Annotated in this window: 53 protein-coding genes (2 of these 53 running past the window's edge); 31 read left to right on the top strand and 22 right to left on the bottom strand. The window is 42.6% G+C overall.

Annotation, left to right across the window (positions count from 1 at the left end):
• On the top strand, positions 1-1,724 hold the 3' portion of the coding sequence (locus IPM65_06640) for a DNA translocase FtsK (GenBank protein ID QQS43784.1). 412 nt of this gene lie to the left of the window's left edge; only the last 1,724 of its 2,136 coding nucleotides appear in the window; the start codon falls outside the window, past its left edge; its stop codon occupies positions 1,722-1,724.
• Positions 1,725-1,728: 4 nt separating this feature from the next.
• Here the strand turns inward: IPM65_06640 and IPM65_06635 are convergent, their stop codons facing one another.
• The 4 genes from IPM65_06635 to murJ are packed head-to-tail and all read right to left on the bottom strand — an operon-like array spanning position 1,729 to position 6,104.
• Positions 1,729-2,244, bottom strand: a complete 516-nt coding sequence (locus IPM65_06635) for a prepilin-type N-terminal cleavage/methylation domain-containing protein (GenBank protein QQS43783.1) — start codon at positions 2,242-2,244, stop codon at positions 1,729-1,731.
• Positions 2,245-2,253: 9 nt separating this feature from the next.
• Positions 2,254-3,213, bottom strand: a complete 960-nt coding sequence (mltG, locus tag IPM65_06630) for an endolytic transglycosylase MltG (GenBank protein QQS43782.1) — start codon at positions 3,211-3,213, stop codon at positions 2,254-2,256.
• Position 3,214: 1 nt separating this feature from the next.
• On the bottom strand, positions 3,215-4,471 hold the full coding sequence (locus tag IPM65_06625) for a thymidine phosphorylase (GenBank protein ID QQS43781.1): 1,257 nt from the start codon (positions 4,469-4,471) through the stop codon (positions 3,215-3,217).
• Positions 4,472-4,475: 4 nt separating this feature from the next.
• Positions 4,476-6,104, bottom strand: coding sequence for a murein biosynthesis integral membrane protein MurJ (murJ, locus tag IPM65_06620; protein QQS43780.1), 1,629 nt, complete (start codon positions 6,102-6,104; stop codon positions 4,476-4,478).
• Positions 6,105-6,248: 144 nt separating this feature from the next.
• Here murJ and mraZ point away from each other — a divergent pair, with 144 nt between their 5' ends.
• From mraZ to murA, 10 genes are all read left to right on the top strand, one after another.
• A complete protein-coding gene (gene mraZ, locus IPM65_06615) occupies positions 6,249-6,644 on the top strand; it encodes a division/cell wall cluster transcriptional repressor MraZ (GenBank protein ID QQS43779.1) in 396 nt (131 codons plus the stop codon).
• Between the two features lie 2 nt (positions 6,645-6,646).
• A complete protein-coding gene (gene rsmH / locus IPM65_06610) occupies positions 6,647-7,468 on the top strand; it encodes a 16S rRNA (cytosine(1402)-N(4))-methyltransferase RsmH (protein QQS43778.1) in 822 nt (273 codons plus the stop codon).
• Complete coding sequence (locus IPM65_06605; GenBank protein QQS43777.1) at positions 7,465-7,740, top strand: hypothetical protein; 276 nt, start codon at positions 7,465-7,467, stop codon at positions 7,738-7,740. Before rsmH ends, IPM65_06605 begins: the two co-directional genes overlap by 4 nt.
• 2 nt (positions 7,741-7,742) lie before the next feature.
• Positions 7,743-9,401 (top strand): penicillin-binding protein 2, encoded by a 1,659-nt coding sequence (locus tag IPM65_06600; protein ID QQS43776.1) that lies wholly within the window; start codon positions 7,743-7,745, stop codon positions 9,399-9,401.
• Between the two features lie 11 nt (positions 9,402-9,412).
• Positions 9,413-10,639 carry a UDP-N-acetylmuramoyl-L-alanyl-D-glutamate--2,6-diaminopimelate ligase gene (locus tag IPM65_06595; GenBank protein QQS43775.1) on the top strand — a complete coding sequence of 409 codons (1,227 nt, stop codon included), beginning with the start codon at positions 9,413-9,415 and terminating at the stop codon, positions 10,637-10,639.
• Between the two features lie 123 nt (positions 10,640-10,762).
• Positions 10,763-11,476: a peptidoglycan editing factor PgeF gene (pgeF, locus tag IPM65_06590; GenBank protein QQS43774.1), complete on the top strand. Its 714-nt coding sequence runs from the start codon at positions 10,763-10,765 to the stop codon at positions 11,474-11,476.
• A 523-nt stretch (positions 11,477-11,999) separates the two neighbouring features.
• Positions 12,000-13,850 (top strand): KUP/HAK/KT family potassium transporter, encoded by a 1,851-nt coding sequence (locus tag IPM65_06585; GenBank protein QQS43773.1) that lies wholly within the window; start codon positions 12,000-12,002, stop codon positions 13,848-13,850.
• Positions 13,851-13,962: 112 nt separating this feature from the next.
• A complete protein-coding gene (gene murC, locus IPM65_06580; protein QQS43772.1) occupies positions 13,963-15,402 on the top strand; it encodes a UDP-N-acetylmuramate--L-alanine ligase in 1,440 nt (479 codons plus the stop codon).
• A gap of 142 nt (positions 15,403-15,544) precedes the next feature.
• Positions 15,545-16,477: a UDP-N-acetylmuramate dehydrogenase gene (gene murB, locus IPM65_06575; GenBank protein QQS43771.1), complete on the top strand. Its 933-nt coding sequence runs from the start codon at positions 15,545-15,547 to the stop codon at positions 16,475-16,477.
• Between the two features lie 96 nt (positions 16,478-16,573).
• Positions 16,574-17,893, top strand: coding sequence for a UDP-N-acetylglucosamine 1-carboxyvinyltransferase (gene murA / locus IPM65_06570; GenBank protein QQS43770.1), 1,320 nt, complete (start codon positions 16,574-16,576; stop codon positions 17,891-17,893).
• Here murA and IPM65_06565 read toward each other — a convergent pair whose 3' ends face one another.
• Entirely contained in the window at positions 17,894-19,117 is a 1,224-nt protein-coding gene (locus IPM65_06565) for an NTP transferase domain-containing protein (GenBank protein QQS43769.1), read from the bottom strand.
• 179 nt (positions 19,118-19,296) lie between these two features.
• Here IPM65_06565 and IPM65_06560 point away from each other — a divergent pair, with 179 nt between their 5' ends.
• The 4 genes from IPM65_06560 to IPM65_06545 are packed head-to-tail and all read left to right on the top strand — an operon-like array spanning position 19,297 to position 22,206.
• Positions 19,297-20,283, top strand: a complete 987-nt coding sequence (locus tag IPM65_06560; GenBank protein QQS43768.1) for a YvcK family protein — start codon at positions 19,297-19,299, stop codon at positions 20,281-20,283.
• On the top strand, positions 20,280-20,651 hold the full coding sequence (locus IPM65_06555; GenBank protein ID QQS43767.1) for a diacylglycerol kinase family protein: 372 nt from the start codon (positions 20,280-20,282) through the stop codon (positions 20,649-20,651). Before IPM65_06560 ends, IPM65_06555 begins: the two co-directional genes overlap by 4 nt.
• A 3-nt stretch (positions 20,652-20,654) precedes the next feature.
• Entirely contained in the window at positions 20,655-21,692 is a 1,038-nt protein-coding gene (locus IPM65_06550) for a phospho-N-acetylmuramoyl-pentapeptide-transferase (protein ID QQS43766.1), read from the top strand.
• 58 nt (positions 21,693-21,750) lie between these two features.
• Entirely contained in the window at positions 21,751-22,206 is a 456-nt protein-coding gene (locus tag IPM65_06545) for a hypothetical protein (GenBank protein QQS43765.1), read from the top strand.
• Positions 22,207-22,213: 7 nt separating this feature from the next.
• On the opposite strand, the gene IPM65_06540 is transcribed toward IPM65_06545, so the two are convergent.
• The 5 genes from IPM65_06540 to IPM65_06520 form a co-directional block, all read right to left on the bottom strand.
• On the bottom strand, positions 22,214-23,077 hold the full coding sequence (locus tag IPM65_06540; protein QQS43764.1) for a hypothetical protein: 864 nt from the start codon (positions 23,075-23,077) through the stop codon (positions 22,214-22,216).
• Positions 23,078-23,956, bottom strand: a complete 879-nt coding sequence (locus IPM65_06535) for a hypothetical protein (GenBank protein QQS43763.1) — start codon at positions 23,954-23,956, stop codon at positions 23,078-23,080. It lies immediately after the preceding gene.
• On the bottom strand, positions 23,957-24,682 hold the full coding sequence (locus IPM65_06530; GenBank protein ID QQS43762.1) for a hypothetical protein: 726 nt from the start codon (positions 24,680-24,682) through the stop codon (positions 23,957-23,959).
• A gap of 86 nt (positions 24,683-24,768) precedes the next feature.
• Positions 24,769-27,804 carry a hypothetical protein gene (locus IPM65_06525; GenBank protein ID QQS43761.1) on the bottom strand — a complete coding sequence of 1,012 codons (3,036 nt, stop codon included), beginning with the start codon at positions 27,802-27,804 and terminating at the stop codon, positions 24,769-24,771.
• Positions 27,805-28,164: 360 nt separating this feature from the next.
• On the bottom strand, positions 28,165-28,839 hold the full coding sequence (locus tag IPM65_06520) for a triosephosphate isomerase (GenBank protein QQS43760.1): 675 nt from the start codon (positions 28,837-28,839) through the stop codon (positions 28,165-28,167).
• A gap of 331 nt (positions 28,840-29,170) precedes the next feature.
• Here IPM65_06520 and IPM65_06515 point away from each other — a divergent pair, with 331 nt between their 5' ends.
• On the top strand, positions 29,171-30,970 hold the full coding sequence (locus IPM65_06515; GenBank protein ID QQS43759.1) for a UvrD-helicase domain-containing protein: 1,800 nt from the start codon (positions 29,171-29,173) through the stop codon (positions 30,968-30,970).
• Positions 30,971-31,231: 261 nt separating this feature from the next.
• Here the strand turns inward: IPM65_06515 and IPM65_06510 are convergent, their stop codons facing one another.
• Positions 31,232-32,266, bottom strand: a complete 1,035-nt coding sequence (locus IPM65_06510; GenBank protein ID QQS43758.1) for a KamA family radical SAM protein — start codon at positions 32,264-32,266, stop codon at positions 31,232-31,234.
• A 90-nt stretch (positions 32,267-32,356) separates the two neighbouring features.
• Here IPM65_06510 and IPM65_06505 point away from each other — a divergent pair, with 90 nt between their 5' ends.
• Positions 32,357-33,034 (top strand): HAD-IB family phosphatase, encoded by a 678-nt coding sequence (locus IPM65_06505; protein ID QQS43757.1) that lies wholly within the window; start codon positions 32,357-32,359, stop codon positions 33,032-33,034.
• Positions 33,035-33,209: 175 nt separating this feature from the next.
• On the opposite strand, the gene IPM65_06500 is transcribed toward IPM65_06505, so the two are convergent.
• The 4 genes from IPM65_06500 to IPM65_06485 all read right to left on the bottom strand — a co-directional run bounded on the left by IPM65_06500 (position 33,210) and on the right by IPM65_06485 (position 37,296).
• A complete protein-coding gene (locus tag IPM65_06500) occupies positions 33,210-33,698 on the bottom strand; it encodes a hypothetical protein (protein QQS43756.1) in 489 nt (162 codons plus the stop codon).
• A 179-nt stretch (positions 33,699-33,877) separates the two neighbouring features.
• On the bottom strand, positions 33,878-34,441 hold the full coding sequence (locus IPM65_06495; protein QQS43755.1) for a LexA family transcriptional regulator: 564 nt from the start codon (positions 34,439-34,441) through the stop codon (positions 33,878-33,880).
• Positions 34,442-34,495: 54 nt separating this feature from the next.
• The gene (locus IPM65_06490; protein ID QQS43754.1) at positions 34,496-35,578 is read right to left on the bottom strand and encodes a transposase; all 1,083 of its coding nucleotides are present in this window, start codon (positions 35,576-35,578) and stop codon (positions 34,496-34,498) included.
• 452 nt (positions 35,579-36,030) lie between these two features.
• A complete protein-coding gene (locus IPM65_06485; protein QQS43753.1) occupies positions 36,031-37,296 on the bottom strand; it encodes a hypothetical protein in 1,266 nt (421 codons plus the stop codon).
• Between the two features lie 140 nt (positions 37,297-37,436).
• On the opposite strand from IPM65_06485, the gene IPM65_06480 reads away from it, so the two are divergent.
• Complete coding sequence (locus IPM65_06480; GenBank protein ID QQS43752.1) at positions 37,437-38,105, top strand: hypothetical protein; 669 nt, start codon at positions 37,437-37,439, stop codon at positions 38,103-38,105.
• Here the strand turns inward: IPM65_06480 and IPM65_06475 are convergent.
• Positions 38,081-38,611 (bottom strand): hypothetical protein, encoded by a 531-nt coding sequence (locus IPM65_06475; GenBank protein ID QQS43751.1) that lies wholly within the window; start codon positions 38,609-38,611, stop codon positions 38,081-38,083. The two genes, IPM65_06480 and IPM65_06475, sit on opposite strands and share 25 nt — an antisense overlap.
• An 89-nt stretch (positions 38,612-38,700) precedes the next feature.
• Between IPM65_06475 and IPM65_06470 the strand changes: the two genes are divergently transcribed.
• Complete coding sequence (locus IPM65_06470) at positions 38,701-39,129, top strand: isoprenylcysteine carboxylmethyltransferase family protein (GenBank protein ID QQS43750.1); 429 nt, start codon at positions 38,701-38,703, stop codon at positions 39,127-39,129.
• Between the two features lies 1 nt (position 39,130).
• Here IPM65_06470 and IPM65_06465 read toward each other — a convergent pair whose 3' ends face one another.
• Both IPM65_06465 and IPM65_06460 read right to left on the bottom strand, forming a co-directional pair.
• Entirely contained in the window at positions 39,131-40,453 is a 1,323-nt protein-coding gene (locus tag IPM65_06465) for a hypothetical protein (protein ID QQS43749.1), read from the bottom strand.
• Positions 40,454-40,807: 354 nt separating this feature from the next.
• On the bottom strand, positions 40,808-41,632 hold the full coding sequence (locus tag IPM65_06460; GenBank protein ID QQS43748.1) for a hypothetical protein: 825 nt from the start codon (positions 41,630-41,632) through the stop codon (positions 40,808-40,810).
• Between the two features lie 123 nt (positions 41,633-41,755).
• On the opposite strand from IPM65_06460, the gene IPM65_06455 reads away from it, so the two are divergent.
• From IPM65_06455 to IPM65_06445, 3 genes are all read left to right on the top strand, one after another.
• Complete coding sequence (locus IPM65_06455) at positions 41,756-41,965, top strand: DUF2905 domain-containing protein (GenBank protein ID QQS43747.1); 210 nt, start codon at positions 41,756-41,758, stop codon at positions 41,963-41,965.
• 76 nt (positions 41,966-42,041) lie between these two features.
• Positions 42,042-43,028, top strand: coding sequence for a calcium/sodium antiporter (locus IPM65_06450; protein QQS43746.1), 987 nt, complete (start codon positions 42,042-42,044; stop codon positions 43,026-43,028).
• 451 nt (positions 43,029-43,479) lie between these two features.
• Positions 43,480-44,493: a hypothetical protein gene (locus IPM65_06445; GenBank protein ID QQS43745.1), complete on the top strand. Its 1,014-nt coding sequence runs from the start codon at positions 43,480-43,482 to the stop codon at positions 44,491-44,493.
• 47 nt (positions 44,494-44,540) lie between these two features.
• Here IPM65_06445 and IPM65_06440 read toward each other — a convergent pair whose 3' ends face one another.
• On the bottom strand, positions 44,541-45,053 hold the full coding sequence (locus tag IPM65_06440) for a hypothetical protein (protein QQS43744.1): 513 nt from the start codon (positions 45,051-45,053) through the stop codon (positions 44,541-44,543).
• A gap of 162 nt (positions 45,054-45,215) precedes the next feature.
• Here IPM65_06440 and IPM65_06435 point away from each other — a divergent pair, with 162 nt between their 5' ends.
• From IPM65_06435 to IPM65_06415, 5 genes are read left to right on the top strand one after another with little or no spacing between them, the layout of a single operon-like run.
• Positions 45,216-46,772 carry a type I restriction-modification system subunit M gene (locus tag IPM65_06435; protein ID QQS44729.1) on the top strand — a complete coding sequence of 519 codons (1,557 nt, stop codon included), beginning with the start codon at positions 45,216-45,218 and terminating at the stop codon, positions 46,770-46,772.
• Between the two features lie 9 nt (positions 46,773-46,781).
• Positions 46,782-47,879 carry an AAA family ATPase gene (locus IPM65_06430; GenBank protein ID QQS43743.1) on the top strand — a complete coding sequence of 366 codons (1,098 nt, stop codon included), beginning with the start codon at positions 46,782-46,784 and terminating at the stop codon, positions 47,877-47,879.
• Positions 47,876-48,343 (top strand): hypothetical protein, encoded by a 468-nt coding sequence (locus IPM65_06425; protein QQS43742.1) that lies wholly within the window; start codon positions 47,876-47,878, stop codon positions 48,341-48,343. The genes IPM65_06430 and IPM65_06425 overlap by 4 nt, the downstream gene beginning before the upstream one ends.
• Before the next feature lie 59 nt (positions 48,344-48,402).
• Positions 48,403-49,641 carry a restriction endonuclease subunit S gene (locus tag IPM65_06420; protein QQS43741.1) on the top strand — a complete coding sequence of 413 codons (1,239 nt, stop codon included), beginning with the start codon at positions 48,403-48,405 and terminating at the stop codon, positions 49,639-49,641.
• On the top strand, positions 49,631-52,684 hold the full coding sequence (locus IPM65_06415; protein QQS43740.1) for a type I restriction endonuclease subunit R: 3,054 nt from the start codon (positions 49,631-49,633) through the stop codon (positions 52,682-52,684). Before IPM65_06420 ends, IPM65_06415 begins: the two co-directional genes overlap by 11 nt.
• 180 nt (positions 52,685-52,864) lie before the next feature.
• Here IPM65_06415 and IPM65_06410 read toward each other — a convergent pair whose 3' ends face one another.
• Complete coding sequence (locus tag IPM65_06410) at positions 52,865-53,110, bottom strand: hypothetical protein (GenBank protein ID QQS43739.1); 246 nt, start codon at positions 53,108-53,110, stop codon at positions 52,865-52,867.
• Positions 53,111-53,123: 13 nt separating this feature from the next.
• Positions 53,124-54,224, bottom strand: a complete 1,101-nt coding sequence (locus IPM65_06405) for a transposase (GenBank protein QQS43738.1) — start codon at positions 54,222-54,224, stop codon at positions 53,124-53,126.
• A gap of 67 nt (positions 54,225-54,291) precedes the next feature.
• Between IPM65_06405 and IPM65_06400 the strand changes: the two genes are divergently transcribed.
• Genes IPM65_06400 through IPM65_06390 form a run of 3 tightly spaced genes read left to right on the top strand, consistent with a single transcriptional unit; the run spans position 54,292 to position 56,649 of the window.
• Positions 54,292-55,608 (top strand): S8/S53 family peptidase, encoded by a 1,317-nt coding sequence (locus IPM65_06400; protein QQS43737.1) that lies wholly within the window; start codon positions 54,292-54,294, stop codon positions 55,606-55,608.
• Between the two features lie 26 nt (positions 55,609-55,634).
• A complete protein-coding gene (locus IPM65_06395) occupies positions 55,635-56,267 on the top strand; it encodes a PH domain-containing protein (protein QQS43736.1) in 633 nt (210 codons plus the stop codon).
• Complete coding sequence (locus IPM65_06390) at positions 56,248-56,649, top strand: hypothetical protein (protein QQS43735.1); 402 nt, start codon at positions 56,248-56,250, stop codon at positions 56,647-56,649. The genes IPM65_06395 and IPM65_06390 overlap by 20 nt, the downstream gene beginning before the upstream one ends.
• Here IPM65_06390 and IPM65_06385 read toward each other — a convergent pair.
• Positions 56,633-57,073: a DoxX family protein gene (locus IPM65_06385; protein ID QQS43734.1), complete on the bottom strand. Its 441-nt coding sequence runs from the start codon at positions 57,071-57,073 to the stop codon at positions 56,633-56,635. The genes IPM65_06390 and IPM65_06385 overlap by 17 nt on opposite strands.
• A gap of 28 nt (positions 57,074-57,101) precedes the next feature.
• Here IPM65_06385 and IPM65_06380 point away from each other — a divergent pair, with 28 nt between their 5' ends.
• Positions 57,102-57,671: the 5' portion of a hypothetical protein gene (locus tag IPM65_06380; protein QQS43733.1), read on the top strand. The gene runs 195 nt beyond the window's last position; 570 of the gene's 765 nt are visible here — the first part of the coding sequence; the start codon lies at positions 57,102-57,104; its stop codon lies beyond the right edge, outside the window.

Raw genomic sequence — 57,671 nt, 5'->3', positions numbered from 1 at the left:
TTATTATCGGACTTATTTTATTTTTGGATACATCAGTTGACGTGATCATGATCAATGTAATGAAGATCTTTTCTCCGATCGGTGCCGTTTTCTCGAGCCTGTCGAAAGCAAAAGATATGAAGCTTCCGTCTCTCGGGAAAGAAGGAAAGGAAGGAGACAATTTTATCAGAGATCAGGTTGTGATAAACAAGCCTATTGCGCCTGCTGCGATTGCTCCGAAAGCTGCAGATCAGCATCACGGTGAGCACAATCAAAACAATTTATCAATAAAGCCTGTCATGCAGAGCGATTCTTCTACCTGGGTGTATCCGCCGACAACCCTTTTGAACGATGTGAAACAGTCGGAGGCTGACCGCGGAGATGTGAAATCAAATGCACATATTATCGAAAAAACTCTTGACAGTTTCGGAATCCGAACGCGTGTTGTTGAAATCAACTTCGGTCCGACGGTCACACAGTATGCTATTGAAATCACCATGGGGACAAAGCTGTCAAAGATTACGGCACTAGCCAACGACTTGGCTCTTGCGCTGGCCGCTCCGACCGGACAGGTACGTATCGAAGCCCCTATTCCCGGCCGGTCTCTGGTCGGTATTGAAATCCCGAATATTACTCCTCAAATTGTCACACTGAGACAGCTTATGAAGACTGAAGCTCTCTCAAAACGGGGAGGAGATCCTCTTCTTGTCCCGCTTGGATTTGATGTGGCAGGTGTCCCGCAAGCAGCCAGTATTTCCAAGATGCCGCACGTTTTGGTCGCAGGTACGACCGGATCGGGTAAATCAGTGATGCTTAATGCCTGGATTACGACTTTGATGATGCGTACCCGGCCGGACGAACTGCGCATGATCCTTGTTGATCCTAAGCAGGTAGAGATGGTGCAATACAACGGTTCTCCTCACTTGCTGACTGACGTCATCAATGACAATGCGAAGGTTGTTTCCGCTCTGCGTTGGTCGGTCGGGGAGATGGAGGCACGCTACAAAGAACTTGCTTCAAAAGGAGTCCGGAATCTCGAAGGGTACAATAAACTGGAAGGAATAACACCAAAACCCTACATTGTATTTGTCATTGATGAGCTTGCAGATCTGATGATGTACGCCGCAAATGATGTTGAGGACATGATTACCCGAATCGCACAGAAAGCCCGTGCGGTCGGTATCCACCTGGTTCTTGCTACCCAGAGACCGTCTGTGGATGTTATTACAGGACTTATGAAAGCAAATATTCCGAGCCGTATAGCCTTCAACGTATCCTCCATGGTTGATTCCCGTGTCATTATTGACATGCCGGGAGCGGAGAAATTGCTCGGCCGAGGAGATATGTTTTATCTGCCGCCTGATCAGGCAAAGCCGCGTCGTATACAAGGACCATATCTGACGGATCAGGAAGTCAGCGATGTTGTCAAATTTCTTAAATCACAGGTACCTGAGGTCCATTACACTGATGAGATCACCGAATCTTCTGACAATGCACCAGGGATTCCCGGAGGAGCAGTCATGCCGGGAGGAGGATCATCAGACCGTGATGAATACTTCAATGCCGCCGTACAGCTTGTAGGTCAAGCCGACAAGGCTTCCGCGTCTCTTCTTCAGAGGAAACTAAAAGTAGGATATGCACGGGCTGCCCGAATACTTGACGAACTTCATGAAGCAGGATATGTGGGCCCGGCGCAGGGTTCAAAACCGCGAGAGGTGATAAAAGAAGCATTCCAGCAGCAGTAACTGTTTACAGCGGACACAGTACCATCACAATATTATCTCGGTCACGTCCGTCTCCGTCTGCGTATCCCTGTATTCCGTCTTTTCCCAATGAGTGAATTACCCGTACCGTGGTGTGGTTTGCCACCTTTTCACAGCCTTTTACGTTTGAATGGCAATGATAATCAGGATCAAAGTAATACGGGCGGTTCCATTGATCCATAAGGTAAATATTGTCCAAGTACGGGCCGTTCCAATTGAGAAAACTGCCGTCGGTACATGTCAGGCCTGCGTTACAGTTATTTACAAAGGCTTCAGTATTATGTATACATGTTTGAGGGTCAGAATGACCGGGAAGCTGGTCAGTATCCACTTCGAGCTGAAGCATAGCTTTCTTGATTTCTGCCATATCAGCCAGAGCTTTTGCTTCCTGTGAGCGCTGTATTGTTTTTCCGTACGAAAGAGTACCGATAGTCGCCAGAACACCGATGATACTTATGACAATCATCAGCTCAAGAAGAGTAAAACCTTTTTTGCTGTTCATATATTCAGTTTACCGCAAATATTTCTCGATGTTTTGCTGATGTTCTTCGTAGGTACGTGCATAGTACGTACGGCCGTTTCCGTCATGCAGATAAAACATATACGGTGTATCGGCATCGGCATTTGCAGCAGCCTCTATGGAAGCCCGTCCGGGATTGCTGATCGGTGCAGGAGGAAGTCCCGTATATTTATAAGTATTGTACGGGGAATCATATTTGAGATCTTCAAATGTCGTTTGTTTCTTCCACCAACGTTTCTCACCGGCCTGATAGCCGAGTGCATACTGGACTGTTGCATCAACCTGAAGAGGGTAATCCTCCTCAAGACGCCGATACATGATATTTGCAATTTGCTGTTTATCATTTGCATTTGCTTCCTTCTCGATAATGGATGCAAAGGTGAGAAGTTCTTCATCAGTCATACCTTTATCACGGGCTGCAGTTTGGATTTCTTCATCAAACTGTCTGTCAAAATTGGCAGTCATGATATCTATGATCTGCTGCTCGGAGGGATTCTTCGGTACAAGATAGGTGTCCGGGAACAGATACCCCTCTTCGGCAAGTTCATTAAATTCGGTTTCCGAGATATCAAATGTTTTTGACATAATCTCTGCAATTTCTTCTTTGCGTAGTCCTTCGGGAACGGTTACCCAGATATCTACCGTACCGTGTGTGAGTTCATCAGCAATTTCTTCTGCGGTCATGGATTGAGAAAGTCTGAAATCTCCGGCTTGAATTTTACGTTCAATTCCTTTTTGCTTGACAAGAAGATAAAAGACAAGCCTATTTCGGATAAGATCTTCTTTAGACAAATTGTTAATTATGGAATCCAGGTCTTCTCCCGGATCAATGACAAACATTGTTGTTTCTTCAGCGCTTTTATTGACGGGAAGTTTTCCTTCCTGATAGAAGAAATAACCTGATACGGCGATGATACCGATTATGATGAGAAATATTGCTATTTTTTTCATATTAGACAATGTTATAAATTGGGAATGAATGCAATGTCTCAACTGCTTCACGTATATTGCTTTCTTTTGATGAATGTAAAGTCAGCAACACATCATTATCCCGAACTTCATCTTTGCTCCTTTTGTGAAGCTCTATACCGGCTTTCTGATCAGAAGGAGCTCCGAGTATTTTTGCTATTGCATTCAGATTAAAGTTGTTGATGTGATTAATTGTACCAGATTTCTTAGCCTTAATTTCCTGCTTAAAGCGCGCAGTTTTCAGTTTTTTCCAGGTCACATCAGGATCACCGTACTGTGCTTTAAGTATCTTTCTGAATACTTCAAGTGCTTTTCCGTTTTTGAGAAGTTCTTTTGCTTCATCAGTACCTCTCTTTTTCTGTCCGGTTGTTTTATAACACAGATCAAGAAGCTTTCCTGCCAGTCTGATGGCCCGATTTTCCAAAGGAAGCGGACGGGTCTCATCCTGCTGAAGGACTTTTAAAACGTCTATTGCTTCAAGTGTGGGACCGATACCGTGTCCTTCAGGCTCAGTTGTCGAGTTGACGTCAACGTCGATTTTGATGCCGAAGCGTTTGGCTATTCCCTCAAATTTCTTTTTCACAAGATCGGCATCTTTTTCATATTTGACTTTCATAGTCCTTCCGATCGGAATATCGATTACGAGGTGATTGGTGGAAACTGCCACTTTTTTGGCCATGATTGACACGATAATTTTATCGAATGATTCAAACGACAACGGTTCCTCAACCTTGATAATGATGTCATCTGCAGGAGCAATACCCAGATGACCGCCCCAAATGATACAGCCTCCGACATCCCTGACGATTTTTTCGACATGTTCGGGAGTAAAATTCACTTTTGCAAGCACTTCCATGACATCGGCCGTTCCTGCAGGACTTGTGATCGCACGGGATGAAGTTTTGGGCATTGTAAATCCGGCTGCCACCACAATCGGGACCACGATCATAGTTGTCCTTGCCCCTGCAATCCCGCCGATTGAATGCTTATCTGCCACGACTCCTTTAAAGCGAAGTTGTGTTCCGGTCTCGACCATTGCTTTGGTCATGTAATAAAGTTCTTCTTCAGTAAAACCCTCCTTAAATCCTGCCGCTGCAAAATAAGTAGTCAGTACATCTCCCAGCCTGTCAGAAGATATCTCATCCATCAATGCATAAATTTCTTTGTATGTGAGCTGTCGACCCCGCAGTTTTTTTCGTATTGCTTCTTTTGCCAACAATAGATTTGTTTGTTCTGCCATATATTTATTCTACTCCTTTGTAAATTTCAACCATGCGCCGCCTGTAGTGCTTCATCTTGACGACCATCTTTGTAATAAGATACATTTCGCGGACACCAAACAGCCAGCTTAAAAACAAATATACTACAGAGAAAAAGATAAAGCCCACGGAAAGCAACGCAAACACGTTTATAGTACGGCTTGTGTCAAAAATGAGCCCGTCAAGCAGTCTGAGAAGAAAGTAGGTCAGTAAAGATGTGTTAAATGTAGCAAGGACGATTTTCGTTGCTTCTTTGTAGAAAAAACTGACATTATAGCCGTCAATTTTTTTGTAAAGCAAAACCATTAAAATCACTGTTCGGACACTCATTGTAATCGAAAATGAAAGTGCCAGTGCCCAGACCGGAAGGCCGAGGACAAGGGTAAAGAAAATACTTAATCCCGCACTCAGTGCAATGGTGACTCCAGTGATATAAAACGGTGTCCTGGTATCAAAAATTGCATAAAAACAGCGGGTCAAAAAATAATAAATTGAATGAAGCGGCAATGAAAGAGCAAAATAGGAAAGAGTACTTGCCGTAAGGACGGTTGCTTCCCAATCGAATTTGTCACCGCCGAAAAACAATCTGACGGTAGGAGTCCTTGTGACTATCAGAAAAGCAGCCGCGGGAATGGTAAAAAAGAAAATATTCAAAATTGATTCCACGACAATATCACGGAATTCATTAAATTTCTTTTCCTGAAATACTTCGGTCAGGTATGGGAGTGATGCCTGCCCGAATGCCATTCCGACAACCGATACCGGCAAAAGCTGGAGCCTCTGAGCCAGATAAAAAATTGTGTATGCTCCCGGTCCGAGAAGCGTCGCAAGTGTCAAATCCACTGTTGCATCGATTTGACCGACGATTATGGTTAAAATCCGGGGGGTTGCCGTTCGGAAAAACCGTACAGATTCATCAAGATGAGACAGTACAAGCTGATATTTGAACTGTGCGATATAAAAAACCGGAAGCTGAATGACAAAGAAAAGCATTGCCCCTATCACGACTCCGAGGATCGGCGCCATCAGATGAAGCTTGTCCGCAAAGAAATAAATAAAAATAATAATTGCCAGGTTGTAAATAATAGGCGCAAGGGCGGGAATCAAAAAAGATTTTTTTGCCTGACTGATACCGGTCAGAAAGTTCCCCAATACCAAAAACGGAAGCTGTCCGAGCAGGAGCACTCGTGAATAAAAAATCAGCTGCTCAGTCATCTCCTGCGAAAAACCCGGAGCAATGATCGGCATAAGAAGAGGCATGGTAATAACCAATATGACGATAAAAGCCGAAAGCACCAGAGTCACAACATTTATCACGGAAGAAATAATCGTACTTTGTTCCTTCGATCTTTTTTGATACTCGACAAAAAAAGGAATAAATGTTGTGCTAAGTGCTCCGTTTATCAGTATCTCAAATACAAGATCAGGGATACGGAAAGCTGCAAAAAAGATATCGAGCTCTTCTTTCGTAAAAAATCCGGCAAGAATACGATACCGTATAAATCCCGCAATGCGCGAAAGGATCATCATTCCGGAAAGGATCATCGTTGAAGACAATATGCTGGTCTGCTGGGCGAAAATAAAATCCTTCGTTTTCTTCAAAATCTTGTTCATAGACGTATGTTCATTATAGATTATGAGTCTTCTAATGTCTGCGTAAAAGGGGAAATGTTAATTGATGTTAATCAACTACTACTTACCTCATTTTACACAACATTTACTTGACATTTGGGTTCAAAAGGTGAATAATGGTTCTATATGGTGTTTTATGGTGAATATGAAATTTCGATCACGGCAGGAGGGCGTATCGCACTCCCGAAAAAGATACGGGAATTTCTTCACAACAACACAGTTGTGATCACCAAAGGGTTCGGCAATTGCTTAGCGGGATACGACAAAGCAGACTGGGAAGCAAGGGCGGAGAATTTACTCGATGTTTCACTTTTAGATAAGGAACACATCGACAAACGCAGATTGCTTTTCTCATCCACGGTGTACATCGAACTGGATGATCAGGGCAGAATCGTTTTGCCGAAGCAGCTACAGCAGTTTGCGGCACTTTCAAAGATCGTCACAATCGCAGGAGTAGGAGATCACTTTGAGATCTGGGCCAAAGAAAAGTGGCAGGAATATGTAGTTAAAGTTCAGGACTAATTATGCATACCAGTGTTTTTCTAGAAGAAGCAGTTGAAGCTCTAAATGTCGAGAAAGGAAAAAAGTATATCGATGCCACATTCGGAGAAGGAGGTCATGCCCGACAGATTCAATCAAAAGGGGGAATCGTGCTCGGTATTGATGCGGATAAAGTCCAGGCAACAAAGGAAAAAGAGATTAAGGTCGTTAACGGAAATTACGGAGATATCCGTCAAATAGCTGAAGAACATGGTTTTATACCCGTTGCAGGGATCCTTTTTGATTTCGGTCTTTCTATGGTGCAGCTCAAAACGGGAGGAAAAGGTTTGTCATATAAGAATAATGATGAGCCGCTTGATATGAGACTGGGTGAAAACGGTCAAACGGCCGCGGAATACCTGAATTCAGCTTTACCCGAGCAGCTTGTAGAAGATATAACAAAGTACTCTGAAGACCTGATATCAAACCGGATTGCACACAGAATTGTGCGGTATCGGTCGGAAAAACAAATTGAAACGGTAGGAGATCTGAAAAAAATCATTGATGATGCGACGGGTCTGCACGGAAGGGCACTCGAAAAAACATATGCTCGGATTTTTCAGGCAGTCCGGATAATCGTCAATGATGAACTGACACAGATCAGACGAGGGCTGGAAGGTGCATACGAGATTTTGGAAGATGGCGGAAGGATCGTGATTATCTCTTTTCACTCAATAGAAGACCGGGTTGTAAAAGCGTTTGTGAGATCAAAAGGATTCAAACAACAGAGGATACCTGTTCAGAAGAACAGGAAGTTACAAACATTTGAGAGATCAGCAACTCTCAGGGTTATTGAAAAAATATGAAATTGTCTTTTAATTCTTTTATTCTTGGTTTAATCATTCTTCTTGTCGGGATTAATATTGCGATTTTCGTGAAGGGAATTTCACTCAGTAACGAAATTCACTATTATGAAAAGGAGTTGTCCTCTCTCAGACAGCAGAATGTAGACTACGAACAAAAGATTTACAAAATGGAATCCTACACTTTGACTGCATCACTTGCTGCAGAACTAGATTATGGGAAGTATAATGATCCCATATACAGTGAGCTGCCTCAGTATGCTCTCAACAAGTAAATATGAATAGGCTCCGCATCATTTTTGGTTTTTTCAGTCTTGTTCTTCTTACTATCATTGTCAGACTTTTCTTTCTTCAAATAATTGCACCTACTTACTATTCGGCTGATTACACAACAACGAAAAAAATCAGTCCCGAACGGGGGCGAATCCTTGACCGCAATCATGAACCGCTTGCCGTGAATCAAACGAAGTATCTCTTATATGTAGAACCGAAACTTGTTTCAAACAAGGACTATGTCGTCAAGGTTCTTGATGATATCCTGCAAATGGGAGAAGCGACCATATCGGCCCGTATCAAAATGGATAAAAACTGGGTTGCAGTGAAAGGTAGTATAGACAAGGAGACAAAGCAAAAAATTGAAGGACTCAGTCTTGAAGCGGTCGGTTTTCAGGAGGAAGAGGAACGGTTTTATCCCGAAGCATCACTGGCAGCACATCTGACCGGATTTTTGGGAAAAGATTCTGACGGCGAATCCGTCGGGTATTTCGGTGTCGAAGGGTATTACGATAAAGATCTTGCCGGATTGCCGGGAGTGTTGAAATCAGAACGGGATATGATGAACCGTCCGATATTTTTGGGAAGTCAGGAGCGCGTAGAGGCTAATAACGGTCGGGATATCATTCTTACCATAGATAAATCGGTGCAGCACATCATAAAGCAGCATTTAAAAGACGGTGTCGAAAAATACAAAGCAAAATCAGGTTGTGCGATAGCTGTAAAGCCGCAAACAATGGAAGTTCTCGGATTGAGTTGTCTGCCTGATTTTGATCCCGAAGAGTACTTTGATTTTTCCGAGCGGGATTTTGTGAACTGGACGATTTCAAGTACCTACGAACCCGGCTCGACCTTTAAACCGCTGGTAATGGCAGCTGCGATAGAAGAGGGGAAAGTAAAACCTGATCAGATGTTTGATGAAGATAGCGCAGTCACAATAGGAGGATATACCATAAGAAACTGGAACGATAAATATGAAGGCAAAATCACAATGACACATGTGTTGGAAAAATCTTCAAATATCGGTATGGTCTATATCGGTAAACAACTCGGAAATGAACTACTGCACAAATACATTACCGACAAATACGGTTTCGGAGACTACACACAGATTGATTTGCAGGGCGAAGCGACGGGACAGGTGAAGACCCTTGACAGCTGGTATCCGATCGATGCTGCAACTATGTCATTCGGGCAGGGAATCTCCGTGACCGGCATGCAGCTTGTCCGGGCTTTTGCCTCAGTGATAAACGGGGGTTATCTGATGCGTCCGTATGTTGTTAAGGAGGTCATCGAAGACGGGCAGACAAAAACCAGAGAACCTGTGATACAGAAACGCGTATTAAGTGAAAAGACATCTGCTACAATGCGGAAGATGCTTGTCTCAACGGTCAACCATGCGGAAGCGAAATGGAATATTCCGGAAGGATTTACATTCGGAGGGAAAACCGGTACGGCTCAAGTCGCAGTTCAGGGGACGTATGACGCTTCAAAAACGATTGCATCGTTTATCGGTTTTGCCCCGGCTGACGATCCGGCATTTCTGATGCTGGTCGTGATTCAGGAACCTGAGTCATCAAGTTGGGGGTCGGAGACGGCTGCTCCGCTTTTTTTTGATATTGCCGAAGATTTGCTGATTTATTACAATGTAGCACCGCAGTAATTAAAATACTTATGGATTTTTACGTTCAAAAACTCAAAAACCAATTTCATCTCCTCAAAGCAATTCTTGCGAATACTTATTACGGGGCTCCCAGCAACAGGCTTACCGTAATCGGTGTGACAGGCACAGACGGCAAAACTACCACGTCATCTTTGATATATCATATTTTGAAATCCGCCGGGAAGAAAGTTTCGGTAATTACGACGGTCTCTGCCGTGATCGGAGGAAAATCATATGATACCGGTTTTCATACCACCACCCCGTCACCGTTTACCGTCCAGAAATTTCTTCATGATGCCGTGAAAGAAGGAGATGAATACTTTGTATTAGAAACGACATCACACGCGCTTGATCAGTACCGTGTTTACGGTGTTGATTTTACCTACGGCGTGATCACGAATGTGACACATGAACATCTCCAGTATCACAAAACCTATGAAAATTATGTGCATGCGAAAGCAAAACTCTTGAAGTGGGCGAAACATGCTTTTATCAACCGTGACGACAGGTCGTATGAGATCCTTGCAGGAATTGTCGATCAGTCGAAAACAAAAACATACGGACTCCTGGAGAAATCCGATTATCAGTTTGATATATCGGAGAAAATCGGAAAGCCGCTTGCTCATTTCAATCTCTACAACTTTTTGGCGGCTTATGCCGTCTGTTCGAGTATCGGACTTGCTGAAGATGTTATTTTCAATGCCATGAAATCATATGTCCTTCCCGAAGGCCGTATGGAAGTCGTGTATGACGGAGATTTCAAAGTCATTGTCGATTTTGCCCATACTCCCAATGCACTTCATGAGGCGTTGCCCAGTGTCCGGGCTGAATGTGTGAAGAAAGGGAGACTTATTCATATTTTCGGAGCTGCGGCTTTCAGAGATGACGCAAAAAGGCCCTTGATGGGGCAGGAAAGCGGGAAATATGCAGATTTGACGATTATTACTGAAGAAGATTATCGTACTGAGGACCCTGAAAAAATTGCACGCGAAATTGCTGTCGGACTTAAAAAGGAAGGATTCACCGTAGTCAAATCGGAGGAATTCGGCAAACAGGTTAAGACATATACTTCTATCGTGAACAGGAAAGATGCGATAAAAAGAGCGTTGGATATTGCCAGGTCTGGAGATGTCATTGTTTTGACGGGAAAAGGACATGAGAGAAGTCTTTGTCGAGGTACAGTCGAGTATCCCTGGCATGATAAAGAGGCAGTGCTGGATCTTGTAAAAAAAATATAAAAATCTAGCTGTTATCCGCTCAATAGAAATTTACTATGCTCAGTGGGCGTGCTCGTCCGAAAGCATTAGACTGCGCACCTCCCAAGTCGCAAAAAAATTTCTATTTTCGCTTATTTAAGAACTATGTTTCTTCTTGACCAAAGCATTTCCGTATATAAATCTTCACTATTACAAACTCCGCATGGTTTTGGAACAAAGAAAACAGGGGACGGTCGGGACATCGATGTTATTCAAACGTTGTTAAACAACGAAGATACTGATTATTCGTCTATAGTTATCCCGTCCCAAACTCACTCGAACAATGTCTCTGTTATTACAAGCCCTGTTAGTGAAGTGATTTACAAACCAGAAAATATTGATGCCGTGGTAACGAATCAACAAGGCATTGTTCTAACAGTTGTTACTGCGGACTGTGTACCGATTGTGTATTTTGATCCTGTTGGTAACATCATTGGTATATCTCACGGAGGGTGGAAAGGGACGTTGGAAAAAATCGGTCAAAGAGTTATTGACGATATGATCAAAATGGGGTCAAAACAGAAAGATATAGTGGCAGTAATCGGTCCTGCTATAGATTCCTGTTGCTACGATATATACGGTGAACGGCTACGTTTGTTTCAGTCATTATTCGGTGACACAGTGTTCAAAAAGCAGAAGAGCGCCGTGTATCTTGACTTGAAAAAAGCAAACGTCCTGACATTACTGAATGCCGGTCTAAGCCGTAACAATATTGACGTATCTGATTTATGCACTTCCTGCGATGACACCGAGTTTTTTTCCAATAAGCGTGATCAGGGCATTATAGGTGAAATGGTCTCCTTCATAGAACTTCAGTAGCTGTCTGCGTACATTTCATTTATATTGTTAAGTTTTTTCGCTTTTCAAAACGCTATCTGGTAGAATTTTATTCTCAACTCAATTGATAGGATAATATTCTATCTTATAGTATAATATATAGTGATTAAATGATGTTGGCACAACTATCAGAAATATAAGCATTTTCTGAAGTAAGTCAGTGCATTCTTTACAGGGATTTAAAGGCTAAGTCCTGTTGTAAAGTTCCCGAAACGGATAATCGGGTTTGGCACTTTTACACTCGGACTGTTATCCACAGCCGAAATGACTAGATACTATTTGGTAAACTCCGATGTGGGTTTTAGTGTTTTTCAGAACTGATAAAACATAGAGAGAGGAATTGAACAATTTCTGTTTTTCTCCCTGTGCTTTAATGCAAAAACCTATATAGATGAGACTCTCCTTTTTATTCGGTAATTTGTTCTTACATAATTCTCATCTAAAGCTTACATTGGAGTGTATCAATTCGTGATTTTGTTCTCGTTCCTAGAAAGAGAGGAGTCGGATGCCGTACTCACACGTAACGAAGTCCCGTGACGCCGCCCCTACTATCAGTTCAACTTTATTGTTGACACTGGCAGCACTCGGTGTGGTGTATGGGGATATCGGTACGAGCCCCCTGTACGCCCTTAAGGAGGCGTTCCATTACATCGCTCCCACGCGGGAGAATGTGATGGGGATTGTAAGTCTCATGTTCTGGAGCCTGATCGTAGTTGTAACAATCAAGTATGTGATTTTCCTGCTAAACACTGACCATCACGGTGAGGGAGGTATCACCGCCCTTATCGGTCTCGTGAAAAAACAGGTCCATCCCATACACATTGTTCTCGGAGTTTTCGGTGTCGCTCTCCTGTACGGAGACGGCATGATAACTCCGGCAATAAGCGTGCTCTCAGCGGTTGAAGGTCTGAAAGTAGTTGCGCCTGCTGCTGACCGCTTAGTCATACCGATCACGGTTCTGATCCTTGTTGGGTTGTTCAGTGTCCAGCGGTATGGGACGCAGCTTGTTGGGAATACCTTCGGTCCGGTCATGATCTGCTGGTTCCTGACAATGGGAATTCTGGGATTTTTCGGAATTCTCCTGTATCCGCAAGTACTTGCAGCGGTAAATCCGGTGTATGCCGTACAGTTCTTTGTTCACAACGGGGTCATCGGATTTCTGACCCTTGGGGCAGTCGTCCTTGTAGTTACCGGCGGTGAAGCACTATATGCCGACATGGGCCACTTCGGAGCACTACCTGTGCGTCTCGGATGGCTAAGCTTCGCGCTTCCTTCGCTTGTTTTGAACTACTTTAGGCAGGCCGCACTTGTCATCACCAACCCGGAGATGGCAGAGCACCCTTTTTACAGCCTGGCACCTTCTTGGTTCCAGCTGCCTCTTGTCCTCCTCGCAACACTGGCCACGATCATTGCCTCCCAGGCTTTGATCACGGGTGCGTATTCACTCACCCGTCAGCTCATTGATCTTCATGCGCTTCCCGCGATCGAGATCGTGAGCACCTCAGTAAAGAACCACGGGCAGATTTATGTGCCTACCGTCAACAAGATTCTGCTGATGGGGTGCATTGCTTTGGTTCTTTTTTTCCAGTCCAGTTCCGGACTTGCTGCCGCTTATGGCATCGCCGTCACCGGCACCATGGCCATCACTACATGGCTGTGGTACCACACTTTGGTGCAGGTCAAAGGTTGGCAGTTGTGGCATGCACGCGTGTTTCTTGTCGTCTTTGTGTTGATTGATCTGACGTTCTTCGGAGCGAATCTGGTCAAGTTTGCACACGGCGGCTGGATTCCGCTCACCATTGCCTTTCTCGGCACCGCCGGAATGGAATGGTACTACTTCCACAACAGAGAGTTACTTCGCGCGAAGAAGGTTCCGTTTACCGTCACTCAGACGTTCAACACGGATGTATCGTCGGTCATCGTCTTCATAGACGAGTATGCGCACTGTGGTACAAAGCTTTTGATCGGAGCTGCAAAAGCTCTCAATGCTCCGTACAAGCTTGTCCATATTGCAACTCGTCCTGAACGGGTAGAGTTACTTGAGCACTACCTGGCCGAGATCGGCGAGTCTGTCGAGATCATCGACTCACCAAGCGGAGACCTTCTGCATCCTGCAGTTGAGTATGTCAGGTCAATCCAGGAGAACAGCGAAGGAATGGTGTGGATTTTTCTCGGACAGTCAGTTGTCCACGGAGATACACCGCTTCTTCACCCGAACGGTGCAGCGCTGATGGAACGGCTGCAGACGCTCAAGGGCGTCGTAATCACGCGGGTCCCCTGGGTTGTCGAGACCCAACCTGTGATCAGTCTGAACGGCAACGGTCAACATGCCCTACAGATAGGCATGGGACAATAGAATATGTCTAGTCATCGTCCTCACAATGGCGTGAGGATCAAGCGGGCTGCGTTCTTTCGGGAACGCAGCCCTTTTTCATGGTTTATTTATGTTTTTCGCTTATAATATACCTATGCTATCTACAATCGACCATATTTTCTTCGTAGGTATAAAAGGCGTAGCGATGGCAAACTTAGCCCGCATTCTGAAACAGATGGGTAAGACAGTCTCAGGATCTGATGTTGCCGAAGAGTTTATTACGGACGTTTCTCTCAAACAAGCTGAAGTTTCTGTTACAACCTCATTTGAAGCTTCTCAGTTGCCGGCCGACACGCAGTATGTCATTTATTCCGCCTCTCACGGAGGAAAAAATAATCCTCAAGTCGCGGAAGGAGTCAAGCGCGGGATCACTGTTCTGCATCAGGCAGATTTATTGGGGATGCTTATAAAAGAGTTTCGGAAATCGATAGCCGTTGCAGGATGTCACGGTAAAACGACAACTTCCGGAATGCTCGCATATGCACTGTCTAAACTTAGTCATAGTTCGAGTCATATGATCGGAGTCTCATCTTTCGGCGTTACCTACGGAGGAGAATTCAAAGGGAAAGACTATTTTGTGTTTGAAGCTGATGAATACGGAATTGATCCTCCTGAAGATATCACACCGAAATTCCACAAGGTGAATCCCGATTACGCACTTGTGACCAATCTTGATTTCGACCACCCGGATATTTATAAATCATTTACTGAAGTAAAGGATGCATTTTCTGCGTTCATGCAGAAAATCATTCAAAAAGATACGATTCCTCCGGTTTTGTTTCTAAACGGAGATGATGAAGGTCTGAGAGATATTTCTTTTCACCTGCCTCCGAGTGCATACATTTTTTACGGAGCGAGTGAAATGTGTGACGTGACATACTCTGATATCACAAATGATGAAAAAGAAACGATATTTGTCCTGAACAGCGAACAATACGACATCAAACATACGGAAATATCTATTTCGCTTTTCGGAGAGAAAAACGTATCAAATACCACCGGTGTGATTGCGATTCTTCTTCATCTGGGCTTTCCGATACAGGATATTAAAGCCGTTATCAGGGATTATCAGGGTCCGAAACGCCGTTTTGAAGAAAAGTTTTTTAAAAATGACATCTATGTGTTTGATGATTATGCTCATCACCCTGCCGAAATTGATGCGACAATTACGGCTTGTCAGAACCGTTTTCCGAACCGGCGGATGATCGTTATTTTTCAGCCGCACACCTTTACGCGGACGAAACAGTTTGCAGATGCTTTTGCGGAAGTTTTAAGCCGTGCTGATGAAGCATTATTGCTGCCGATTTTTTCCTCTGCCCGCGAAAACGCAGAAGGTCAGCACATTACATCAGAGGATTTGGTTGATTTGGCAATGAAGAAAGGTATTACGACTATTAAGGCTTTCGGTTCAAAGGAAGATCTTACGGAATACTTATCGGGACATATGTCCCAAGGTGATATTATTTTTACGATGGGAGCGGGGGATGTATATAAATTGGATGTCGAGATTAAGAAGATTATTGACCGCATGTAATCGTTTTTCAAAATTATTCGCTTGTAATCGAAAATTTGTTAGAGGTGAACTCGCCTGAATTTGTCAGCTCGAACATCCACCTCTGCACAAATTTTAATTACTGCGCTCATACCAGAAATTAATTATTTTAATCCAGCAGATAATGGAAGAACTACTCACAAAACAATTCGGAGACAGGTTGAAAAAAGATTTTGATTTGTCGCCGTACTTTACCCTTAAAATGAAGACTAGGGCTGAGTTTTATATCGAGGCGTCATCAATTGATGAATGGCGGGAAATCGCTCGTGTAACTTTAGAGAATGATATTCCACTTTTTATTCTCGGAGGCGGGTCAAATATTGCCGTTTTGAAGAACGTTATCCCGGGACTGGTTGTGAGGAACAGATATATGCGAAAGGAAGTCATTTCCGAGACTGATGAATATATCGATGTCCTTTTTTCATCAGGCTATCCCATGAGTCTGGTTGTGAAAGAAACAACCGAATCCGGATGGTCAGGGTTTGAATATCACTTAGGATTACCCGGGACATTAGGAGGAGCTATATATATGAATTCTAAATGGACAAAACCGGTGACATATGTCGGGGATACGCTCCTCACCGGGACGATCATGAATAAGCAGGGAAATGTCCGTACTGAACAAAAAGAGTATTTTTCATTTGCATATGACTACAGCAAGCTGCAGGATACAAAGGAGATTTTTCTGGAAGGTGTTTTCAGATTAAGAAAAGAAGATTCTTCGGTTTTGAAAATGAGAGCTCAGGAAGCGCTTGCATACCGGAAGGAAACCCAGCCGTTCGGTGTTGCGACGGGCGGTTGTTTTTTCCAGAATATTTCTCAGGAGGAGAAAGAATCACATAATCTGCAGACGACCTCTGCAGGGTATCTGATTGATCATGCCGGTCTGAAAGGAAAACGTATCGGCGGCTTTGTGGTATCGGACAAACATGCAAATTTTGTCATCAATACAGGAGACGGGACACCGGAAGATTTGAATTCAATTCTTCAGCTTATCAAAGAAACGGTAAAAGAAAAGTTCGGTGTCGAATTGAAGGAGGAAGTACAGATTATTTAACATATTCAGTCATTCCGAGCAACGTCGAGGAATCCCTTCCAGGAAGAGATCTCTCCACTTCGGTCGAGATGACAAATTAATATATTGAACACTATTATGGAAGATGCGTATATCATCAAAGGAGGACAACCGTTACAGGGAACAGTACAGTTATCGGGAGCAAAAAATATTGCATTGAAAGTGCTTATTGCGGCGCTTCTTTTTGAGGGGAAAGTCGTTTTGCACAATATTCCCCGAATTGATGATATTCAGGAGCTTATCCATCTGTTGAAGCTTCTCGGGGCGGATGTGACCTTTGAAGGCAATACCGTGACGATAGATCCTTCAAAGATTACCGAGAATAGAGTTGACCTTTTGCATGCTTCCAAAATCCGAGTCTCCTTTTTGCTTTTTGCACCGCTTCTCTATCGTTTTCAAAAAGCACAGATTCCCAATCCAGGAGGCTGCCGTCTCGGTGCCCGTTCGATCGACCGGGTGATTGAAGGGCTGAAAGCTCTGGGTATCTCAGTCTCGTATGATTCTTCGACCGGGTATTATGATTCCGCCATGCCGGAAAAACCTCACGGAGAGTATACCTTCCCGAAGCCGTCACATACAGGTACGGAGCTTATGATCCTGATGTCCGTGTTCTGTAAAGGGGTAATAACAATTAAAAATGCGGCACAGGAACCTGAGATTGATGATTTGATACATCTTCTCAATGAAGGCGGTGCGAAGATTGCGAGAAAAGCAGCTGATATCGAAATTGAAGGTGTGGAACGCTTAGTTCAGGGAAAACCGTATACTATTGCATCCGACCGAGTTGAGGCAATCACCTATGCAGTCGCCGGAATCGTGACCAAAGGAGAAGTAACGATTTCCTCAATTGAAGACCATTACATCCAAACATTCATTGATACGATCCAAAAAGCGGGAGCAGGAGCGGAGAAGGTCGCTGACGGAACCTGGAAATTTTATTACAAACCTGTTCATGCCATGTCCGTCGAGACGGAACCGCATCCGGGTTTTCTCACTGACTGGCAGCCTCTCATGGCAATCCTGATGACGCAGGCTCAAGGGAAATCAGTCATTCATGAACGGATTTTTGAAAACAGATTCAGTTATGTTGAAGAACTGAGAAGACTGGGAGCTCATATCGAATATATTGATTATGAAATTGACGATCCTCGTTCGCATTATCACTTCAACTACGACCCGGAAAAAGAGTATCAGCAGACAATTCAGATCACGGGACCGCAAAAACTGCACGGCGGTGTGATGACAGTCTCGGATCTTCGGGCCGGTGCGACACTCGCAATTGCAGCTCTTATGGCACAGGGAGAATCGTATATCAAAGGAATCCATCACCTTGAAAGGGGATATGAGGATTTTGTAGAAAAGATCTCCGGCTTGGGAGGCAATATCAAGAAACTGTAATCATTTCAAAGTCTCATCGTCTTTCACAGGATCTTTTATTACCGTTCCGGGGTAGATTTTTGCATTTCGTCCGATTGTGATGCCCGGCATGACCGAACAGTTGACGCCGATGAAAGCTCCTTTTGCAATCACTGCACCGAGTTTGGTTTTCTCAGTCTCGATAGTCTCCTCCGACAATCTCAATTTGATTGCTCCCTGGTCAAGCCTCCAGTTGGCAAGTGTGGTGCCCCAGCTCGGGTTTATATCCGATTCGAGTACGGAGTCACCGACAAAATTCTGGTGAAGCATGCAATTGGGGCCGATATAGCTTCTGGCTACTTCACTTCCGAAACCCACGATGGCACCTTCTTCAATGCTGGATTGCCTGACAAGTGCATGATTCCCGACTTTTGCATTACGTCCGATGTATGCCGGACCTTTGATGACGGCGTAGGCATCAATATGAGCTCCTTCATCAATATATACTGTTCCTTCAATGACGGCCTGAGGGGAAACATGAGCTGATCTTGCAACATGGTTTTTCGTTCGGAGTTCGAGAAGTGCCTGCATCATATCAAGTACGTGATGGGAATACTTCAGCTTTGTCCACGGTCCGTGATAAGGGACGACATCAATATGACGCTGCTGCATAAGTTCATGAAGTGCTTTTTCGTATTGATCATCTGAAGTCGGTGTTTTTTTCAGAAAACCGAAAAAGTCCTGCGGCTCTGAAAAGTAGTGGAATACAAGATTGAGAAGATTGCTCGGTTCATTCCCTTTTCCCGGTTTTTCAACCAGTCCTGTCGCCCGGGTGCCTTCCATTTTGATGTATCCGCCGGGAAAGTAGGTGTCAAGTTCAAGACCGGTGATGAATGCATAGGAATTGTATGTTTTCTGAAGTAACGTTTTCAGGAACATGCCGTCTATAATGTCACATGCATTGATGATCAAAACCGGCTGATTGCCGATGACATGTTCGGACTGCAAAAGAGCATCTCCCATGCCGGTCGGTTTGACGATGTTTGTTTGAAGCGTAATGTTAAAAGGCTGGTACGATGCAAGCCACTCCTCATTTTCGGGGTTTGTTATAATGAGAGCTTCGTGGAAGCCCGCAGACTCAACCATCTCGATGACATGCTGGAGCATAGGCTTACCGGCAATCGGAATGAGAGTTTTGTTTATAGTAAGTGGTTTAAAAGAGGTTCCTATCCCTCCTGCAAGGATAACAACAAGTGGTTTTTTCATAGTTAATAGGTTACAATTTATTATAACAGGAGTAAAGAGAGGAATTAATCCTCTTTTTTTTTAGCTCACTTTTCGGTTCCTATAGTAGTATATCAGCAGGTAAACCAAAAGCAAAACAGCCTATAAAAGCGTAATGAGTCCTCAAAACTTATTCGCATTATTATTCAATATAGTAAAAAATGAAAAAAGTAACTGTAATCGGAGGCGGCACGGGAACATTTGTCGTTCTTTCCGGATTGAAAAAGCATGAACTTGATCTTGCCGCTATTGTCACCATGATGGATTCGGGCGGTTCGACCGGACGGCTGCGCGACCAGTTGGGAGTACTTCCTCCCGGAGATCTGAGGCAGTGTATGGTTGCCCTTTCTGATTCCACTGATCTTTGGAGAAAGCTGTTTTTATACCGGTTTGAGAACGGTGACCTGAAAGGCCACAATTTCGGCAATATTTTCCTGTCAGCTTTAGAAAAAGTATGCGATGACTACAACACGGTGATCGAGACTGCGAGCTATGTACTGAATACCAAAGGGAAAGTCATTCCCGTTACCTTTGAAAAAACTCATCTTTGTGTCGAATACGAAAACGGCACCGTTATAAAGGGGGAGGGGAATATCGATGAAGACAACCCGGAACGGTCTCGCATCAAACGTGCGTATCTTGAGCCGGAAGCAGCCGTAAATCCCGATGCCGTGTCGCGCATACGTGAATCTGACTACATCATTATCGGACCCGGGGATTTGTATACCAGTATTATTCCGGTGCTTCTCGTAGATAATCTTCGTGAAGAGATGAAGAAATCAAAAGCGAAAATTATTTACAACCTGAATTTGATGACCAAAGCGGGTCAAACCACGGGATACACTGCAAACGACTTCATTCATGATTTCGAACAGTATATCGGCCGACAACCGGATTATGTCGTTGCAAACAACGGAGAGATTCCCGCACCCATCCTTTCATGGTATGAATCCCATGAAGAATCTCCTGTTTTGAATAATCTCAACGAAAACGGATTTCAAGGTACTATAATTGAAGAAGATATCATTAGCAGGAGTCATATTACAAAAAGCACATCGGATGAACTGACGCGAAGCATTTTGCGACATGACACCAAAAAACTGACTCCGATCATAATGGATATTATCAAACCACAACAAGCAGCATGATAAGGAAACACGCAGACTCAATCGGACATGCCCTGGACGGACTTATCTGGGCTGTCCGGACACAACACAATTATCGTGCACATTTTTTCTTCATTTTTTTGTCGGTTGCAGTAGGATTCTTTCTGGACATAAAGTATCATGAATGGCTGATCATACTTTCGCTTTCAATGCTCGGACTTATCATTGAGACCTTCAATACTGCGATAGAAAAAGTAGGTGATGCCGTCGATCTCAATTACAATGAAAATATTAAGATCGCAAAAGATGTATCGGCAGCAGCGATGCTCATTTATTCAATCGGAGCGGCGGTCGGGGCGTCTATGATATTTGTACCGAAGCTGTTATTGTTATTAAACACTCTTATCTGATTTATGGCGCTGTATCTCTACATTACGATTATCTCCCTTATCATCCATTTTGTCCTGATAATTCCGTTTATTAATTTTCTGTATGTAAAAAAATTTCAGCGGGCGAAGCAGCAGACATTGGATGCTTTTAATAAGCCGACTCCGATTTTTGACAAATTTCACCAGCATAAAAGCGGTACGCCGGTGGGTGGAGGGATCCTTGTTATCGCCGTTACGACAATTCTCACGTTATTTTTTCTGGGCAGTTTCAAATTTTTCGGAATATACACGCACTCGAACTATCCTTCGATTGTTTGGGAAATGGCAATTATCCTGTTTACGTTTGTGAGTTTCGGGCTGTTGGGGATATATGACGACTTAAATAAAATCTTTTTCTGGGAGAAAAAACATTTTTTCGGAATGAGATTGAGATTGAAACTCATTATTGAGATCATCCTTGCACTGATTATCTCCGTAGCACTTCACAATATGCTCGGTATTAGCATTATTCATATTCCTTTTTTCGGGGTATTTGATTTTTCTTATTTCTATATCTTGTTCTCAACCTTCGTAATTGTCGCTTTTGCCAATGCAGTCAATATCACAGATGGGCTTGACGGTCTGGCTTCGGGAGTACTGATGATAGCACTGTTTAGCTTCTGGGCCGTTGCACGGACTATTATTGACGTACCTCTTTCCGTCTTTATTGCCGTGTGGGTGGGAGGACTAATTGCGTTCCTGTACTTCAACATATATCCGGCACGTATTTTTTTGGGAGATACGGGAGCATTATCGTTCGGAGCTATGTTTGCCGTGATCGGTTTGCTTCTCGGGAAAGCATTTGCCCTTCCGATAATCGGAGGAGTATTTTTCTTCGAAATCCTCAGTTCGCTCGTGCAGCTTCTGAGTAAACGGTATCGCAAAAAGAAAGTATTTCCCGCGGCACCTCTTCATCTGCTTCTGCAATACTTGGGATGGGAAGAGCCCAAAATCGTTCTCCGATTCTGGCTTTTTTCCATCGTGTTTGCCCTTGTCGGATTGATGCTTGCCTTCCTCAAGTGATATACGGGTATATCCGATCACGTTGCAACTCCGAACGATCCATACTACAATGAAATCTATGGGGAAACAAATGGATGCAAAATCTGCTATTTTGATTATTGTAATAGTGGTACTGGTTGCTGCGGGCGGATATCTGGTATATCTCATTCAGGATGGAAGCAATCCTTTGGTACTCCTCAATAGTCAGGCTTCTGAAGATGACCCTTTGCTGGATGATCCGCTTGACGAAGACCCCCTCCTGGCTCAGGCAGGGTCGAGTCCTTCTCCTTCACCGTCTCCGACTATTCCGTATCAAAGTACCAGTCCGACCGTGACACCGACAGGTGCTGCTGTGAGTGCGACTCCGACTATTGATTTACTGATGAGCCCAACTGCCGGACCGACTGAGCTTCCTGAAACTGGTGTCACAGCTACACCGACACCCGTCACGAATCTCCCCGTGGCTGGTGTTTTTGATTATGTTCCTGCTGTGGCTGGAGGAATCCTTCTTGTAGTCGTCGCGATGCTGCTTTAAATCTTCATCATTCTCCGATACCTGGGGGTACCGTGCCCGTTGCGTTAACAGAAAGGAAGTAAAACAGTACCAGTACAAAAAGGACCAAAGCCATATTCCGCGAAGGTGAAGATGTCTGAAGCCATCGAATGATAGGGATTTGCGAAGGAGCTTCGGATTCAGACGGTTTTTGTATCACTTCACGGAAATATACAACATTCGAAGATGCAATGACTACAACAAGATATGTTGTCGGAATTGCAAAAAGGATATTACCGATGAGCGTGTCAAATTCGAGTTCATTTCGTATGATTATCTCGATAAACGAAACAAATACTAAAATTAAAAGGTAAAAAGGATTTTGTATTGTTACTCCGATACTCCTAAAGACAGCGGAAATAACATTCCGTTTTTCCAAAGAAAAGAAACAGGTCGTGAAACTAAAAAGGGAAAGGATGATTGCAGAGCTTAGATAATCAGTTATTGCAAAATCTGACTGCTGTTTCTGTACATCAAGTAAAAAGTTCCGCAGCATTGCCGGATTATTTTCGTAGAGATACACAATCGGTGCGACAATGAGAAATACAAAAACGCTCATCGGTATAATAAGTCTCCACAAGGAAGTCAGAGTATCTTTGAGTAATCGTCCGGCGGTCAGTTTGCTTTTTCTTATTGCATCAAGCAGTGACGGAACGGAACACACGAAACCGATATAGACGGGAAGATAAAATAACGCATACTTCAGGTATTCGGGGAATTCTGTACTATGAACATAAATAAGGACATTGAAGAAATAGTATATGAGGAATATGACAAAACTTCCTTTTGCCAGTTTCAACCCTTCTGTGACGGCATGTTTGAGATTGGATGGGGACATTATTTTATTTTCCAATTAATTCACAGTTTTATATTTATTTTCAGCTAGTATATATTGTTTAAGTATGGGATATTTATCCATCACTTTCATGAATTTAAGATCAGTGGATGGAGGGGAAAGAATTTGTTGGGTAAAGGCGTTTTGATACTCGATAAATGCCGTTTTATATTCGATAACAATAGGATCAAAACCTGCAGCTTTGGCAGCTTCTACATTAAAAGTCTTTTGTGTGTCAGTAGACGTTACGTACTGATCCAGTTTTGATTCATTATTTTTTATAAGTAAATATGTCTCTTTGCTCATTTCCTGGCCGTCAAAATATAAAGGTCTGTCTTCTTCTTTGGGAATGTATGGATTATCTGCATATGACTTATCAATATTGGACTCTTGAAGTGTTAGTGTATCAAAAATCTCGTAGAAAATTTCTTTATCGTTTTTATTGGATGTTTCGAACGAGATTGCATAAGCTATATCATTAATAGCTAAATAATATGATTCAGCATAGTACCAATCAATGGAAGTTTCATTGTACCGCCCGCTATATCTCCCGATTTTTCGAACTGTCGGATACCTTTTTTCATCATTGTATTGATCGTTATGGTTTTTATCGTTACCACTAATAAATATACTTCCTCCTTTACCCGGTGCATCTAAAGTAATTTGGCACATTAAGAACGGATCATTCTTCTCCTGTAAGATTGCTTCCCAGTCTTCAGGGTATTTTATATATATGCCACATGGTTTACTATAGAGACTGTTCCAGTCTTTATGCAGTTCTTCTGCTAATCCCACTTTTTGTAAAGAATTTTGCAAAAGGGAGAGATTTGTAGCACCAAAATATAAAAGTGCAATACATATTGCAGCGATAATAAATACGATTCCTTTGTTTTTCATTTATTGATTAAAAATACGAATAAGTACAAGTGCGATTTGGTGGAGAAATATCCAGAATCCTGAGAGGAGAAAAACGGTGATATATCTTCCGTATTTAGATTCCCGATATTGTGCCGCTTCCGGACTGTTGTATATCTCCATCGTTTTATCAATGAGAGGTTTCTGTTTCGGGGATTCGTATTTGTATTTTAGGTAGAAGAATATGATCAAGATTTGAATAAAGTAAACCAATGACCATATCCACATACCCGGATCGGTGAAGGAAGTATATTTACCATTAAATAAATCATTAAGTGAGGTTAATCGTCTTCCCCAAAATAAACCATCGATCGTTTGAAGAAGCGACAGAATTAAAATAATATTAAACGTTAAAAAGCTAACAATTATATTGCTGTTTTGAAAAAAGCTAGATTTTAATACATTTTTATTATGATTATAAACACGTGCCGTCTTAGATTGTGAGAATTGAAGCCTGTTAGCTATAAAAAAAGCTCTAGGCAAGTATCTAAAAAAAAGAATTACTAAAACTGCAAGAGTTATTAATCCAAAAAAAGGATGAGCAATGAGATACAAAAATACATTAGAAGGAACATAAGTATATTTGTATGCTAGAACCATTAACAAACCTGCGAATCCCGTGCAAAAAAGAAATGCAAGGTAAGTTCCCCGCATTATTTCAAATATAAAATCAAATATAGTTATTTGCTTTTTTTGGTTGTTACTCATAGTGCTTATTATATCAATATGTATCAATTATTGGAATAGAATCTATTGTGGAGCACCTGGTGTTACCAGGTGCTCCACATTGCCATTTACCGCTCGACTAGAGGCAGGTAAAGGCTGCTTGTGACATTGTCCGAATGCAAAACTGCTGCTGTTCCTCGATAATGAATCTCGTCGATGTCTCCTTTCAGATACCGAGCGTACTGTGACCGGAAGTCTTCAAGATCAACGGCTATTACTACGAGAGGCTTCTCTGACAATGCAGACAATGGAATCTGTAGATAGACATGGCCATCAGTATCAGCGGAATAGCTCCCTTCGTGAAGTGGTGCTTCGTTCGGGAAACTCAACTCATCTTCCGTCACAAGGACATAGACACCACCCGTGGGGCTGAATCCGTCAGCTTGAAGCTTCAGCGTTGATGGTCCTTCTCTGGAAACTTCCATTTCTGACCATACACCCTTAGTAGCAGCACCTTCACCTATTGCTGCCTTGAGATCGCTGAGGATTTCTTCAGGAAGCTCATCACTCAGGCTACTCGCTACTGCTGCCGGTTCAGGACTGGGCTCACCCCAAAATATTGGAAATACAAAGAACTTGAGAGACATGTTGTAGAGTATCATACCAATCATACCTAACCCAAAAATTCCTACTACCGTATTGGGATCGGTTAGTTGTATGTTAATTGATTCAACTTTCCTCGTCATCTCTGAGATGGACCATGCGAGTGACAAAGCAAGTTGATCACCTCGGACATGTACTTCATGCTCAATCTTCGTGTTCAGCGTGATATTGCCGTTGAGGTTGGGCAAATTGGCCGATGCCCCGTAGGACGTCTCACATGAATAGGCATACTTTTTGTTCGTGATCACTTCCCAGACCAATCCGCACTCAAACTTAGGATTGGCGGTGATGCTCTCTATGTTGGTTTTGATGCGACCGTCGTTGTAGACATCAATGTAGCTTCCATGGGATCCGAACGACAGAAGCTTACCGGTCGTGATGTCTCCAATCGTAAAGATCGCACCGGGACAAGCGTTTGATTTGAGAGTAGAAGTAGCTTTGGAAACAATATAGTAGGCAACGAAATCTTGCTTGATGCTATATTGCTGCATTGGCCGCTCGCGTGTCTCTAATCCCACGCAGCCTCCCGGAGGATCAATAGGGATCGGTGTAGGTGTAGGTACCGGTGATGGTTGACACTTGATGTTGAAATCTGCTGAGCGGTCAGTTGTCAGATCGATCGTGACGGGATTTCCCTCTTCAGTAGCGCAGTTGTGAACATGCCCCACATAGTAGGTATCCCGTGGCAGATTCGAAAAAGCAAAGTGACCGTCATTGTCATGAACAAGTGCCCAGTACGATTTACCATTGCTACCCACAGCCTTGACTCCAAAAGTCTTCCAAGCAGGGCTGCCATCAACAGTTACTCTTCCGGTCAGGTTGAAACTTCCGCACGTCAGATGGATATCCGGTCCTCGGTTGCCTGTTGATGGGACGTGAACATTGGTCGGTGAATCAGATGGACACGGGTGATTGTGATGGATGGTGTAATCGGCTTCGATCAGACTGACATCTCCTTTGAACTCATAGCGTCCGTTCTCATCAGTCAATGCCCAGACAGTCGTACCGTCTTTGAGAGAGGCTTTTACACCAAAATCCTTCCAGGCGGGCGTGCCGTCAATTGTGATATAGCCGTAGAGAGTGTATGCAGGACATCTGATGTCAAAATCGGGTCCCCGGTTTCCATTGCTGGGAATCCATACCGTGACATCGTTGTTTGATGGGCAGTTATGATTGTGACGAATTGTGTATTCGCCTTCAGTGAGGATATCATCTCCACTGAATTCATATCTGCCGCTTGTATCCGTCAGAACCCACTTCGTACTGCCGTTCTTGCGAGCTGCAGCTACTCCGAAACCTTTCCATGCAGGTCTTCCATTTACAGTTACGTATCCATAGAGCGGATGTTTTGTATCAGGACAGGTAATGTAAATATTCGGACCTTGATTGTTTGCTGCTGGGACATGAATACCGGCGGGGGTGTTTGATTCACACGGATGATTGTGATGTATTACATAGTCGGCTTCGAGAAGCGCATTACCTCCGGAAAACTCGTAATATCCATCATCACCCTGTGTTTGAATCCATTTAGTCATCCAGCCGTTAATCGTTACCTTGACACCAAATCCTTTCCATGCAGGCTCTCCATTAACATAGACTTTGCCATGGAGCGGAAAAGTCGGGCAATCCAGGTAGAGATCAGGACCGCGATTGTTTGTGGCAGGAATACCGATAGGGATTGGGGCATTGGAAGGACAGCTATGATTATGACTGATCACATAATTCCCTTGGATCAGTCGACTGGCATCACGAAATTCATACCAGCCATCATCAGTCTCAACTTTTGCCCACAATGTTGTTCCGTCTCCGAATGTTGCCTTTACTCCAAAACCCTTCCATGCCGGGACTCCGTTTATCTTGACATACCCATTGAGAGTGTATGTCGGGCAGTCAAGGTTTATATCAGGTCCTCGGTTGTTGGTCGCGGGAATCGAGATAGGGACAGGGGTTGTCGAGGGGCAATTGTGGTTATGATGTATGACATAGTTGCCGGCAATAAGAGCATTGCTGCCTTTAAACTCATACCAGCCGTCATCCGTCACAACTTCTCCCCACTTGGTACTCCAATCACCCAATGTTGCCTTTACTCCGAATCCTTTCCAGGCTGGTTTGCCGTTGATAGCCACATAACCGCCCAGAGTGTACGTCTGGCATGTCAAGTGAATGTCATAGCGAGTGCTGCCTGTAATGGAGATTAGCTGAGCATTAGGGGTACAACTACTGTTGTGTCCGATGGTATATGTTCCTGAGGAAAACCCCGTGAACTGATACCATCCTCCACGAGTCTCTGCCCACATAGTCGTGCCACGGCTTCCGGTTATTTTCACGCCAAAACCGTCCCAAACTGTTTGTCCATTGACGGTGACCATACCACTGATAGTGAATGTTCCGGCTGCTTGTGCAACCTTTGATGGATCAGCGTGAGGAATCCCGTTTGCCAGCAGATATACAACGATACAGACAATTGTTACAACCTGACGAATCCTTCGAACGAAACGCATCTTACACCTGTCCTTTCATGTAGAGAGTGTTCAATCTGAAGTTGTTCTTTTCTTCCGTCCTCCTGACGGATTATCAAGTCTGGATATTCCAAACCTCATACTCCGTCAGGATTTATTCTCTTAATCACTGTATTGTTTGCATCCGGTTGTCAAAGTGCTTATACAAATAGTCGTTCAGGTAAGATGCTTTACTTATCCAGAACAATAACTAATTTGTAGTAACTATAAGGAATACTTCTCCATGTATTGAGGAATTGTACTATTCTTATAGGATATGTGTTATATCATAACAAGTACATATTGCATTATTACAACGGTCTAAAATGAATATTGTGTGAAGGAGAGTGCAATCAAGAAGACTCACATTTCCCGCGCCATGGCGTAGAATTCTTGCGGGTCAAGCGATGCAGTCCCTACGAGAAATCCGTCAATTTCTCCTGTCTTGAGGTAGTCATTGATATTCTTCGAATCGGCACTGCCGCCATAAAGATATGCTGCGCCCTCAGGTAACTGTACTTTTTTCTTCATTTCAAGGACATACTCGACATCGGCATTTTCACCGGTGCCGATTGCTTCTACGGGCTCGAATGCAACAATTTTTACCGACGAATACACGGTGTCAGTCGCATTCCTGATGCAAAGAATGGGGGAGATGTTGTACTGATCACACATGGAGACTTTATGTTCGATTTCCTGTTCGGTTTCCTGAAAATGTTCACGGCGTTCACTGTGTGCGACAATGCTGTAGTTTGTAATATCTTTAAGCGCTTTTGCAGTAACTTCACCCGTGTATTTGCCTTCCTTGAAAGCAGAAACATCCTGAGCGCCGACTTCTATTCCGGAAATATTCTCAAAATGATTTTTGACATAGAGTATGAAGGGGAACGGGGGACAGATAATGATTTTGACCGTGTTGTCTGCCAGTTTTTCCGTAAGTTTTATGTCGCCTGCAAGCTGATCTTTAAATGTTTCAATCCATTTGTCTATTTCAAAAAGGGTCGTTTGTGCTTTCCAGTTTGCGATAAGGTATTTCATACTTTGAATAATAATGTACTAACTGTTTAATCTCGCTGTAATTTTTTATGCTCTGTGGGCGTGCTCGCCGGAATGTGTCAGCTGCGCACCTCCCAAGTCGCAAAAAAATTGCATCGAGCACACAGAAAAGCTATTTGTTAAGCCTAGTAATCAAAATTTGTGAGTGAAGTGGATGTCAGATCCGCCAGCTGGCGGAGAGTTCACTTCCGAACAAATTTTCGGTTACAAGCTTCTAAACACAGATCTTAAAACAAGTTCATCATAACATTAAACATAATGTTATAAATCTCGTTCTTCATGACTAACTAATGATTTGGTATCATTATACTCTATGGTCGATGTACTCAAAGGCTTAAATACCCAGCAACAGCAGGCAGTCAAAATTGTGGAAGGCCCGTCGGTGGTGCTTGCCGGGGCGGGATCGGGCAAGACGAGAGTCCTTATTCATAAAGTCCTGAATCTTATTGAAAATCATCAGGTTGACCCTCATCAAATCGTGATGATCACTTTCACCAATAAAGCTGCACGTGAGATGAAAGAGAGGATCGCAAAATCGACGGGAAATGAAGCAACACTCGGCTATGTCGGGACCTTTCATTCATTTTGCTGTATGCTTCTCAGACGCGACGGAGAGCATATCGGTATTCCGCGTGATTTTGTCATTTATGATGATGACGATCAGCAGCAGGTATTGAAGCAGATTTTGAAAAATATAAACACAAAATACTCGCCGCGCTTCTTTTCTTCAAAAATCTCCGAAGCGAAAAATCAGCTTATCACACCGGGTCATTATCTCGAACTGTTTTCATATTACAAAGCCGCTGAAGTAGCCGAGGTTTATCACCAGTATCAGAAAGAATTGAAGAAAAATCATGCACTGGATTTTGACGATCTTATCATGAAGGTGGTTGAGCTTTTCAGCAAACATCCTCCCGTTTTGGAAAAATATCAGGACAGGTATCAATTTCTTCTGGTGGATGAGTTCCAGGACACAAACGTCGCTCAGTATGTCCTGACACAAAAACTTGCTGAAAAGCACAAAAATATTACGGTTGTCGGTGACTTCTCTCAGAGTATTTATTCATGGCGCGGTGCCGATATCAGGAACCTTGAAAAATTCAGTGAAGATTTTCCGGAAGCAGTTGTCATCAATCTGGAACAAAATTATCGCTCTACCCAAAACATTCTCGATTTTGCGTATGAAGTCATATCCGAAAATCAGACCCATCCGATCCTGCAGCTTTTTACCGAGGCCGACGGCGGAGAAGAAATCACGTACTATACGGCTGACAATGAAGAAGATGAGGCGATTTATATCGCAAACGTGATACAGCAGCTCGCAAATAAAGCGCAATACTCAGACATTGCCGTCCTGTATCGGACGAACGCACAGTCACGTGCGATCGAAGAGGTATTTCTTCATTACGGGATCCCGTATACATTGATTGGCGGGACAAGGTTTTATGAACGAAAAGAAATTAAAGACATACTTTCGTATTTACGGTTGTTCCTGCATCCTGAAGATACGGTAGCATTGGAAAGGGTCAAAAAAATCGGGAAAAGAAGATTCAGTGCGTTCAAAGATCTGTATCTGAATATCAAAGAAAACGTTGAGGAAATTCCGACAATCGAACTTATGGATCAGGTGTTCGAATCGACGGAGTATCTCGGCCTGTATGATCCTGATATTCCCGAAGACTATGCCAGACTTGAAAACATCAAGGAGCTGAAATCCGTTGCTCTCAGTTTCCCGAATATCGTCGAGTTTCTCGAGCAGGTGGCACTGGTCGAATCTGAGTATTTTGAAGGGGAAAAGGGAGGAAAAAGTAAAGACGGTGTACGTCTGATGACTCTTCACCAGGCAAAGGGGTTGGAGTTTGATTATGTATTTATCACGGGACTTGAAGAGGGGATACTTCCCCATTCACGGTCAATTGATGATCTGCATCAGCTTGAAGAGGAACGGCGATTGTTTTATGTGGGGATAACGCGGGCAAAAGACAAACTGTACATCACCCATGCCAGGAGGCGGATGATTTTCGGGCGCCGGAATGAGGCGATGAAGTCACGGTTTATCAGAAAAGAGGATGAGGAGGAGTATGAGGCCGTTGAGGATGATGAGTGGTGGTAAGGGGGATGATTTTATTGCTCGATACGATTTTTTTATGCTCTGTGGGCGTGCTCGCCGGAATATATAAGCTGCGCACCTCCCAAGTCGCAAAAAAAATCGGTATCTTCGCTTTTATTAAAGCGAAGTAATCAAAATTTGTGAGCGAAGTGGATGTCCGATCCGCCAGCTGGCGGAGAGTTCACTTCCGAACAAATTTTTGGTTACGAGCTTACAGTTCCAAATCATGTTCCGCTGGTTGACAACGAGTTTATCGGGACGGAATTAGTAATGGTCCGTATATCGAATCGTTTTCCCTTGAAAATTGACAGCCTGATATTCTTTTTCAGATATTTTTTCAAACCACATGACGGGGATTTTGCCGTGGCCTCCGGGGGTGTCGATGACGTATTCGGGGATACAGTATCCTGATATTTTGCCCCGGATTGACTGATAGATCTTTTTTCCTTCTTCGACTGAGACACGGAAGTGATGAGTACCTGCAGCCGGGTCGAGGTGATGGAGATAGTAGGGCTTTACTCCGATATTGGCCAATTGCGTGAAAAGCGAGGACAGAGTTTCAGCAGTGTTATTGATATCTTTCATAAGGACGGTCTGTGAAAGAAGCATGATCCCGCGATTTTTCATTTCCGTTACCCTTCCGACAAATTCTTCCGTTATCTCCCGCGGATGGTTGATATGGATGACAACGATGGTTTGCTTTTGTCCCGTTATGCATTCCAGAAACTCTTGGGTCACCCGTTTCGGATACACCGCCGGTGTACGTGTGTGAAATCTGATGATGCTGAGATGTTTGACACCAGTGAGGCGGTCGATAACCTTTTTCAAAAAGTGATCGGTAAGCATGAACGGGTCTCCTCCCGAAAGAATAACTTCTCTGAGTCCTTCATGCTTTTCAATGTACATCATCGCATCTTCATAATGTGCTTTGTTGGTATCAAGAAGATTTTTTCTGAAACAGAAACGGCAATGTACGGCACAGACGTTGGTCAGCATCAACAGACATCGGTCAGGATAACGGTGCACAATGCCGGGAACCGGCTCATGAACATGATCACCGATCGGATCCTGCAGTTCATAATCGTATATTCTATCTTCAAGACTGTTGGGAAGAACCATCTTTTTCAGAGAATCGTGAGGATCGGACCAGTCGATCAGGTCAATATAGTATTTCGGAATCAAAAGATAAAAATGCTTATTTTCCGTTATGTGTATCTCTTCAGGATTGAATTTGATACCCTTCGATTTCAAATACTCCGAAAGCTGTTGGGAGGAAAAAATAAAATCTTCTCTGTTCATAAAGCTCATATTATAGCGGAACCATTATTCGTCCAATCTTGCTTAAAAAGAAAACCTGATTTACGGGAATCATATATAATGTTTGAAACTATGAATGTAATCTTCGATTTTGACGGTACGATTGTGGGACCGGAATCCCTTCCGCTTCTTGCTTCGGTTGTCCTTGATGGAAATCCTGACAGAGAGGATATTGTCGCTGAAATTGAGCGGATCACACAGATGGGGATGAACAATGAAATCCCTTTTGAGGAATCACTTGCCCGAAGGCTTCAGCTCATGCGACCGCACCGGGAGCACATCGCTCAGGCCACTGATATATTGAGGCAGTCAGTCAGCCCTTCACTTGTAAGACAACGGGACTTTATACGATCACATCAGAACGAATTTTTTGTTGTATCAGGCGGCTTCATGGAAATTATTGTCCCGATCGTTGATGAAATCGGGTTCAAAGAGGACCATGTCTTTGCCAATACATTTTTATTTGACGGGGAGGGATTCGTGACGGGTTGTGATACGGAGAATCCGCTCTCCCGCTCCGGCGGAAAAGCCGAACTTATCAAAGGTCTGGGATTGGAAGGCCAGAAGATAATGATAGGTGACGGTTATTCCGACTACGAAGTTTTTTTGAAGGGTGCTGTTGATGGAATCATCATCTCCACGGAGTTTGTCCCGCCGAGGGAGTTTGTGAACGGTACGGTTCCTCAGGCCCGCAGTTTTGATGAAATCACCGCAGTACTTTTTCCCCATCCCATACTCGAGAGAGTGTAGTTTCCTCTTACCTGTTCCTTACATCACTTTTACCATTTCTTGAACTATTTGAAGGTATGATTAGTAACTACAATATGAAAAATATTGTAACCCATAAGGATCGATCCTACAGATTCTTGAGTTAGGGGAAGGATCACGTATAGAATCGTGAGTGGTTTTTCCATTTCCCCTAAGCTCAAGAATTTCCTATATTTGCGGCAAGCTGCGATTCGTAAAACTCCCGAATATGCCAGAACTCTCCGTTTACTTCAATATATTCCGTTGCCAGTTGATCAGGGGGAATTTTGTGCATTGAGTGTCCGTGGATATGCCTGAATGCAGTGTTTCTCCACGTCTCTTCCACAGCGCCTTCAAGATCATATCTGACATGATGAACCCGTTTGTCCTTCGCGAGTTTTTTTGCCACGGCAAATGCCTCACGATACTCATCCTCTTCAAACTGCACACCGAACGGTGCAAAGTTGTGGGAATGGAGATTCATATATCTTCCGTCTTCTGTCCAAATCAATGTCTCCCAGTATGCACGGCTCCCGATATGATGTACGAGACTCAAATTCTTTGGCAGTCTTTTATTCCACTCTTCCCATTCATCATGGAAATAAGGGAGTTCATATACGACCCACGGTTTTTCAAGGACCTCAGCCGGTGTGAAAAATTCTGACATAAAACACAAAAAAATAAAATGATAATTGATGTGACGACAATAGACTGTTTTTTATGAAGAGAGAGAAGAAAATTGTACCGATATTGAGCGTGAGTTCTATACACAAACTATAGTATTGAGCTCAAATCAATGCAATGTATCAAACTGTACCTCGGAGTAAGGGATATGTAAGCTTATAGTTATCGGTATTCTCTGACAACCTTGATGACAACGCCGCCGATTTCAAGCTTACGCTTCGGGAAAATGTCAGGATATTTTTTATTTGCGGCCTTCAAATATATTCTTCCGTTTTTATCAAAATAGTATTTGAGTGTCCATTCATCATCAATAAAAGCGGCGACGATGTCGGCCGTTTGGGGACGGAGGGATTTGTCCAAAACGACAAGGTCTCCTTCTATGATTCCGGCGCCTTCCATTGAATCTCCTCTGACCTTCAGAACATAGGTGTCGGCAGGATTTTCAATCGTAAACGGAACAAGCGTTACCGTCTCGTAATTCTCCTGTTCATCCTGCGGGAAACCCGCCTGAATGGAACCCAGAAGGGGAAATTCAAAAAAACGGTCCGTCGGAATAAGCTTTTCTTTGTTTACTTCCAAAAATCCTTCTTCTTTCCAGTGGTTGATCCAGTAGCCGACTGCACCGGGAGACTGCAGGTGAAAGAGGTCTTTCATTTCACGGAATGACGGAATGTAGTGGTATTTAAAGTAGAACCGTCTTAGGATGTCGTATTTGTCGTCTTTCATATCGTACAGCTGAACTAATAGTATACTTCAATTTAGTACAGCTGTACAAAATTGTCAATAAGATGTATGAGTTCCATACATATGGCACTCTTTAGGTAAAATAGATAATAGGTAATCCATAGGTGAAATATTGTTCAGGCTTTTGTGAACTCGCTTTGTATTGTACCAGACGAGGTATTCAATAAGGTGACGATTGAATGATCCGATACCGGTCCACTTGGTATAGATGTAGGGGTTCATAAATTCTTCCTGGAGTGTTCTGTTTGCTCGCTCAATAAAGGCATTGATCTTGGGACATCTGGGGTAGATAAAGAGGTGTGGGATATTGTTTTCTTCCAGATAGTCATGGAAGTTTCCCAGATACTCGAGGCCGTTATCTGTTTGTATGGTTTTTATACCATCTTGTATTGGGTATACTAGTTCCAGTCTTCTCATAAAATCAGCACCGTTTCGGCTGTTGAGTTTTGAGTATCCGTAGGAGAACTGGAATTTGAGTTTGATGTCCACTGCATTGAAGACATACAGCTTGATTCCGTGTACAAACTTCGTGATGGTATCAATCTCAATGTATCCGGTATCTTCCACCTTGGGAGACCGCTTGACCTTCTGTCGGTACTTTACTTTCCGTTTTGCAAAGCCACTTGCTGGATTGTGATAGATCCGGTAGGTCTTGCGCTGCAGGTTGTGTCTTTTGATCACTTTTCCAATGGTTGACTCAGATATAGTTGAAATTCCTTCCTGTAGGCAATACTCATCAAGTAAGGGCTTGATCTTCTCCTTTCCCAAACAAAAGTATTGTTCTCGAATCTCTTTGATAAAGGATATGACCTTCGGGTGAGTCTCCATACGTCGGGGTGTCTTTGGCTTGGTTGTCTCTGGTATCAGGCTATCCAACTGCCCTTCTGAATCTCGCCGTCTCTTCCTCCATCGAAACAATGTCCTTCGTGATATCCCATATGCATCAACTGCAGCTTGTATCCCGTACTTCTCTGCAAATGTCAGAACATCGTTTCTGATTTGTGCTACATCTGACTGATTGTAGTCTGATAGAGATCGTATCTTTTTCATAAGATCTCTATTGTACTGCCAGTCATAACTCCTAATTACTCGAAGCTGATCTCCTCCCCATTTACTCATAGATGTTAGTTCCCTATGAGTGCCATATCTTTCGTAACTTATTCATAAGAAGATTGTTGATATATTGACATGTATTTGTCATCCCGAATTCTGAGCTCTGGTTTATCGTCTTATGAACAGGTTCGGGATTCTAAGTAAATTCTTTAGTCTCGATGTGATTTTTTTAGCTCTGTGGGCGTGCTCGCCAGAATCTGTCAGCTGCGCACCTCCCAAGTCGCAAAAAAATTTCATCGAGCACACAGAAAAGCTACTTGTTAAGCGCAGTAATCAAAATTTGTGAGTGAAGTGGATGTTCGATCCGCCAGCTGGCGGAGAGTTCACTTCCGAACAAATTTTCGGTTACAAGCTTATAAACACAGATCTTGAAACCAATGCAGGATGAAAATATAACCCAAAAAAACACCCTCCGGCTAGCTTCAGAGGGTGTTTAGTCGATCAGGTGAAAAGATACATTATCTCTTTCCGGCCTTCTCATTTGATTGGACGTAGCTTACGCATTGTCCCTGGTTCTTGAATGTAGGACTATTGAATGTCATCCATCCCCCGTTCTTACATTCATTCTTGTCTGTCGGCGGACCGATGATGTTGTTTACTTCAACGGTAATAACATCGACTGATCCGGCATCCTTGTTGTCGAACTGATCACGTGCTTCGAGACGGATTGTGTATGTGCCGTCAGGAACTGCAGTGGTATCCCACATGAAGAGGGATTGATCAGTGAACGAGTTGCTGTCATAGACAGTACCCGGTCCGGCGACAACCGCATTTGATGCATCCCGGACTACGGTGTAGTATCTCCAGGGATTGTCATCAGTGACTGTTCCGCGGACATCGACCGTGCCTGTCAGCACTGCTCCGTCTGCGGGAGCGGTGATTTCGACATCAGGTGCTTCGGTGTCGGGTGCAGGTGTTGCTGCGGATTCCATGGTGAGATTATCGAAGAGGAAACCGTTCCCTGCGTTTGCAGGTATAGCAGTGCCCGAAGTCCTAAAGAGTACTGTGCGTACAATTCGGGGACTTTGTTCGGCAGATGCTTCAGTATCAAATCGATAATAATTCTCCCATGACGTTCCGGTGTGAACCAGAACTCCGTCAATGTAGACTTCCACAACGTCGTTTGACGGACCGTCCATGACATCCATCACAAGACGGATTGTATGCGGGACTGTTCTGTCAAGAGTTGCAATTGACGTTCCTACAAAGTTTGCAGGACTCGAAGTACCCTGGACATCATAAAATGCCACATCGATTCCGGCTGAGGTATCAGTAAAACTGAGGTAACTCATACGGGAACCGTCTCCGCGATCTGGAGACACTGAAAGGAACATTCCCGGTTGTTCGGTCGGGGAGGTAGATGCAATATCAAACTGCATGTCAAACCGTGTTTGACGTACTCCTTCCGGATAACCGTTGGCGGTAGCGTCTGCTTCTCCTACTGCATCAGCAAGCGGTTCTGCGAACGTATGGTCGCCGAACGAACTGCTGGTGACAGCGTTGGAGATGCGCAGTGTCTGATCACCGAATGACGGAATACCGTAAGTATTAGTTTCAACTTCAACATCGTACGGTCCTGTTTTCATCCAATTGTTTTGTCCGTTGATATTCCCCGTTGTAAAAGTGGGAGTATCAAAGTTGACTGAAGCGGTTGAAGCGAATACAGGAACTGCAATGAATGCGAGTGCGATGAACGAAGTCAGAAATCCGATAAGTTTTTTCATATTTTCACCTCCTTTCTTTTTGCTCAATTTTTTTACTATAGCGGCTCTACTGTGAAAGACTTGTAAGAAGACAGTTTTTAATGTATATTGACACGCACAAGTCGCGTCTTTATAATCTCTTTGAATTATTCCCTGAAAAAATGTCAGTACTTGAAGCATACAGGCACATAAAAGAAGACAAACCGTACATTAACTGTGCCTCAGCAGTCGTTCACGCATTGTCACAGCAGACACCACATGAACTATCAACTCTTGCAGTGCTGGATAATAACGCACAATCTCTCGTAGATATCGCAGCATGTGTCGCGGTAGAGCATGCCCGAAAAGGGAATTTCACGGCAACACATGCCATGGAACCCGAAATGACCCCTTCTTATTTTTTTCGAAATGTTCAAAGGCAGATTTCACATCATAACGACGGCGGTTATTATATCGGCGGTTTGATGGCTACTGTTGAACGCACTCTTAAAGGTCCGGAGCTGCATGTCATCGGAGTGATGAATCATCATAAAGGACGGCAGGAAATGTTTACGGTATGTGACACAAGCAAAATGTTCAGTAAGACCCTTGTACGGCGTATGACACCGAGGGAAATGGATGAGAGGATAATCGATCCCGGCGTATATGAAGATTACCGTGCATTGGCGCTTGTCGGATATCCGTTGGAAGTCCTCGAACAGGATCCGGATTTGCACGGAGATCTTTCATCAATAGAACACGAAATGCAGATGGCAGAGTATCGGATGTATGAGTGTCTTGAACGTGTCGGCTTATTTCATATGGTTCAAACTCCTTTTTCAGGCAGATAGTCAGATACGAACAGTGCCGGAGTCAAAAAATCATTTGCTTCGATTTGCTGAAAAAAAGCACGGACCGTTGCCTCTGTATCTACAATCTGCGGAAGCTGTTGCTTTGTCAATATCTGTGCTTTCATTTCTCTCATTTCATCAAATGTGGTCGGTACATTGGATCGCACTTGAGTCCTCCAGCCTTCTTCCCAGCCTGATCTTGCATTTCCGTAAAACATTTTTGTCAAAGTCGTTCCTTTTCCGTCTTCGCTCGGACCGTCTATGACATGGATTCCCAATGTATACAACGGATTCTGCCCTTTATACTTTTCTTCCGTCACCTCAAAAAGTTCTATCCATTCTCCATACAGAGTAAGTCCCTGAAATGCCGTTCTTTTGATGTGAGGGTGACGGGGATCTTCTGCCCGAAATACGTATCTTCGGTCTCCGTACTCATTCAGGCATATGACGTCCGCTTCAATCGGTGATTGTTCCGTAACCCGTAATGATTCAAGTTGTACTGTCATTTGAGTATTATAACAATCTATTATGAGATAGTTGTGAATATTTTATGAAAAACGATTCAGATATGGATAGTGATTATGTATCATAAGATATGGCTGTTTTAATGGTTGTTGTTCAATTTGTTTCACTTGTCTTACTGGCTTTATCGGCTCCGATTTTGCCAGAGTCCTATCTGTCACTCGGATTGTATATGGCAGCTGCCGTGACGGGGATGTTTGCTCTGCAGGCGATGCGCCGGAGTAAGCTTCGGATTTCTCCGAAAGTGGATCCTGAAGCGAAGCTTGTGACAAACGGCATTTACCGTTTTATCAGGCATCCGATGTATCTTTCCGTGATTCTGATGGGAGCGGCGATGCTGGTGAATCAATATACGCCTCTCAGAATCGGCATTTTCGTGACTCTTGTCATTGATCTCCTGGTAAAAATGCTGTACGAAGAACAAATGCTGCGAAAGCGGTTCGGGGATGATTATGTCGAATATAAAATGCACACAAAACGGCTGATCCCGTTTGTATTCTGACTTACGAGCTGTATGCAGGGGCCTGTTGGGGTACGTTTCCGAGTGTCCATTTCCGGGGGAATGAGCTCATGCCGAATACCTTGATTCTGGCGTAGGTCAGCATGGTGTGCACGACTGTCTGCAAAAATACCGGATTAGTCACGAAACGCTGAAGCAAAGCCGGAGAAATGCTTCCTTTTATGATGTAATCTTCCATTTGTTTGATAAATTCCTGATCGACTGATCCGTTTTTGAACCAGTTGCCCATGGTATCCATCAGTTTGCTGGTATTGCCCGTATGCTGTTCACGCAGTCTCGCAAGCGTGAAAGCCAGAAACTGATAGTCGTTCGGCCAGAACTGCTTGAGTCTGTCATGTACCTGCAGAGGAGTATGATTCTGATCGATTGCCTCTGCCGTGACGACACCGCTAAGGAGCGTCCTGTTGAATGATTCACCGCTTTTCGGCTTGGCGACGCCTGCCGCTTCACCGACTGCATATACATGTTGTGTGTCAGGCTTGTACAATCCTTCGGAAAGTATTTTTCCTGCCGTAAGTTCGATGGGGTGATTGTCAATCAATTGAAGGCCCGGTATTGTTTCCGCAAAATCGACAAGGTGCCTGAGTCTGGTGTCTGCTTCATTCAGAAATTGGGGAAAAAAGGATTCCCATCCCCATGCCGAATATACGATATCAAGAAGCGGTTCACCGTTCGGTCCCGTGTAAATGCTGGGGTTTATCCAGGAGGTAGCTCCCGTCTTATCCCAGACGAGTATCATTTCATCTTGAGCCAAGGTTCCCGGATACTGCCCTGCATAGACATATTCAGCGATTTTATCGCGTTTTGCGACTTCCGGTGCGACGTGAGCCATGATGGATCTGCCCGCCCCGGTGCTGTCAATTGCGGCATCAAACTGCCTTCTGCCCCCGTCTATGGTGACTTCGACTCCGTTCTGGTTTTCCCGTACCTTCACATGCCTGAGCTCATTTGATGAATAGCTCTCTACCGTGATACTTTCTTTGCCGTTCAGTCTGGCGTTTGCATCTTCCGTCAGCTTCGGGTAATTGACCATAAAATAGTCAGTGCCTGTCTCGACGCTGAAATCAGTACCGTTGACGGTATAGATTCGCATGGTAGGGAGCGGTTTACGATATTCGGGAGGACAATAGGTGTCCATTACATCACGATAAATACCGGTTGAGGTAGAATAAATCGAGCGGCTGTTGCCTTGCGGTGTATCGGGGACAATACGGGTCACCCGGTGACCGGAGTTTGTGAGTGCATCTGCACTGGATATGCTTCCCGGCCCGTTGCCGAATATAGCAATTTCTTTAGAATTACACATTGAATATGTATTATAGCCTATAATATATAGTTTGTAAAGGAGAATTGAGTCTGAGAGAGGGATTGGGAGTTCGGCACTGTCTTTCAATAAGATCTGAAACCCGTCCATGAGACGATGAACTTATGGCTCAAAGTTTGGAATGAAAGGAAAATAAATTTGAGCGAAGATGTAATTTTTTTGCGAATTGGGAGGTGCGCAGCTTATTGATTCCGGCGAGCACGCCCACAGAGCATAAAAAATTGTATCGAGCGATAATTATGATATGGTTCCTGAATCAATCCGCCAATCGGCGGTCAGGATAACATAAATTCTAATTTAAGGTTACAAGCTTACCAAGGCAAACCCGAAACATACTTACTGAGCAAGCATGGCTCTGAGGTCCACACCCGTCTCGACAGGCGCAGTCAGAATCTTTCGTGCAAGCTCCTGACTCGGTACGGCAATATCTGCTTCAGTAAGGTCCCACTGCTGTTCTAGATATTCCTGTGAAAAATACGGAATGGACTGTAGGGCGCTCGGGTCGGTGAGGGTGTCGAGCCGCTGCGGTACGGGACGTTCCTGATGTTTCCTTTCATCATCATGAAGAAAATGACTCGCACGCATCGCATGTTCACTGTAATCGACTGTGCCGTCAGGGTCGATGAAAAAGGTAGCGATGTCCGTGAGATCGTCAGGAGTCGCAGTCTGAAGCTGCAGGGATACTGAGGTGTCAGGGTAGACATTCATTCGGATACGTCTTTCGGGCATCAAAAGAAGACCGAAGGAATGCTGCCTGTGGGGGGCATATCTCATCTGCCGGTCGACTGCAAGGGTATAGGGGTAATGCGTATCTGATGGGAAGATCACACGATCAAGCCGATAGTGCTGGTAGGGACCTTCCATGTATCTGAATGCATGTCCGCGGTCATCAAATTCACTTTCTGCGAAGTCTTCAAAATCAGGATAGATAGATTGTAAATCTGCCGGTGATACTCCGATCCGGGCTAAATATTCAAGTGCTTCGGGGTATTGTTCGAGGCCCGGATACTGTGCGAGTTCCTGTTTGGATATCTTCTGCTTTCTTTCAGCGGGCTCCGATCCGTGATTGGAATAGACGAGTATGCTTGCCGCAGCACCATAATCTTGAGCTGTGGGATCTCTTCGAAGTCCCAAACGACGGAAAAAGCTTTCAATTGCCATAAGAAAAAAAATGAACTTATAGAATTGATGTTATTATAGTCTCACTTTGCAAAAATGAGGTGAGTTTGTAAGAGTATTGTGTGTATTTGATATTCAGGCACAAGGGGAAGGTATAATGAGTTTATGGATATGGGAAAGCTACTTGTTATTTTCGGTGCAGTCATCATTTTGGCGGGGATATTCATGTCTTATGGGCCGTCGATCCCTTTTTTGGGGAAACTTCCGGGCGATATCTATTTCAAGCGTGATAATTTTTCATTCTATTTCCCGATCACGACGTCAATTCTTGCCAGTATCCTTTTGACTTTTCTGTTTCGGATTTTTTCAAAATGAGTCAGAGCAATGTAATGTGAGAGAATGTTGAGTTTTTATTGACTCTGAATAACTGTTGTATACAATTAGGATATCAATGATTGAATTCATTTTATTTATTATCGGTATTGTGATTCTGGTGAAGGGCGCGGATTTTCTGGTAGACGGTGCTTCTTCTCTTGCATTCAAATGGGGCATTGCACCGATGGTGATCGGACTGACGGTGGTTTCCTTCGGGACTTCGGCTCCTGAGCTTCTGGTATCTATGACAAGCGCTTTCAAGGGCAGTACGGATATTGCTCTGGGAAACGTGGTTGGGTCGAATATTTTCAATATTTTGCTCATTCTCGGAATAAGCGCGATCATTTTTCCGCTGAAAGTCCAAAAAAACACGGTTTGGAAGGAAATTCCGTTTTCTTTTTTGGCGGCTATTTTTGTCCTTATCCTTGGTTTTCGGACATTCATTGATGAGCGGCAGTTTCAGAGTATCATACTTGCCGGATCTCAGATTGAGGGTGTGATCACGCGCTCGGACGGTCTGACTCTTCTTGCCTTTTTCATCATCTTTTTGTATTACACGTTCGGTATTGCGAAAGTGTCGGGTGATTCTGATATTGAGATAAAAAAGATGAGTATGGGAAAGATTGTTTTGTTTATCATTTTGGGTGTTGTGGCACTGGTGATCGGAAGCCAGGTGGCGATTGACAATGTGATTGCCCTTGCCCGGATGCTGAATATCAGTGATACCCTGATCGGTTTTACGCTCGTTTCGGCGGGGACGAGTTTCCCTGAACTTTTTACGAATATTGCCGCAGCACGCAAAAAAAATGCCGATATTGCTGTCGGAAACATCGTCGGCTCCAACATTTTCAATATTTTCCTGATTCTCGGCGCGACTTCATTTGTCAAAGACATTCCGATCCGGGGTATTCAGATTGTGGATATTATGATTCTCTGGGTTGCGACGGCGGTCCTGTTTGTGTCGATTTTCGTTTGGCAAAGGCATACTCTGGGCCGGAAAGAAGGGATCATCATGGTCCTGGGATATATCGCCTATACTGCGTTCTTGGTATACCGCGGCTGATCAGGGAGAAACTTCAGTTTGATATTTAATATCATTACGTTATCTTGTAAACTGAATGGTATAGCATTTGTATGCAATCTATGAGTGAATATTATGCTCAACAGTTTACAAAAAGCACGCTTTCCATGAGACTGTCAGGAAAACAGAAAGCCTTTTGGTATTTCTCTTCTTATCGATAGTAATCGGCGGCTGGTACTTCTCTCCCGAAGCCCGCTGCAGAAGGCAGGCCAAGAAAAATGTCTACTCAAATGCCGCAGTCGCAGATGTCAGCGAAATCCCCGACGCCTATCGCGCGATCCTCCAGGATGCCATCGAGGTAGAGTTGCAGAAGTGCATGGAAGGGAAATAGGTGAGAATATTTTTTAATAAACGCTCAAAGCTACATTGAAAAGTACATGTGCCCGTGCGGTCTGAAGCCTTGACACACATGCATTTGTTATAATATCCTGCTATGACAGAACATAAATCATATCCCATCACAAAGTATGAACAACCACCCGTCTCAAATGAAGATGTATTGAGTTATCTCATTTTCAGAAATCGAAGACTTCATTTTGATGAATTGCCTCCTCAGCTGGATTTTTCTGTGTTTGAAGGAGTTCATACGGAATTATATGAAAATTATGAAGATGTTCCTGAGGTGCCTGATGCAGACTCTTATCTTGCTGCATTGACAGAACAGTATGCTTTACTTTCGACACCTGAAGGTAGAACATTGTTAGAAGAGCTAAAAACTATTTACTATCAGAAAGCAGCCGGAGAACGTTCGACCATAATTTTCTTTGATAGGGAATCAGGGAATCTCAAAAGAACCCCTTTATCTTTTGGGGATATTACATCGACTTCTAATGATTACAATATGGTGATTCGGGAAAAAGGGATTCCTGTCATAAATATTCATACTCACCCTAAAAATGCTTTTTTTTCAATCCAGGATTTTAGTTCTATGTTAACTCCTGCTTTCAGTGACGAAATGCCCTATGATTATGCTTCAACAGTTCTTTGTCCGGATTATCAGATTTTGGCTATTGCTACCGCAGAGACGCCTGTTATGGGACTGACGGAATTTGAAGAATTACGAGATTTCTACAGAGCTTCTCCTGAAGAACAAAAACGAATGGATGAACTGCGAAAAAGAAAGGGGAAAGTTGAGCATATGCTGGCCGCTTTCAATGCAAACTCAGAGCAAAACCTTCAAGAATATCAGCGTACATTATTGGAGGAAGTAGGCAATCAACCTGACATTTTGCAGGCGAGGATACAGCAGTGGGCGCTAAAGTGTCGGGATTTCTTTGACAATGATTTCTCCCCACGGTTTAATCGCGTATATTCGAAAGCCTCACAACAATCAGATGATTACGCTGCACAGGTATATAATGGAAATGCAGTCGCATTCGCGCGTGCGATGAATCTCAAACTCTACATGGCCACTGACGGAGCACATTTTTCTGAATTCAGCGCGTGATAGTTATTTGTGAAAAGATTAGAAAGTGCTTCGATGGGGGATAACGGTTATGCTGAAGGCTGTTTGATCTGATAAATCCCGAATTGGCCCCCGTGTTGTGTCACGTAATTTGATAGATGTGCGATCTCTTGAGCATGAACATGCATTTGTCCCAAAGGATTGTCCGAGTCTACCACTACATAAGAATCCGTATCTTCCTGCAGTATCGCCATCACATGCGCTGGTGCGTCGGGGTAGTGTTCACTCCACAAGTATCCCAGCACTTCTCCTTCTCCAGCCTGCTCTTCTAGGGGTATTACTCCACCAAACAGAGCCGAAATATCTTCTCCGGCGATTTCGTGATCGGCACTTACCATCCAATTGACTTGAAATCCCGCTTCATTGACACATTCCTGTAGATCACGCGATTGTCTTTCGGGTGAGATAGAACTCGGATTGATCGTTGCTCCGAGAGCGGTGAGAGAGACTTCAACACAACCGTGAGTATATCCGGCTGCAGCCAGCTGGTGGTGGAGTTCGCGTGAACGAGAAAGATTTTCCCGAACCATTTCAGTAGACATGGTATTAGGTTGATTATAACAAAAGTACCTTGAGGGTTTATGTGATTTGATAGATAGAGAAGTGGTAGAATAGGAGTGTAAGAAGGAGAAGTTTATGAAGTATTAATTGAACAATGAATCTACTGATATAATTAAAATATGGCAATAAAACCTAATACTAACATGACAAAAGAACAAGAACGTGCAGAACTTCATCGTACAATCTGGCAGATAGCAAATGACCTTCGAGGTAGTGTTGATGGTTGGGATTTTAAACAATATGTTTTGGGAATGCTTTTCTACCGCTTTATCAGTGAGAACCTGACCAATTATATCAATGCTGAAGAGCGTAGAGCAGGTAAACCTGAATTTGATTACAAATCGTTATCGGACTCAGAAGCTGAGTTTGGTAGAACAGATACTGTCAAAGAAAAAGGCTTTTATATTTTACCAAGTGAGTTATTCCAAAATGTCGTCAAAAAGGCACGCAACGATGCAAATCTCAATGAAACTCTAGCATCAATCTTTAATAACATCGAAGCCTCTGCAAAAGGTGCAAATAGTGAAGATGACTTTAAAGGACTCTTTGACGATATTGATGTGAACTCGGGGAAACTTGGAAATACGGTAGAAAGGAGAAATCAAAAGCTTGTAAAACTTCTTGAAGCGATTGCGGGACTACGTCTTGGCAACTACTCAGACAACACAATTGATGCATTCGGTGATGCATATGAGTTCTTGATGACGATGTATGCTTCAAATGCTGGAAAGTCTGGAGGAGAGTTTTACACCCCTCAAGAAGTCAGTGAATTGCTTGCAGAGATCACAACAATTGGAAAAAAGGAAGTCAACAAAGTATATGATCCAGCATGTGGTTCTGGATCCCTTCTTCTCAAATTTGCAAAGGTTCTAGGGAAAGAAAATGTCCGACAGGGATTTTATGGTCAGGAAATAAATCTCACTACGTATAATCTTTGTCGTATCAACATGTTTTTACATGATGTAAATTATAATAATTTCGACATTGCACATGGTGATACACTTACTGATCCAAAGCACTGGGATGATGAACCTTTTGATGCAATTGTCTCAAATCCTCCCTACTCGATAAGATGGGAAGGTGATGCAAATCCGCTTTTAATCAATGATCCTCGGTTTTCTCCAGCAGGTGTACTTGCTCCAAAAAGTAAAGCTGATTTAGCCTTTACGATGCATATGCTGTCGTGGCTTTCAACTAGTGGCACGGCTGCAATCGTTGAGTTTCCAGGAGTGTTGTATAGAGGTGGTGCAGAACAAAAAATCCGTAAGTACCTCATTGAGAACAATTATGTTGATACGGTTATCCAACTCCCTCCCGACTTATTCTTTGGAACAACTATAGCAACTTGTATTATTGTCCTTAAAAAGAGCAAAAAAGATAACAAAACACTCTTTATAGATGCCTCTGCTGAATTTGTAAGGGGTGGCAATAAGAATAAGCTCAGTGAGGCAAATAGATTAAAAATTCTTGATGCGTATTCCAAGCGCGAAGATCAAGAGTATTTCGCAAAGCTGGTAGACAACAAAGTAATTGCAGAGAATGAATACAACATCTCTGTCTCAAGTTATGTTGTTGCAGAAGATACAAGAGAAGTTATTGATATTAAAGAACTTAACGCAGAGATTGAAAAGATTGTAAAAAGACAACATGAGCTAAGAGTTGCGATTGATGAGATTGTTAAAGAAATTGAAAATAACTAGATAATCATTATGAAACTTCACAAAATTACTATAGAAGATTACAGAAGTGTAAAGAAAATACCTTTTACAATAGAAGTAAGAGACGATGATAGTTTTACATATGGGCTAATTGGCATTAATGAAGCTGGTAAATCATCTATCTTAAAAGCTATTGGTTTAAAGGATGGTTTGCTCGATGCATCCGGAACGAAACTTCCTTTATCAAAGGACTTTCGTCAAAAAAAAGATATATGTGTTACTTACTCATATGAGATAACACCTGCCGATGATCAAAAACTTTATGAACTTATAAACAATAGAGAAGAAAACATGTGTTTAGAAAAGCCTTCAGAAACAGAAATAGTGGAAAATATCCCTGCTGAATCTAAAAAACACGAAATTGTGAAGCCCACATATAACTCAGTCTCTAGTGATCTAATTGTTAACTTTCGAATTTGTTTTAAAACTGCAAGCTCAGAACCTATTTTCTCCATAACAGTTATTCAGAATGATCAAGAAGTTAAGATTTCAAGTACAGACGAAATCCTTAGCTTTTTCAAAGACAACGTGCATAAGACAATTTTTTGGACCGCCGAGGACAGATATTTAATTTCTAAACCAATTAATATTGCTCAATTTATTGCGGATACCAGTATTTCTATTCCACTTAGAAATTGCTTTTTGCTGGCATCAATCAAGGAAGAAGAAATAAATCAAAGTTTATCTGATGCCCTGGCTGATACAACAGATTGCGAATTTCTCGAAGAGACTCTTGCAAATAATGTTACAGAACATATTAAGTCGGCTTGGCCAAATCATCCAGTTAAGATTACCTTTAAAATAATGGATGGTCATATCAATTTTCATGTCAAGGACTTGGATAGTAAAGGCAAGGCTCAAACTTCTGACATGCGAAGCGATGGTTTTAAACAGTTTGTTTCATTTTTATTGACTATTGCGGCTGAGAATAAGAATGAGGAATTAGAGAACACAATTCTTTTGCTTGATGAACCTGAGACACATTTGCATCCTAAAGCTCAAGAATACTTGCTCACTCAGTTGATCGGAATTACTAATAACAAAAAAAATAATATGATGTCTTGTTTGCAACACACTCCAATTACATGATTGATAAAAAAGATCTTGGCAGATATTTTCGAGTAGAGAAGAAAGCCGATGAGTCTTTTGAAGAACATACCCATGCAACTCAATTTGATAAAAAACTAACAAGTTATGCAGAAGTTTCATTCGAGGTATTCGATATACTAGACGAGCAATATCACAATGAGCTTTATGACAAGCTTAGAGATTGGTACGTTAAGGAGTGCAATTCTAAAGAAGTGGATGAAACAAAGCACATCGAAAACATTGGCATAAATCCTTTTGATGACCAGTACTTTAAGCAAATAAAGAAGCTTGCTAAAGATTATCAAGACACGAGCAAGAAAAGTACCAAAGATGCAAAAGTGACGCTTCCCACATATATTCGAAACTGTATCCACTATCCAGCAAATAAAAAATTAAATTTTGATGAAAAGTTAAGAGAATCAATTTCTATCTTAAGAGAATATGTGAATTCTGATATTAAATAGTTGGAAATTATTTATCGCCAAATGATTAACAATGAAAAGGTTATTCATACTTTAAAAAAATGACAAATAACAAATTCAAAAAACTCATTACTGAACTTTGTCCTAAGGGTGTGGAGTTTTTGGAGTTGGGAGGAGTAATTACTGATCTAAGAACTGGACTTAATCCTAGACAAAATTTTAAACTCAACCCACCAGATGGGAGCAACTGGTATATAACTGTGCGTGAGTTAGCAGGGTTTGATATTAAATATTCAGAAAAAACTGACAAAGTTGATGATGACGGATTATCAATTATTCAGAAGCGTTCAAGGTTGAAAGTCGGTGATGTCTTGTTTTCGGGCACCGGAACTATCGGCCGCACAGCGCTAGTAAAAGATGCTCCACTTGATTGGAATATTAAGGAGGGAGTATATGCGATTACTCCGAATCATAAGATTTTGAACAGTAGATACCTGATTTATATTTTTCATAATTTGATCGATAAGATTGTTGCGCAGGCAGATGGCTCAACAGTTGCGAGTATTTCAATGAAAAATTTAAAGAAGTTTAAAATCCCCCTCCCGCCTCTCCCTATCCAAGAAGAAATTGTAAAAATCATTGATACCTTTACAGAACTAGAAGCAGAACTAGAAGCAGAACTAGAAGCAAGAAAGAAGCAGTATGAGTATTACATTAATGGTTTGTTCAAACTTGAAAATGCTGACCATCAACCATTAGGTGAAATCGGTCACTTTACTCGAGGAAAAAGATTTGTTAAAAATGATATTCTCGAGGAGGGTTTTCCATGCATCCATTATGGAGAAATGTATACATACTATAATGTTTGGACAGAAAAAACCAAGTCATTTATTAGTCCCGATTTGGCATCGAGATTGAGAACTGCACATTACGGCGATGTTGTTCTTGTTGCAGCAGGTGAAACTATTGAGGATATTGGTAATGCAGTAGCATGGTTAGGTAATTCAGATGTAGTTATTCATGATGCCTGTTTTGCCTTTTCTCACAAACTAAATCCGAAATATGTTTCTTACTTTTTTAGAACTAATAATTTTCGATCACAAATTAAGCGGTATGTCTCATCTGGGAAAATATCTGCGATTAACGATAGAGGATTAGCTAAGGCAATTATTCCGATACCATCTGACAAAGAACAAGAACGAATCGTATCAATCCTAGACAAATTTGATGCTTTGGTGAATGATATTTCTGTAGGTTTGCCAGCAGAGCTTGCTGCTAGACGAAAACAATATGAATACTATAGAAATAAACTACTAACTTTTAAAGAATATGAAAACTGATTATAAGTACAACCTAGTAGCAGAAGGACCTCAAAGTACTGTGGTATCCGAATATGTACGTGATGCCAGTGTTGTACGAGATGCTGCATACCAAACAGAGGCAGAACTTGAGAAAGAATTTATTAAACAACTTGAATCACAGGCATATGAATATATTCGAATAAAAACAGAAAGAGATTTAGTACAAAACCTACGTGCTCAACTGGAAAAACTGAATGCATTTACTTTCACAGATTCGGAATGGGAAAGATTCTTTACTAGCGAACTCGCCAATCCCAATCAAAGCATTGCAGAAAAAACTTTGACGATTCAAGAGGATTATATTAAAAACCTTTCTCGTGATGACGGCACAGTAAAGAATATTTATCTCCTCAAGAAAGACACTATCCACGACAATGTTTTACAAGTGGTAAATCAATACTCTACCGATGAAGGTGAACGGGCAAATAGATATGATGTGACAATTTTGGTAAATGGACTGCCTCTAGTGCATATCGAGCTCAAGCGAAGAGGTGTTGCTATTCAAGAGGCTTTCAATCAAATTAATCGATATCAAAGAGAGAGTTTTTGGTCAGCATCAGGACTTTTTGAGTATGTCCAATTGTTTGTGATATCAAACGGCACTCATACGAAGTACTACAGCAACACGACTCGATCTCAACATATAAAGGATTCTAGACAAGGGACTGTAAATAAAGGGAAAAGAACGAGCAACAGCTACGAATTTACCAGCTGGTGGGCTGACGCCAACAATAAGCCCATTACAGATCTCATGGATTTTGCCAAAACATTTTTTGCAAAACATTCACTACTCAATATCCTCACTCGTTATTGTGTATTTACCACAGACAAGCTCCTACTTGTGATGCGACCATACCAAATCGTCGCAACGGAGAGAATACTTAACAGAATTGAAGTTAGTACTAATTACAAAAAGATGGGAACAACTGAAGCTGGTGGGTATGTTTGGCATACTACTGGCTCTGGTAAAACGCTCACCAGTTTCAAAACTGCACAACTTGCAAGTAAGTTACCGTACATCGACAAGGTCTTATTTATTGTTGATAGAAAAGATCTCGATTACCAAACAATGCGCGAATACGACAAGTTTGAGAAGGGTGCTGCGAATAGCAATACAAGTACGGCAATTTTAAAGAAACAGCTCGAGAATCCAAATGCTCGAATAATTGTAACTACAATTCAGAAGCTTGATCGATTCATTAGAAGAAACAACGGTCATGCAATTTATGATGGACATGTAGTTTTAATATTTGATGAATGCCACAGATCACAGTTTGGTAACATGCATTCTGCAATCACAAAAGCATTTACTAAGTATCATATATTCGGATTTACGGGCACTCCAATCTTTGCTATCAATGCTTCATCGAGTGGCAGACCTGATTTAAAAACAACTGAGCAAGCCTTTGGAGAAAAGTTACACATCTATACTATTGTTGATGCAATCGCTGATAAGAATGTTCTGCCTTTTAAGGTGGACTATATTTCAACAGTTCGAGAAGCAGAAGATATTGAGGACAAAAAAGTCAGTGATATCGATCGTGAGGCAATACTTTCTGATCCGACGCGCATATCAAATATTGTCACCTACATCAGAGAGCATTTTGACCAGAAAACTAAAAGAAATAGTTTTTATAAAATAAAAGATAGACGCCTTGCAGGCTTTAACTCAATTTTTGCCGTTTCATCCATTGAGTTTGCAAAGACATACTATGCAGAGTTTAAAAAACAACTCGCAGATCTTCCCTCAGATAAACAACTTAAAATAGCACTCATCTATAGCTTTGGGGTCAATGACGAGGATGCTGATGGCATGGTAGATGAGAATTCAGAAGACACAAGTGGACTCGATCAAAGTTCTCGAGATTTTCTTGAAGCTGCGATCAAGGACTATAACAAACATTTTGGAACATCTTTTGACACTTCTTCAGACAAGTTTCAGAATTACTACAAAGACGTGAGTGAACGAGTAAAAAGCCGTGAGGTAGATATTTTGATTGTCGTGAACATGTTCCTTACTGGATTTGATGCAACAACGCTGAATACACTCTGGGTAGATAAAAATTTACGTTTGCATGGCCTGCTCCAAGCATTTTCTAGAACAAATAGAATTCTTAACAGTGTCAAAACATTTGGAAACATTGTTTGCTTTCGAAATCTGGAAAAAGCAACTAATGAATCTCTCTCGCTATTTGGAGACAAGGAGGCAAGCGGCATTGTCCTCTTAAAGGCATATTCAGATTATTACAATGGTTATTCGGATAAAGGTAAAGAAGTTCGAGGCTATGTTGATCTTATAGCAGAGCTGCAATCTAGATTCCCTGTTGGTGAACGAATTCTAGGTGAGCAGGATCAAAAAGATTTCATCAAGCTCTATGGCTCAATTCTGAGACTTAGAAATATTTTAACAACATTTGATGAATTTGCGGGAAACGAGATACTTACTGATCGAGATGTACAAGATTATCACAGTGCCTACATCGATCTTTACAATGAGTTTAGAAATACCGCTACTGTTGAGAAAGAAAATGTAAATGATGATGTAGTTTTCGAAATGGAGCTTATCAAGCAAGTGGATATTAATATTGATTATATTCTTCAGCTGATCAAGAAATATCATGAGAGTCATACAAAAAACAAAGAAGTACTGATTGATATAAATAAAGCCATCGACTCAAGTGTTGAACTCAGAAACAAAAAAGACCTTATTAATCAATTTATTTCAACTTTGGATGTTCACTCTGTAGTTGAAGATGACTGGAGAAATTTTGTTGAAGGCAAAAAAGTTGAGGAACTAGAACAAATAATTGAAAAAGAAAACCTCGACCGAGATGCTACCTACAAATTCATAAAAAATGCCTTTAGGAATGGGAATATTTCTACATCTGGTACTGAGCTTACAAGAGTTCTTCCCCCTGTATCTCGATTTACACCAACAGGTGAAAGAACAAAAAAGAGAGAAACAGTAATTGATAAATTGACAAAATTTTTTGAAAGATTTTTTGGGATATCGAGTAGTTAGAAAATCTCTAAAAATACTGTTAAATAATGCCGGCTAATATCATCTACCTTTGAACATATATTTTGAACTCTTCTCGCAGATTCACTATGTGGGATTAATAGAATAAGAATCAAGACGATTATAGTGTCTTTGAGGTGCTTGAGATAGTAACGTAGCTTCTAAACGTAGTAGGATAAGATGTTAACTTAAAGGGGCGAACGACCAGTCATTTGATTGATCTATAAATGTCGCCTTCACAATTTTTTTGTTTTCTTCTTTTAGGCTCTTGATAAGATTACTATTTTTCTTATTAAACTCTTTACTAGTCGTATAAATTACATAAGAATACCCTGAGTACTTCTTCAGGAGTTCAGGTTGCTCTGCGATGTATTTAGCTAGTTTATTTACTAACTCTAGTTTTAGCTTTAAATATTCTGTATTAGACATAAGTTAAATATAGCTAATTTTTTACATAAATGAAATAGTGTGTATGAGTTCCATACATATGGCACTCTTTAGGTAAAATAGATAATAGGTAATCCATAGGTGAAATATTGTTCAGGCTTTTGTGAACTCGCTTTGTATTGTACCAGACGAGGTATTCAATAAGGTGACGATTGAATGATCCGATACCGGTCCACTTGGTATAGATGTAGGGGTTCATAAATTCTTCCTGGAGTGTTCTGTTTGCTCGCTCAATAAAGGCATTGATCTTGGGACATCTGGGGTAGATAAAGAGGTGTGGGATATTGTTTTCTTCCAGATAGTCATGGAAGTTTCCCAGATACTCGAGGCCGTTATCTGTTTGTATGGTTTTTATACCATCTTGTATTGGGTATACTAGTTCCAGTCTTCTCATAAAATCAGCACCGTTTCGGCTGTTGAGTTTTGAGTATCCGTAGGAGAACTGGAATTTGAGTTTGATGTCCACTGCATTGAAGACATACAGCTTGATTCCGTGTACAAACTTCGTGATGGTATCAATCTCAATGTATCCGGTATCTTCCACCTTGGGAGACCGCTTGACCTTCTGTCGGTACTTTACTTTCCGTTTTGCAAAGCCACTTGCTGGATTGTGATAGATCCGGTAGGTCTTGCGCTGCAGGTTGTGTCTTTTGATCACTTTTCCAATGGTTGACTCAGATATAGTTGAAATTCCTTCCTGTAGGCAATACTCATCAAGTAAGGGCTTGATCTTCTCCTTTCCCAAACAAAAGTATTGTTCTCGAATCTCTTTGATAAAGGATATGACCTTCGGGTGAGTCTCCATACGTCGGGGTGTCTTTGGCTTGGTTGTCTCTGGTATCAGGCTATCCAACTGCCCTTCTGAATCTCGCCGTCTCTTCCTCCATCGAAACAATGTCCTTCGTGATATCCCATATGCATCAACTGCAGCTTGTATCCCGTACTTCTCTGCAAATGTCAGAACATCGTTTCTGATTTGTGCTACATCTGACTGATTGTAGTCTGATAGAGATCGTATCTTTTTCATAAGATCTCTATTGTACTGCCAGTCATAACTCCTAATTACTCGAAGCTGATCTCCTCCCCATTTACTCATAGATGTTAGTTCCCTATGAGTGCCATATCTTTCGTAACTTATTCAGATAGTATAATAACACGTTGATATGAATAAGGAAAAGAAAAGCTCATTTCTCGGTATTGCAACGACAGGAGCGGCACTTATTGCACTGTCATATTTTGCAAAACCAGGTGTAGAGAGATCGTATAGTACGGCGGTCCAGTACGATCCTGTAGGTATTGTAATACCATTTGGTGACGACACATTTTCTAAACGAATGAATGGATTATTGACATATTCTGAAGATCAGGAACTTACGTGCGGTTCATATCCTGACGATACCAATGATCCGTATTTGCAGGAGCAGAAATCATTGGTACAGGAGGCCACATTTGATGAAAACGGTACTACTGCCGAATGCGCGGATCAGTACGTCGGATATGACTATATCGCACACAGACTTGAAGAACATATTCCTCAGGAAGAACGTCGACCTGTCACACTTGTCATTATGGATTCCGGCATCAATGCAGAACATGAAGATTGGTGTGACGGACAGATAGATAAGGAATTGTCTAAGACGTTTCTTGATTCCGTCCATAATGAAACCTCCCCTTTGACCGATGAAATCGGTCACGGCACGGCAGTGGCTGGGATAGCTGCTGCCTGTACCGGCAACGGAGTCGGGATAGCCTCCTTAGGCAGAGGTGTAAATATTGCATCAATCAAAGTGATGTTTCCATATGGCGGAGACGGAATTGTAAATCCAAGTGATTGGAAAGAGGCACTTGCATATGTAGATAAAACTGCCCGAACTGACACCGGCAGGCAATTTGTGCTGAATATGAGTTTCTCCGGCTTCAGCTACAACCAGGAAATGGCTGATATTTTTGAGGCTCTTCCCGAAAATATAACGGTAATTGCCGGAGCAGGAAACAACCCATACAATATGCCGACAAACAGTCTTGATTATCCTGCTGGATATGACCGTGTTTATGCTGTCGGGGCCGCGGTAGATGAGGCATCCGATACGCTGTGTGCATTTTCACATTATTCGACTGCGAAAGAGCGTTTTGTTGCTGCCCCGGGGTGTTTTGATCTCTGGGGATTGAACAATATGAATGACGGAAATTTTCCTTATCGTGACGGTTTGTCAGGAACATCATTTTCTACGCCGAACGCAGCGGGGATGTACAGCTACTTTCTTCATATTTTCCCCGTGTTGTCACCTGCTGATATCATGCAAACCATTTATGATACATCCCTTCCAGTCGGGCAAGCGTCGCAAGGTACTATTGATAAACCTGTGCCGGCTATTGCCCCGCTGCAGGCAATACGGGCATTGACCGTCAAGGCAGGTTATGCAGACATACTCGTACCCTCAGAGGAGAATAGATCATTTTTGCCTTATTTATCAAGATAATTAATATTCTGATACAATAATGTCATATGAGAACAATACATCAAATCCTTGATACAAATGAAACGATATTCTGGGAGGGCAAGCCGGCGTTTTTTCCGTTTGTTTTCAACGGCGGTAACCTGTTTTTGGCTGCCTTCGGACTGGTGTGGTCTGCGATGACGATTCCTTTTTTGTTCGGTACGTCATTCGGGTGGTTTATCCCGCATGTGTACATCGGTCCGATCATGATATTCGGTCCGACATTGTATCGGTTTTTTGTATACAACAATATTTATTATGCCGTCACGAATAAAAGGGTAATCCTGGAAGGCGGATTGGTCGGCCGCGATCTTAAATCCATTGACTTCGATCAGATCACGGATGTCTCGGTCAATGTTGATTTCTTCGACAAAATCTTCAACCAGAATACGGGCTCGATTCTCGTGATGACGCCGGGTGCATTCAGACAAACCAAAAACGGTGCCGTGCCGCATCCGCATGAGATGGACAGCATTCATGATCCGTATGCTCTGTTTAAAAAACTCAAGGAACTCTCTCACAGTGTCAAAACGGATATCAATTACCCGAACGCGATGAGACCGGCTGAGAACCCCGGATACAACACGGCCGTTACGGTCAATCCGTTTGAACAAAAACCTGATGGAACAACAACCAACTGAATCACCGGAAACGGTTGAGTTTCGTATGAACTTCACTGCAGCTCTGCAGGACACCGTCGACTTTCTCGGTCTTGATGAGGAACCCTATTTTCTTCCTATTCGTCCCGGTGATCTCGGGATGGACGATACCCGCGGCTATGAAGATCTCACGGAAAATGAACGAATGATACTGGAAGCCGTCGCATATGAAACGTTGGGATGTGATGAAATGCAGCCTCCTGCAAGAATATATACTGTTCTTTCTGATCAAGGTGATCAGGTTGAAGTCCAGGTCCTGCACACAAACCGTTCAGATACGGGCATATTTCTCCACAAAGTGTTGTACTCTGACGGAGGATCTATGTTTGTCCTGGCACCACTGGACGCTACGATGACTTCCTGAATAGTTGTTTCATGATCCTGTCAGCAAACGGCTGAAGCCCGGCGTATTTTCCGGCTTCACATGCCGCAAGAATGAAGAATAAAAGGATATATATGATGTGCATGTTGATGATTCCGGTTTTCGGCGGAAACTGTGAAAAATAATACATAATCATCATGAGACTTCCGGCATAAGCGGTAAACCATAAAAACACGCCTGATACAAGAGCGATTCCTATCGCAATTTCTCCGCCTACCACCAGGAAATCGACAACAGGACTGCCCGCCATTGATTGAAAAATATCTGCAAACGGACCGTAAGTGGTCGCTTCAAGGTACTTTTTCGCCGAAAAACCATTGAGCAGTTTTTCGATACCGGCATCCAAAAACAGCAATCCGAACAGAATCCGTGCGGTTGTCAGAATGCGTCTCTGTATTTGTTTCATGCATTCATTATACAACTGATTTTCTTTCATGGTTTTTAATCCTATCCGATATAATGCTCATTTCAGCTTTGAATTTGAAGACGGAATTGTTATGAACAGAAGGGAATTTATGCTTGGTGCTGCAGGTGTGTTCTTCGGAATGAAAGATGCTGCTGCCTCTGCCGAACAACGGATACATGTGGGGACGGGACAGTTCACACCGTACGGATATAATGACCAGCTTATGAACTGGCAGGTACTCTACCGATGCGGTCTGAATCTCGAAATAGAATCAAGTCCGGTACTGCAGTCAATCCTCAGGCGGTCACATGATCTCTCTGATTTGAAGCGGATTTCGGGCTTGGTTGTTTCCGATGAACTATACAATACAATCGTACCGCGATTGCCGGGGAAACTCGAATTTGTTAAATCAGTCTTTGATCCGAAAAGACGGCCGTATCTTGTGGCGCCTGATACACATGATCTTGATCAGGCGACCGGGGTTCACCGTGATCCGTGGGACTATATCGGTCGGAAAGTAACGATTCAAAAGAAGGACAGAATATATCACAATGATTCATACTACGATGCAACGTGGGAATCTCCCGCGTACATCTTT

The organism is Candidatus Roizmanbacteria bacterium, from assembly GCA_016700135.1.
Classification (GTDB): domain Bacteria; phylum Patescibacteriota; class Microgenomatia; order UBA1406; family GWC2-37-13; genus UBA1450.
This window is presented reverse-complemented; position numbering and strand designations above follow the sequence as displayed.

Coding starts and splice junctions, on each gene's coding strand:
- IPM65_06635 (QQS43783.1), bottom strand. CDS start 2,244: ATGAACAGCAAAAAAGGTTTTACTCTTCTTGAGCTGATGATTGTCATA.
- mltG (QQS43782.1), bottom strand. CDS start 3,213: ATGAAAAAAATAGCAATATTTCTCATCATAATCGGTATCATCGCCGTA.
- IPM65_06625 (QQS43781.1), bottom strand. CDS start 4,471: ATGGCAGAACAAACAAATCTATTGTTGGCAAAAGAAGCAATACGAAAA.
- murJ (QQS43780.1), bottom strand. CDS start 6,104: ATGAACAAGATTTTGAAGAAAACGAAGGATTTTATTTTCGCCCAGCAG.
- mraZ (QQS43779.1), top strand. CDS start 6,249: ATGGTGTTTTATGGTGAATATGAAATTTCGATCACGGCAGGAGGGCGT.
- rsmH (QQS43778.1), top strand. CDS start 6,647: ATGCATACCAGTGTTTTTCTAGAAGAAGCAGTTGAAGCTCTAAATGTC.
- IPM65_06605 (QQS43777.1), top strand. CDS start 7,465: ATGAAATTGTCTTTTAATTCTTTTATTCTTGGTTTAATCATTCTTCTT.
- IPM65_06600 (QQS43776.1), top strand. CDS start 7,743: ATGAATAGGCTCCGCATCATTTTTGGTTTTTTCAGTCTTGTTCTTCTT.
- IPM65_06595 (QQS43775.1), top strand. CDS start 9,413: ATGGATTTTTACGTTCAAAAACTCAAAAACCAATTTCATCTCCTCAAA.
- pgeF (QQS43774.1), top strand. CDS start 10,763: ATGTTTCTTCTTGACCAAAGCATTTCCGTATATAAATCTTCACTATTA.
- IPM65_06585 (QQS43773.1), top strand. CDS start 12,000: ATGCCGTACTCACACGTAACGAAGTCCCGTGACGCCGCCCCTACTATC.
- murC (QQS43772.1), top strand. CDS start 13,963: ATGCTATCTACAATCGACCATATTTTCTTCGTAGGTATAAAAGGCGTA.
- murB (QQS43771.1), top strand. CDS start 15,545: ATGGAAGAACTACTCACAAAACAATTCGGAGACAGGTTGAAAAAAGAT.
- murA (QQS43770.1), top strand. CDS start 16,574: ATGGAAGATGCGTATATCATCAAAGGAGGACAACCGTTACAGGGAACA.
- IPM65_06565 (QQS43769.1), bottom strand. CDS start 19,117: ATGAAAAAACCACTTGTTGTTATCCTTGCAGGAGGGATAGGAACCTCT.
- IPM65_06560 (QQS43768.1), top strand. CDS start 19,297: ATGAAAAAAGTAACTGTAATCGGAGGCGGCACGGGAACATTTGTCGTT.
- IPM65_06555 (QQS43767.1), top strand. CDS start 20,280: ATGATAAGGAAACACGCAGACTCAATCGGACATGCCCTGGACGGACTT.
- IPM65_06550 (QQS43766.1), top strand. CDS start 20,655: ATGGCGCTGTATCTCTACATTACGATTATCTCCCTTATCATCCATTTT.
- IPM65_06545 (QQS43765.1), top strand. CDS start 21,751: ATGGGGAAACAAATGGATGCAAAATCTGCTATTTTGATTATTGTAATA.
- IPM65_06535 (QQS43763.1), bottom strand. CDS start 23,956: ATGAAAAACAAAGGAATCGTATTTATTATCGCTGCAATATGTATTGCA.
- IPM65_06530 (QQS43762.1), bottom strand. CDS start 24,682: ATGAGTAACAACCAAAAAAAGCAAATAACTATATTTGATTTTATATTT.
- IPM65_06525 (QQS43761.1), bottom strand. CDS start 27,804: ATGCGTTTCGTTCGAAGGATTCGTCAGGTTGTAACAATTGTCTGTATC.
- IPM65_06520 (QQS43760.1), bottom strand. CDS start 28,839: ATGAAATACCTTATCGCAAACTGGAAAGCACAAACGACCCTTTTTGAA.
- IPM65_06515 (QQS43759.1), top strand. CDS start 29,171: ATGGTCGATGTACTCAAAGGCTTAAATACCCAGCAACAGCAGGCAGTC.
- IPM65_06510 (QQS43758.1), bottom strand. CDS start 32,266: ATGAACAGAGAAGATTTTATTTTTTCCTCCCAACAGCTTTCGGAGTAT.
- IPM65_06505 (QQS43757.1), top strand. CDS start 32,357: ATGAATGTAATCTTCGATTTTGACGGTACGATTGTGGGACCGGAATCC.
- IPM65_06500 (QQS43756.1), bottom strand. CDS start 33,698: ATGTCAGAATTTTTCACACCGGCTGAGGTCCTTGAAAAACCGTGGGTC.
- IPM65_06495 (QQS43755.1), bottom strand. CDS start 34,441: ATGAAAGACGACAAATACGACATCCTAAGACGGTTCTACTTTAAATAC.
- IPM65_06490 (QQS43754.1), bottom strand. CDS start 35,578: ATGAGTAAATGGGGAGGAGATCAGCTTCGAGTAATTAGGAGTTATGAC.
- IPM65_06485 (QQS43753.1), bottom strand. CDS start 37,296: ATGAAAAAACTTATCGGATTTCTGACTTCGTTCATCGCACTCGCATTC.
- IPM65_06480 (QQS43752.1), top strand. CDS start 37,437: ATGTCAGTACTTGAAGCATACAGGCACATAAAAGAAGACAAACCGTAC.
- IPM65_06475 (QQS43751.1), bottom strand. CDS start 38,611: ATGACAGTACAACTTGAATCATTACGGGTTACGGAACAATCACCGATT.
- IPM65_06470 (QQS43750.1), top strand. CDS start 38,701: ATGGCTGTTTTAATGGTTGTTGTTCAATTTGTTTCACTTGTCTTACTG.
- IPM65_06465 (QQS43749.1), bottom strand. CDS start 40,453: ATGTGTAATTCTAAAGAAATTGCTATATTCGGCAACGGGCCGGGAAGC.
- IPM65_06460 (QQS43748.1), bottom strand. CDS start 41,632: ATGGCAATTGAAAGCTTTTTCCGTCGTTTGGGACTTCGAAGAGATCCC.
- IPM65_06455 (QQS43747.1), top strand. CDS start 41,756: ATGGATATGGGAAAGCTACTTGTTATTTTCGGTGCAGTCATCATTTTG.
- IPM65_06450 (QQS43746.1), top strand. CDS start 42,042: ATGATTGAATTCATTTTATTTATTATCGGTATTGTGATTCTGGTGAAG.
- IPM65_06445 (QQS43745.1), top strand. CDS start 43,480: ATGACAGAACATAAATCATATCCCATCACAAAGTATGAACAACCACCC.
- IPM65_06440 (QQS43744.1), bottom strand. CDS start 45,053: ATGTCTACTGAAATGGTTCGGGAAAATCTTTCTCGTTCACGCGAACTC.
- IPM65_06435 (QQS44729.1), top strand. CDS start 45,216: ATGACAAAAGAACAAGAACGTGCAGAACTTCATCGTACAATCTGGCAG.
- IPM65_06430 (QQS43743.1), top strand. CDS start 46,782: ATGAAACTTCACAAAATTACTATAGAAGATTACAGAAGTGTAAAGAAA.
- IPM65_06425 (QQS43742.1), top strand. CDS start 47,876: ATGATTGATAAAAAAGATCTTGGCAGATATTTTCGAGTAGAGAAGAAA.
- IPM65_06420 (QQS43741.1), top strand. CDS start 48,403: ATGACAAATAACAAATTCAAAAAACTCATTACTGAACTTTGTCCTAAG.
- IPM65_06415 (QQS43740.1), top strand. CDS start 49,631: ATGAAAACTGATTATAAGTACAACCTAGTAGCAGAAGGACCTCAAAGT.
- IPM65_06410 (QQS43739.1), bottom strand. CDS start 53,110: ATGTCTAATACAGAATATTTAAAGCTAAAACTAGAGTTAGTAAATAAA.
- IPM65_06405 (QQS43738.1), bottom strand. CDS start 54,224: ATGAGTAAATGGGGAGGAGATCAGCTTCGAGTAATTAGGAGTTATGAC.
- IPM65_06400 (QQS43737.1), top strand. CDS start 54,292: ATGAATAAGGAAAAGAAAAGCTCATTTCTCGGTATTGCAACGACAGGA.
- IPM65_06395 (QQS43736.1), top strand. CDS start 55,635: ATGAGAACAATACATCAAATCCTTGATACAAATGAAACGATATTCTGG.
- IPM65_06390 (QQS43735.1), top strand. CDS start 56,248: ATGGAACAACAACCAACTGAATCACCGGAAACGGTTGAGTTTCGTATG.
- IPM65_06385 (QQS43734.1), bottom strand. CDS start 57,073: ATGAAACAAATACAGAGACGCATTCTGACAACCGCACGGATTCTGTTC.